Origin of the sequence: Billgrantia gudaonensis (assembly GCF_900100195.1) — a bacterium.
GTDB classification, from domain to species: domain Bacteria; phylum Pseudomonadota; class Gammaproteobacteria; order Pseudomonadales; family Halomonadaceae; genus Halomonas; species Halomonas gudaonensis.
Genome location: NZ_FNES01000006.1, coordinates 114230 through 168731, shown reverse-complemented (window position 1 = coordinate 168731; position 54502 = coordinate 114230). Strand labels below are relative to the sequence as shown.

General features: G+C 64.6%; 58 protein-coding genes and 2 tRNA genes (1 of these 60 only partly in view). 15 read left to right on the top strand and 45 right to left on the bottom strand.

Translation table 11 applies throughout. From position 1 onward, the window contains the following. The first annotated feature begins 102 nt into the window (after nt 1-102). Entirely contained in the window at nt 103-747 is a 645-nt protein-coding gene (gene lexA / locus BLP96_RS09405) for a transcriptional repressor LexA (protein WP_089685452.1), read from the top strand. A 60-nt stretch (nt 748-807) separates the two neighbouring features. Further along, on the top strand, nt 808-1854 hold the full coding sequence (dinB, locus tag BLP96_RS09400) for a DNA polymerase IV (protein ID WP_089685450.1): 1047 nt from the start codon (nt 808-810) through the stop codon (nt 1852-1854). A gap of 3 nt (nt 1855-1857) precedes the next feature. Here dinB and BLP96_RS09395 read toward each other — a convergent pair whose 3' ends face one another. Both BLP96_RS09395 and purU read right to left on the bottom strand, forming a co-directional pair. Next, the gene (locus BLP96_RS09395; protein ID WP_089685448.1) at nt 1858-2529 is read right to left on the bottom strand and encodes an energy-coupling factor ABC transporter permease; all 672 of its coding nucleotides are present in this window, start codon (nt 2527-2529) and stop codon (nt 1858-1860) included. 21 nt (nt 2530-2550) lie between these two features. Beyond that, nucleotides 2551-3405, bottom strand: a complete 855-nt coding sequence (gene purU, locus BLP96_RS09390) for a formyltetrahydrofolate deformylase (RefSeq protein ID WP_089685446.1) — start codon at nt 3403-3405, stop codon at nt 2551-2553. Between the two features lie 266 nt (nt 3406-3671). Here purU and BLP96_RS09385 point away from each other — a divergent pair, with 266 nt between their 5' ends. Then, entirely contained in the window at nt 3672-5264 is a 1593-nt protein-coding gene (locus BLP96_RS09385; RefSeq protein ID WP_089685444.1) for a ribonuclease J, read from the top strand. 70 nt (nt 5265-5334) lie between these two features. On the opposite strand, the gene BLP96_RS09380 is transcribed toward BLP96_RS09385, so the two are convergent. The 7 genes from BLP96_RS09380 to mobA form a co-directional block, all read right to left on the bottom strand. Next, nucleotides 5335-5625 (bottom strand): H-NS family histone-like protein, encoded by a 291-nt coding sequence (locus BLP96_RS09380; protein WP_089685442.1) that lies wholly within the window; start codon nt 5623-5625, stop codon nt 5335-5337. Nucleotides 5626-5775: 150 nt separating this feature from the next. Beyond that, nucleotides 5776-6768, bottom strand: a complete 993-nt coding sequence (gene moaA / locus BLP96_RS09375) for a GTP 3',8-cyclase MoaA (protein ID WP_089685440.1) — start codon at nt 6766-6768, stop codon at nt 5776-5778. A gap of 2 nt (nt 6769-6770) precedes the next feature. Beyond that, nucleotides 6771-7220: a molybdopterin synthase catalytic subunit MoaE gene (gene moaE, locus BLP96_RS09370; protein ID WP_089685438.1), complete on the bottom strand. Its 450-nt coding sequence runs from the start codon at nt 7218-7220 to the stop codon at nt 6771-6773. Between the two features lie 2 nt (nt 7221-7222). Continuing rightward, nucleotides 7223-8044 carry a cyclic pyranopterin monophosphate synthase MoaC gene (gene moaC, locus BLP96_RS09365; RefSeq protein WP_089685435.1) on the bottom strand — a complete coding sequence of 274 codons (822 nt, stop codon included), beginning with the start codon at nt 8042-8044 and terminating at the stop codon, nt 7223-7225. Between the two features lie 12 nt (nt 8045-8056). Then, nucleotides 8057-9313, bottom strand: a complete 1257-nt coding sequence (gene moeA, locus BLP96_RS09360; RefSeq protein WP_089685433.1) for a molybdopterin molybdotransferase MoeA — start codon at nt 9311-9313, stop codon at nt 8057-8059. After that, complete coding sequence (gene mobB / locus BLP96_RS09355) at nt 9310-9900, bottom strand: molybdopterin-guanine dinucleotide biosynthesis protein B (RefSeq protein ID WP_089685431.1); 591 nt, start codon at nt 9898-9900, stop codon at nt 9310-9312. Before mobB ends, moeA begins: the two co-directional genes overlap by 4 nt. 8 nt (nt 9901-9908) lie before the next feature. Further along, entirely contained in the window at nt 9909-10502 is a 594-nt protein-coding gene (mobA, locus tag BLP96_RS09350) for a molybdenum cofactor guanylyltransferase MobA (RefSeq protein ID WP_089685429.1), read from the bottom strand. A gap of 169 nt (nt 10503-10671) precedes the next feature. Here mobA and BLP96_RS09345 point away from each other — a divergent pair, with 169 nt between their 5' ends. After that, nucleotides 10672-11253, top strand: a complete 582-nt coding sequence (locus tag BLP96_RS09345; RefSeq protein ID WP_089685427.1) for a cupin domain-containing protein — start codon at nt 10672-10674, stop codon at nt 11251-11253. On the opposite strand, the gene BLP96_RS09340 is transcribed toward BLP96_RS09345, so the two are convergent. The 14 genes from BLP96_RS09340 to BLP96_RS09275 form a co-directional block, all read right to left on the bottom strand. Then, entirely contained in the window at nt 11250-12494 is a 1245-nt protein-coding gene (locus tag BLP96_RS09340) for a uracil-xanthine permease family protein (protein WP_089685425.1), read from the bottom strand. The two genes, BLP96_RS09345 and BLP96_RS09340, sit on opposite strands and share 4 nt — an antisense overlap. Nucleotides 12495-12535: 41 nt before the next feature. Then, a complete protein-coding gene (locus tag BLP96_RS09335; RefSeq protein ID WP_089685423.1) occupies nt 12536-14212 on the bottom strand; it encodes a glycerol-3-phosphate dehydrogenase/oxidase in 1677 nt (558 codons plus the stop codon). A 139-nt stretch (nt 14213-14351) separates the two neighbouring features. Then, nucleotides 14352-16091, bottom strand: coding sequence for an ABC transporter substrate-binding protein (locus BLP96_RS09330; protein WP_089685421.1), 1740 nt, complete (start codon nt 16089-16091; stop codon nt 14352-14354). 58 nt (nt 16092-16149) lie between these two features. Continuing rightward, on the bottom strand, nt 16150-16422 hold the full coding sequence (locus tag BLP96_RS09325) for a DUF2160 domain-containing protein (RefSeq protein WP_089685419.1): 273 nt from the start codon (nt 16420-16422) through the stop codon (nt 16150-16152). Between the two features lie 13 nt (nt 16423-16435). After that, complete coding sequence (locus BLP96_RS09320; RefSeq protein WP_089685417.1) at nt 16436-17329, bottom strand: carbohydrate ABC transporter permease; 894 nt, start codon at nt 17327-17329, stop codon at nt 16436-16438. Nucleotide 17330: 1 nt separating this feature from the next. Then, nucleotides 17331-18212 (bottom strand): carbohydrate ABC transporter permease, encoded by an 882-nt coding sequence (locus BLP96_RS09315; RefSeq protein ID WP_089685415.1) that lies wholly within the window; start codon nt 18210-18212, stop codon nt 17331-17333. Beyond that, the gene (locus BLP96_RS09310; RefSeq protein ID WP_089685413.1) at nt 18205-19305 is read right to left on the bottom strand and encodes an ABC transporter ATP-binding protein; all 1101 of its coding nucleotides are present in this window, start codon (nt 19303-19305) and stop codon (nt 18205-18207) included. Before BLP96_RS09310 ends, BLP96_RS09315 begins: the two co-directional genes overlap by 8 nt. Before the next feature lies 1 nt (nt 19306). After that, nucleotides 19307-20395, bottom strand: a complete 1089-nt coding sequence (locus BLP96_RS09305; RefSeq protein WP_089685411.1) for an ABC transporter ATP-binding protein — start codon at nt 20393-20395, stop codon at nt 19307-19309. A gap of 291 nt (nt 20396-20686) precedes the next feature. Then, nucleotides 20687-21316 carry a uracil phosphoribosyltransferase gene (gene upp / locus BLP96_RS09300; RefSeq protein ID WP_089685409.1) on the bottom strand — a complete coding sequence of 210 codons (630 nt, stop codon included), beginning with the start codon at nt 21314-21316 and terminating at the stop codon, nt 20687-20689. Nucleotides 21317-21644: 328 nt separating this feature from the next. After that, nucleotides 21645-22334: a uracil-DNA glycosylase gene (gene ung, locus BLP96_RS09295; RefSeq protein WP_089685407.1), complete on the bottom strand. Its 690-nt coding sequence runs from the start codon at nt 22332-22334 to the stop codon at nt 21645-21647. Nucleotides 22335-22337: 3 nt separating this feature from the next. Beyond that, nucleotides 22338-22817, bottom strand: coding sequence for a xanthine phosphoribosyltransferase (gene gpt / locus BLP96_RS09290; RefSeq protein ID WP_089685405.1), 480 nt, complete (start codon nt 22815-22817; stop codon nt 22338-22340). Nucleotides 22818-22824: 7 nt separating this feature from the next. Continuing rightward, nucleotides 22825-23370, bottom strand: a complete 546-nt coding sequence (locus BLP96_RS09285) for an adenine phosphoribosyltransferase (protein ID WP_089685403.1) — start codon at nt 23368-23370, stop codon at nt 22825-22827. A 22-nt stretch (nt 23371-23392) separates the two neighbouring features. Next, entirely contained in the window at nt 23393-24697 is a 1305-nt protein-coding gene (locus BLP96_RS09280) for an NCS2 family permease (RefSeq protein ID WP_089685401.1), read from the bottom strand. A gap of 188 nt (nt 24698-24885) precedes the next feature. Continuing rightward, nucleotides 24886-25518, bottom strand: coding sequence for a riboflavin synthase subunit alpha (locus BLP96_RS09275; RefSeq protein WP_089685398.1), 633 nt, complete (start codon nt 25516-25518; stop codon nt 24886-24888). Nucleotides 25519-25910: 392 nt separating this feature from the next. On the opposite strand from BLP96_RS09275, the gene BLP96_RS09270 reads away from it, so the two are divergent. The 4 genes from BLP96_RS09270 (at nt 25911) to BLP96_RS09255 (ending at nt 29163) form a co-directional block, all read left to right on the top strand. Then, a complete protein-coding gene (locus BLP96_RS09270; RefSeq protein ID WP_089685551.1) occupies nt 25911-26978 on the top strand; it encodes a methionine ABC transporter ATP-binding protein in 1068 nt (355 codons plus the stop codon). Beyond that, nucleotides 26959-27612, top strand: a complete 654-nt coding sequence (locus tag BLP96_RS09265) for a methionine ABC transporter permease (protein ID WP_089685396.1) — start codon at nt 26959-26961, stop codon at nt 27610-27612. Before BLP96_RS09270 ends, BLP96_RS09265 begins: the two co-directional genes overlap by 20 nt. 92 nt (nt 27613-27704) lie before the next feature. Next, complete coding sequence (locus tag BLP96_RS09260; RefSeq protein ID WP_089685394.1) at nt 27705-28499, top strand: MetQ/NlpA family ABC transporter substrate-binding protein; 795 nt, start codon at nt 27705-27707, stop codon at nt 28497-28499. 205 nt (nt 28500-28704) lie between these two features. Continuing rightward, a complete protein-coding gene (locus BLP96_RS09255) occupies nt 28705-29163 on the top strand; it encodes a GAF domain-containing protein (protein ID WP_089685392.1) in 459 nt (152 codons plus the stop codon). A 40-nt stretch (nt 29164-29203) separates the two neighbouring features. On the opposite strand, the gene BLP96_RS09250 is transcribed toward BLP96_RS09255, so the two are convergent. The 3 genes from BLP96_RS09250 to glpK form a co-directional block, all read right to left on the bottom strand. Beyond that, nucleotides 29204-29280, bottom strand: a tRNA-Val gene (locus BLP96_RS09250). 29 nt (nt 29281-29309) lie between these two features. Further along, nucleotides 29310-29386: transfer RNA gene (locus tag BLP96_RS09245), tRNA-Val, on the bottom strand. 115 nt (nt 29387-29501) lie between these two features. Continuing rightward, nucleotides 29502-30989 (bottom strand): glycerol kinase GlpK, encoded by a 1488-nt coding sequence (glpK, locus tag BLP96_RS09240; RefSeq protein WP_089685390.1) that lies wholly within the window; start codon nt 30987-30989, stop codon nt 29502-29504. A 147-nt stretch (nt 30990-31136) separates the two neighbouring features. Between glpK and BLP96_RS09235 the strand changes: the two genes are divergently transcribed. Then, the gene (locus BLP96_RS09235) at nt 31137-31895 is read left to right on the top strand and encodes a DeoR/GlpR family transcriptional regulator (protein WP_089685388.1); all 759 of its coding nucleotides are present in this window, start codon (nt 31137-31139) and stop codon (nt 31893-31895) included. Between the two features lie 154 nt (nt 31896-32049). After that, nucleotides 32050-33552 carry a glycerol-3-phosphate dehydrogenase gene (glpD, locus tag BLP96_RS09230; protein WP_245682212.1) on the top strand — a complete coding sequence of 501 codons (1503 nt, stop codon included), beginning with the start codon at nt 32050-32052 and terminating at the stop codon, nt 33550-33552. Between the two features lie 24 nt (nt 33553-33576). On the opposite strand, the gene BLP96_RS09225 is transcribed toward glpD, so the two are convergent. Further along, nucleotides 33577-34956 carry a class II fumarate hydratase gene (locus BLP96_RS09225; protein ID WP_089685384.1) on the bottom strand — a complete coding sequence of 460 codons (1380 nt, stop codon included), beginning with the start codon at nt 34954-34956 and terminating at the stop codon, nt 33577-33579. 242 nt (nt 34957-35198) lie between these two features. Here BLP96_RS09225 and BLP96_RS09220 point away from each other — a divergent pair, with 242 nt between their 5' ends. Both BLP96_RS09220 and BLP96_RS09215 read left to right on the top strand, forming a co-directional pair. Then, on the top strand, nt 35199-35567 hold the full coding sequence (locus tag BLP96_RS09220) for a phasin family protein (protein WP_089685382.1): 369 nt from the start codon (nt 35199-35201) through the stop codon (nt 35565-35567). Between the two features lie 157 nt (nt 35568-35724). Further along, nucleotides 35725-36276, top strand: coding sequence for a carboxypeptidase-like regulatory domain-containing protein (locus BLP96_RS09215; RefSeq protein ID WP_089685381.1), 552 nt, complete (start codon nt 35725-35727; stop codon nt 36274-36276). A gap of 1 nt (nt 36277) precedes the next feature. Here the strand turns inward: BLP96_RS09215 and hda are convergent, their stop codons facing one another. Together hda and BLP96_RS09205 are read right to left on the bottom strand one after the other, a co-directional pair. Further along, the gene (gene hda / locus BLP96_RS09210; RefSeq protein ID WP_089685379.1) at nt 36278-36979 is read right to left on the bottom strand and encodes a DnaA regulatory inactivator Hda; all 702 of its coding nucleotides are present in this window, start codon (nt 36977-36979) and stop codon (nt 36278-36280) included. Continuing rightward, entirely contained in the window at nt 36976-38058 is a 1083-nt protein-coding gene (locus tag BLP96_RS09205) for an AI-2E family transporter (protein WP_089685377.1), read from the bottom strand. Before BLP96_RS09205 ends, hda begins: the two co-directional genes overlap by 4 nt. 141 nt (nt 38059-38199) lie before the next feature. Here BLP96_RS09205 and purM point away from each other — a divergent pair, with 141 nt between their 5' ends. Beyond that, nucleotides 38200-39261, top strand: a complete 1062-nt coding sequence (gene purM, locus BLP96_RS09200; RefSeq protein ID WP_089685375.1) for a phosphoribosylformylglycinamidine cyclo-ligase — start codon at nt 38200-38202, stop codon at nt 39259-39261. Beyond that, nucleotides 39258-39998, top strand: a complete 741-nt coding sequence (gene purN / locus BLP96_RS09195; RefSeq protein WP_089685373.1) for a phosphoribosylglycinamide formyltransferase — start codon at nt 39258-39260, stop codon at nt 39996-39998. Before purM ends, purN begins: the two co-directional genes overlap by 4 nt. A 121-nt stretch (nt 39999-40119) precedes the next feature. Here the strand turns inward: purN and dcd are convergent, their stop codons facing one another. The 5 genes from dcd to BLP96_RS09170 all read right to left on the bottom strand — a co-directional run bounded on the left by dcd (nt 40120) and on the right by BLP96_RS09170 (nt 44238). Then, on the bottom strand, nt 40120-40686 hold the full coding sequence (dcd, locus tag BLP96_RS09190) for a dCTP deaminase (RefSeq protein ID WP_089685370.1): 567 nt from the start codon (nt 40684-40686) through the stop codon (nt 40120-40122). 81 nt (nt 40687-40767) lie between these two features. Next, nucleotides 40768-41571, bottom strand: coding sequence for an iron-sulfur cluster carrier protein ApbC (gene apbC / locus BLP96_RS09185; RefSeq protein ID WP_089685368.1), 804 nt, complete (start codon nt 41569-41571; stop codon nt 40768-40770). Between the two features lie 167 nt (nt 41572-41738). Continuing rightward, the gene (locus BLP96_RS09180) at nt 41739-42875 is read right to left on the bottom strand and encodes a coiled-coil domain-containing protein (RefSeq protein WP_089685366.1); all 1137 of its coding nucleotides are present in this window, start codon (nt 42873-42875) and stop codon (nt 41739-41741) included. A gap of 142 nt (nt 42876-43017) precedes the next feature. Beyond that, nucleotides 43018-43575 (bottom strand): hypothetical protein, encoded by a 558-nt coding sequence (locus BLP96_RS09175; RefSeq protein WP_143005092.1) that lies wholly within the window; start codon nt 43573-43575, stop codon nt 43018-43020. Between the two features lie 105 nt (nt 43576-43680). Next, nucleotides 43681-44238, bottom strand: coding sequence for a YqhA family protein (locus BLP96_RS09170; protein WP_089685362.1), 558 nt, complete (start codon nt 44236-44238; stop codon nt 43681-43683). Between the two features lie 115 nt (nt 44239-44353). Between BLP96_RS09170 and BLP96_RS09165 the strand changes: the two genes are divergently transcribed. Next, nucleotides 44354-45283, top strand: coding sequence for a YihY/virulence factor BrkB family protein (locus BLP96_RS09165; protein ID WP_089685360.1), 930 nt, complete (start codon nt 44354-44356; stop codon nt 45281-45283). A 5-nt stretch (nt 45284-45288) separates the two neighbouring features. Here the strand turns inward: BLP96_RS09165 and BLP96_RS09160 are convergent, their stop codons facing one another. The 11 genes from BLP96_RS09160 to urtD all read right to left on the bottom strand — a co-directional run. After that, nucleotides 45289-46719, bottom strand: coding sequence for a phospholipase D-like domain-containing protein (locus BLP96_RS09160; protein ID WP_089685358.1), 1431 nt, complete (start codon nt 46717-46719; stop codon nt 45289-45291). A 144-nt stretch (nt 46720-46863) separates the two neighbouring features. Beyond that, entirely contained in the window at nt 46864-47466 is a 603-nt protein-coding gene (locus BLP96_RS09155) for a HupE/UreJ family protein (protein ID WP_089685549.1), read from the bottom strand. A 32-nt stretch (nt 47467-47498) separates the two neighbouring features. Then, complete coding sequence (gene ureG, locus BLP96_RS09150; RefSeq protein WP_089685356.1) at nt 47499-48146, bottom strand: urease accessory protein UreG; 648 nt, start codon at nt 48144-48146, stop codon at nt 47499-47501. A gap of 9 nt (nt 48147-48155) precedes the next feature. Further along, nucleotides 48156-48875 carry an urease accessory protein UreF gene (locus tag BLP96_RS09145; RefSeq protein ID WP_089685547.1) on the bottom strand — a complete coding sequence of 240 codons (720 nt, stop codon included), beginning with the start codon at nt 48873-48875 and terminating at the stop codon, nt 48156-48158. After that, entirely contained in the window at nt 48865-49380 is a 516-nt protein-coding gene (gene ureE, locus BLP96_RS09140) for an urease accessory protein UreE (protein ID WP_089685354.1), read from the bottom strand. Before ureE ends, BLP96_RS09145 begins: the two co-directional genes overlap by 11 nt. A gap of 63 nt (nt 49381-49443) precedes the next feature. Beyond that, entirely contained in the window at nt 49444-51147 is a 1704-nt protein-coding gene (gene ureC / locus BLP96_RS09135; protein ID WP_089685352.1) for an urease subunit alpha, read from the bottom strand. Next, the gene (locus tag BLP96_RS09130) at nt 51144-51470 is read right to left on the bottom strand and encodes an urease subunit beta (protein ID WP_089685350.1); all 327 of its coding nucleotides are present in this window, start codon (nt 51468-51470) and stop codon (nt 51144-51146) included. The genes ureC and BLP96_RS09130 overlap by 4 nt, the downstream gene beginning before the upstream one ends. A gap of 160 nt (nt 51471-51630) precedes the next feature. Next, nucleotides 51631-51933 (bottom strand): urease subunit gamma, encoded by a 303-nt coding sequence (locus BLP96_RS09125; protein ID WP_089685348.1) that lies wholly within the window; start codon nt 51931-51933, stop codon nt 51631-51633. 99 nt (nt 51934-52032) lie between these two features. Beyond that, a complete protein-coding gene (locus tag BLP96_RS09120; RefSeq protein WP_089685346.1) occupies nt 52033-52920 on the bottom strand; it encodes an urease accessory protein UreD in 888 nt (295 codons plus the stop codon). A 340-nt stretch (nt 52921-53260) separates the two neighbouring features. Beyond that, nucleotides 53261-53959 (bottom strand): urea ABC transporter ATP-binding subunit UrtE, encoded by a 699-nt coding sequence (gene urtE / locus BLP96_RS09115; RefSeq protein ID WP_089685344.1) that lies wholly within the window; start codon nt 53957-53959, stop codon nt 53261-53263. Continuing rightward, nucleotides 53959-54502, bottom strand: partial view of an urea ABC transporter ATP-binding protein UrtD gene (gene urtD, locus BLP96_RS09110; protein ID WP_089685341.1) — the 3' portion only. Its footprint extends 293 nt past the window's final position; only the last 544 of its 837 coding nucleotides appear in the window; its start codon lies beyond the right edge, outside the window; the stop codon is at nt 53959-53961. The genes urtE and urtD overlap by 1 nt, the downstream gene beginning before the upstream one ends.

The following is a 54502-nucleotide window of genomic DNA, read 5'->3' as shown; positions in this document are numbered from 1 at the left end:
GGCGTTTGAAACGCCATTATTTCCAGCGAGCGTTTGCAGACTTACTGGATGAACTTCCATGCTGTATACTTGACCAATGAAACCGCGTTTGCCGGAGGTCGTATGACTCGCTCCCTCACTCCACGCCAGCAGCACGTCTTCGACTTCATCGTCAAGACGATGAACGAGCTGGGCTACCCTCCCACCCGGGCCGAGATCGCCCGCGCGCTGGGATTTCGCTCACCCAATGCGGCGGAAGAACACCTGCGCGCCCTGGAGCGCAAGGGAGTCATTCGTGTGATGCGCGGCACCTCCAGAGGCATCCGCCTGCCGCTCGCCGACCCCGAGCCGACTCAGGAAGCGCCCAGCGAAGGGCTGCCGATCATCGGCGAGGTCGCCGCCGGAAGCCCGGTGCTCGCCGCCGAACACATCGACCGCTATTGCCCGCTTCCCCCCGACTTCTTCACCCCGAGAGCCGACTATCTGCTCAAGGTGCGCGGTCTTTCCATGAAAGAGGCCGGCATCCTGGAGGGCGACCTGCTGGCCGTACACCGTACCGATCAGGTGCGCGACGGACAGATCGTGGTCGCTCGCCTCGAAGACGAAGTGACCGTCAAGCGCTTCCACCGCCACGGCCACCGAGTGACGCTGGCTGCCGAGAACGCAGAGTTTTCGCCCATCGAGGTGGATCTGCGCCACCAGGCGCTGGAGATCGAAGGCATCGGTGTCGGGGTGATCCGTGGTGGCAATGGTACCGCCCTGGGGTAGGCACTTGCCCGGCACGCCCGAATCGTGCTCGGTACGCGTTCTGGTTTAGAGGCGAGCGCCTTGAGGAAGATCCTTCACGCCGACTGCGACTGCTTCTACGCCGCGGTGGAGATGCGTGACGACCCGCGGCTGCGCGAGGTACCGCTGGCGATCGGCGGTCGTGCCGAGCAGCGTGGGGTGATCGCCACCTGCAACTACCCGGCCCGTGAGTACGGCATCCACTCTGCCATGCCCACGGCTCGGGCGCTGCGCCTCTGCCCCCATCTGACGCTGCTGCCCGGCAACTTCGACAAGTACCGCCGAGTCTCGCTGCAGATTCAAGCGGTCTTCCACGAACTCACGCCGCTGGTAGAGCCGCTCTCGCTGGATGAAGCCTTCCTGGATGTCAGCGACGTCACGCGTTTTGCCGGTAGCGCCACCTGGATGGCCCAGTGGCTCAAGCAGGAGTGCCTGTCACGTACCGGGATCACCGTCTCGGTGGGCGTGGCCCCGAGCAAGTTCCTGGCCAAGATCGCCAGCGACTGGGAGAAACCCGACGGCCTGACGGTGATCCCGCCCGAGCGGGTGAGTGCCTTCGTACGCCAGCTGCCGGTGACCAAGCTGCATGGCGTGGGACCCGCCACCGCGGCGCGACTCGAGGCGCTGGCCATCGAGACCTGCGCCGACCTCGAGCGCCAGCCGCTCGAACGCCTGATCAAGGAGTTCGGCAAGTTCGGCCGCCGGCTCCATGAACTCGCCCGCGGCATCGACGACCGCCCGGTTCGAGTCGAACGCGAGCGCAAGTCGGTGAGCGTCGAGACCACCTTCGCTCGCGACCTGCCCGACCTGCACCACTGCCGTGAGGCGTTGGCGCCGCTATGCGAACGTCTCGAGGCGCGCCTGGCCCGTCACGGGCATCCGCCGGTGGCCGGCCGTTTCGTCAAGCTGCGCTGCGACGACTTTCGCCTCACCACTCTGGAGGAACGCAGCGGCGAACCCGCCCTGTCCGGCTTCCTCGACCTGCTCGACCAGGCCTGGGTGCGACGCCAGCGCCCCGTGCGCCTGCTCGGCGTCGGCGTGAGGCTCGTTTCCGAAGATGCCAGGCGCCAGTTGACACTGCCGCTGTAGACGTCACTTCGTATCGATGTAGCGATGATCGTTGAACGTCGCCACCCAGCTCGGGTGGTAGACCATCAGAATGCTCATCAGCATGCCGGTGATGAATGCCTCGGAGGGCATCAGCAATGGCAGGAAGAGCGCGTATTCCCGCGCCAGATGGATCGCCTCGGGATCCGTGGCACCGAGCATCACCAGCCCCAGCCCGGCAAGCCCGGTGCCCAGGGTTGCCAGAGCGGCCCCGAAGAAACCGCACACGAACAGGAAGACCATCAGGTTATCCGGCAGGAAACGGTCGACTACGCGCCATATCAGTATCGTGACCACGGCCGGTACGATGCCGGTGATCAGCACGTTGACGCCCAGTAGCGGCCAAGCCGCGCTACCGAGCGCCACCAGGCAGAGATTGACGATGAGATTGGTCGCCAGCGCCAGCGGCGCCTTGAAGACCAGGGTCAACAGCGCCGTGAACATCAGGTGCAGGCTCAGCCAGTCCACCGCCTGGGCACGCAGCTGCCATAGCAGCAGAACGGCCACCGTCGCGGCGAGCCACCGGTGCTGCAGGCCGGTGTCGGCCAGCAACGCCCGCCACGGACGCTGGGCCATGGCCAGGCCCAGCATGCCGGCCGACGCCAGGCCGGCCAGGATGAGCAGCCAGGGCTCGAGCAGGTTCTCGGCGAACGTCACTCCCCTCCTCCAGCGGCGGTATCAGGCAAACACCACCGTCTTGTTGCCGTGAATCAGCACGCGATCTTCCAGGTGCCAGCGCAGTCCGCGCGCGAGCACGGCGCGTTCCACGTCGCGCCCGAAGCGCACCAGGTCGTCGGCCGTATGGCAATGACTGACGCGATGGATGTCCTGCTCGATGATGGGGCCGGCATCCAGCTCTTCGGTGACGTAGTGGCAGGTCGCACCAATCAGCTTGACGCCGCGGGCATGCGCCTGATGATAGGGTCGTGCCCCGGCGAACGAAGGCAGAAAACTGTGGTGAATGTTGATCACCCGGCCCGCATAGCGTTGGCACACCGCCGGCGGCAGAATCTGCATGTAGCGAGCGAGCACGACGGTGTCCGCCCCGAGTGCCTCGATGCGACGCTCGACCTCGGCAAAGGCGGATGCCCTGTCGTCGCTGGGCACGGGAACGTGATGATAGGGCAAGCCATGCCACTCCACGAGACTGCGCATGTCGTCGTGATTGGAGATCACCCCGACGATGTCGCCTTCGAGCTCCCCGGCCGTCCAGCGATACAGCAGGTCCACGAGACAGTGGCGTTCACGCGACGCCATCACCACCACACGTGGAGGATGTCGGGTATCGCGCAGCGCCCACTGCATGTCGAATTCTCGTGCCACCGGCTCGAAGGCATCACGCAACTCTTGGCCAGTCATGCCGATGGAATCGGCAAGGATCTCGTAACGCATGAAGAAGCGCCCGGTCTCCAGGTCCGAGTGCTGGCTCGCCTCGGTGATGGAGCCGCCGTGACCGGCGATGAAGCCGGAAACGCGCGCCACGATGCCGCGACGATCGGGACAGGAAACGACCAGGCGATAGTAATGGGACATGACGGCCTACGCTGCGCAGTTCGGGAAATCGGTCAGGCATTGTAGCGAAGTTGCCAGTGTCATGGCAGCGGCCGGCCCGAGGGAATCTCCGCCGAATGCGGCCTGGGAGAGCCGGCCGGATTGTGGAGGCTCCGGGCCATCCCGTATAGTGAAAGTCCCACGATTAGACCACTGACATGCCGATGCGACCACCCCGCGTGACGATCCGCCCCCGCCGCCGCCCACCGCTTCATTACCTGCCCCTGGGCGGCTGCGGAGAGATCGGCATGAACCTTGGGCTCTATGGCTTCGATGACACCTGGGTGGCCGTCGACTGCGGCATGATGCTGCGCCAGGATCTACCCGATACGCCACTGCAGGTGCCCAGCGTCGAGACGCTGGAGACGCTCGAAATCATCCCCGATGCCTTGCTCATCACCCACGGCCATGAGGACCACATCGGCGCGACCGCCTGGCTGTGGCCGCAATGGGGCTGCCCCATTCATGCCACGCCGCTGGCCGCCGGCCTGTTGCGCGCCAAGTTCATGGAACGCGGGCTGTCCACCGATGCCATCCAGGTGATCGACCCCGACGAGGCTCTGACGTGCGGGGCCTTCACGGTCCGATTCGTGCCGCTCACCCACTCCATCCCCGAGAGCTGTGCGTTGCTGATCGCCGCTGGAAATTACCGCGTACTGCATACCGGGGATTGGAAACTCGACCCCGAGCCGCTCATCGGCGCCCCGGTGAACGGGAGCCGACTAAGCGCCTTGGCACCCATCGATCTGGTGGTAGGCGACTCCACCAATGCTCCCATTCCTGGCCATTCGCGCAGCGAAGGCGACGTTGCCCGCGCCCTGGAGCGAACCCTCGCCGACTGCACCGGACGCGTCGTGGTGAGCTGCTTTGCCAGCAACCTGGCACGCTTGCTTGCCGTGGCCCGGGCAGCCGAGCACAGCGGCCGCCGAATCAGCCTGATGGGGCGAGCCATGGAACGCATGGTGAGCGTGGCACGGGGCCTCGGCTATCTCGACGACATGCCGCCGCTGGTGCCGGTTCGGGATCTCGGCTACCTCCCACCGCACGAGGTACTGGTGATCGCCACCGGCAGCCAGGGCGAGCCGCGCGCGGCCCTGAACCGGCTGGCCAGCGGCCGCCACGCCAGCTTGGAACTGCTGCCCAGCGATACCGTGATCTTTTCGGCCAAGGCGATCCCCGGCAACGAGCCGCTCATCGAGCGTCTCAAGCACCGTTTGCGCCAGCTCGGGGTGACCATCTGGGACGAATTCAATCACCCCGAGCTACATGCCTCAGGCCATCCCGCTCAAGATGAACTGCGCACGCTGTATGACTGGGTCAAACCGCGTTACCTGCTCCCGGTCCACGGCGAAGCTCGTCATCAACGGGCGCATTGCCGTCTCGCCGAAGAGCTGGGCATCCGCGCACCGCTCAGTCCGGTGAATGGCGACCTGATCCGCCTCGATGGCGATGGCTTGAGTCGGGTCTCACGCCACCCCCAACGCCCCTGCATCGTCAGCCAGGACAGCGTCGCTCTCCTCCCCGGGTTGGCCGCCGATCGCGGCTCTTCGCGCCACGGAACCCTCTATCTGGCGATCCCGGTCGCTGCCACCGGCACGGGCTGGACCCGCCTGGGCCGCCTGATGTTCGATGCCCACCACATGCGGCCTCTGGACGAAGACGACTTCAGCGACTGGCTGGACGAACGGCTCGAGGCACTGCCAGCCGAAACCCTCGCCGAATTGCGCCAGCAGCTACAGCCCCTCATCACCGCCTGGCTGAGCGAGCGTCTGCGTCAGCTTCCCGACGTTCACCTGCAACTGATGGCGATGGAATCCCCGGTTTTCGGCACGTCGTCCTGACCCTACGCAACGGGGGCCAATCTCCAGGATTGACCCCCGTTCATACTCGACCCACGCCGACAGTCTGGTATCAGCTGCCGTTGGCATTCTTGGGTGGCCGGCCACGGCGGCGGCGCGGCGGCTCTCCCACCAGATCCTCCACGGAGAGACCGGCATCCTGCATGGCCTCGCGAATCTCGGCCAGCTTCCTTTCCTTGTCCGCCTCTTCCTGCTCACGGCGTTTCTCTTCTTCCTTCTTCAGCTCGATGACCTCGCCAATCACGTCGGAGAGTTTGTGCAACTGCTCCATGCTCAATTGGCGAGCTGCCGCTCGGGCCACGTTCTTGTTGCGGGCGATACGCTCCAGAGTTTCGCTGGACATTGGTCTCCTCCATGCAGGAAACGACGAGAGAATCTGACGACTTTCTCACCAAAAGTATATGCGTTGGAACCACCTTGGCAAGAAAAAGCCAGCAAAAAAATACTGCACGTTTCTACTCTGTCAGCCAAAGGTGGGAAAAAACCTGAGAGTTCAACCTCCGGTCATGTTCATGAAGCGCACGACCTGAACGTCGCCGTCAGTGGTGAAATGGTGCCGCTCCGGCTTGAGCGGCATGGCTCTGACGATGGCTTCCTTGAGCGCATCCATATCTCCCGGATAGCGACGCAACACCGCCCGAAGGTCCACGGAGTGTTCATTGCCCAGGCACAGCAACAGCCGCCCTTCCACGGTAACGCGAACGCGGTTGCAGCTGGCACAGAAATTGTGGCTATGCGGGGAGATGAAACCGATCCGTGATGCACTGTCGGGCATGCGGAAATAGCGCGAAGGTCCCAGCGAACTTTCCGTCGTGGGCAGCAACGAATAGCGCCGTTCGATCATCGCCTGTACGTCATCGCTGGAGCAGAAGGTTTCGGCTCGGGAATGATCGGAGACGTCCCCCAGTGGCATCTCCTCGATGAAACTGATGTCCAGATCCTCGTCGCGTGCGAAATCGACCAGATCCAGCACCTCGTCATCATTGCGCCCCCTGAGGATGACGGCGTTGAGCTTTATTCGCTCGAAACCCGCATCGCGAGCCGCACGGATGCCCGCCAGTACGCGGCTGAGATCACCAGTGCGGGTCAGCCGACGAAAACGTTCCGGGTCGAGGGAGTCGAGGCTGATGTTGAGCCGTTGCAACCCTCCCTCTCGCAGGCTCACGGCCTGCTTTGCGAGCCCGGCGCCATTGGTGGTCATGGCAAAGTCCTTGAGCCCGGGAAGGGCGCCGATCTCCGTGACGAGCTTGCCGATGTTGCGTCGGACCAACGGCTCCCCGCCCGTGAGGCGAACCTTTTCCACCCCCAGCTCGACGAACGCACGCGCCACGGTGGCCAGTTCCTCGAGCGTGAGCACCTGGGCTCGCGGCAGGAAGGTCATCTCCTCGCTCATGCAGTAGACACAGCGAAAATCGCAGCGGTCCGTGACGGACAGTCGCACGTAACGGACGCGTCGTCCGAAGTCATCGATCAGCTCTGACTCCATGCTCACCTCTCCCAGCGACTGGCATCCCGTTGATCGGACTCGCGCTCGGCGACCCAATAATCGCCACTGGCGCTGTGCTCCTTTTTCCAGAATGGCGCGCGAGTCTTGAGATAGTCCATGATGAAATCGCAGGCCTCGAAGGCCTGGCGTCGGTGCTCACTGGCCACGACTACCAATACGATAGGATCACCGGGGGCCAGCCGTCCAACCCGATGGATCACGCTGACGCCTTGCAACGACCAACGCCGCTCGGCTTCGCTCACGATTTCGCCGAGAGCGGCTTCGGTCATTCCCGGATAGTGCTCAAGGGTGAGAGCGATCACCTCCGGTCGCTCGTTGAAGTCGCGGACCAATCCGGTGAAGCTCACCACGGCCCCGATGTCCGTTCGTCCCGCGAGCAATGCCCGCTGTTCCTCGCCGGCATCGAAGGACGCCTGCTGTACCCGGATCATGCTCAGCCTCCCGTGACCGGCGGGAAGAAGGCCACTTCATCGTCGTCGGTGATCGGCGTGGCGTCCACCGCCATGACTTGATTGACGGCGCACAGAACGCGACCTTCCGAAAGCCGAGAGAATCTCGGGTCGCGCTCGATCAGCGCGGCCTTGAGGCCGCCGACGTCAGCCGTGGGCAGATCGTCGAGGGCCACGCTGAGCTCGCTGACGCCAAGACTCTCGCGCAGTTCGGCCAGGCACTTGACGCGCACGCAGGGCGATTCCAGATCGCAGCGCAGGCCCACGGACACTTCGCCGGCCGCCCCCTCTCCGGTAACGATCGGCGCTTCGGGCGGCGCCACGGCTCCCCCCGCATCGCGGCGGTAGTCGCCGGAGCGGCCACCGCTCTTGGCCTCCAAGCGAATGGCACCGATCTCCATGTCCTTGTCCACCGCCTTGCACATGTCGTAGAGCGTCAGGCATGCCACGGAGACAGCGGTCAAGGCCTCCATCTCCACGCCGGTGCGTCCGTTGAGACGGCAAGTGGCGCTCACCTCGACCCGCGAATTCGCCTCGTCGAGGCGGAAATCGACGCTCACCTTGGAAAGCGGCAGCGCATGGCACAACGGAATCAGTTCGTGGGTGCGCTTGGCGGCCTGGATGCCGGCAATGCGAGCGGTGGCGAGCACGTCACCCTTGGGCAGACTCCCCTCGGCGAGCAGAGCCAGGGTCGCCGGCTGCATGGTGATCTGCCCCGAAGCGGTCGCTTCACGGCGACTCTCGGGCTTGTCGGCGACGTCCACCATATGGGCTTCGCCGCGTTGATTGAGATGGGTCAGGGTCATGTCGGCAACGCCTCAACAAAGGTCATCGGATAACGGTTGCACGGTGACGGGATCGCCGGCGGCGACCCCGGCTCGCTCGGGGTCGATCTCGATCAGGCAGTCCGCGGCCACCATGGAAGACAGAATGCCGGAGCCTTGCCGGCCGGTACTGCACACCCACAGCCGCCCTTCGGTATCGCTACGCAAGCGACCGCGCAGGAAATCCACGCGTCCTGCGCGGCTGGCCAGCGACTCTTCGGCCAGAGCCGTGAGGCGCCGCGGCTGCGGTTCGGTACTCCCCTGCAAACGCCACAGCAGCGGTGCCACGAACTGCAGGAAGGTGACCATGGCGGCGACCGGATTGCCCGGCAATCCGAAGAAAGGAGTGGCCAAGCTTCCCAGCCGTCCGCACGCCAGCGGCCGGCCGGGACGCATGGCGATCTTCCAGAAACCCAGCTCGCCGACTTCCTGCAGCGCTCCCCGCACCCGGTCCGCCTCGCCGACCGATACGCCACCGCTGGTGATCACCAGATCGGCCTGGTGGGCCGCCTCGGCCAAGGCCGCGACGATGCGCTGCCGATCGTCGGGGAGGATGCCCAGATCGAGAACCTCCGCACCCTGCTCGGTGACCAGGCCACGCAGCGAGAAGCGGTTGGCATCGAAGATGCCGGCCGGGGGTAGCTCTTCGCCGGGCGCCGTCACTTCGTCGCCGGTGGAGAAGATCGCTACGCGGGCACGCCGATGCACGCTGGCCCCGGCCACGCCCAACGAGGCCAGCAAGCCGAGCTCGGCGGCCCCGAGACGCGTTCCGGCAGTCAATGCCGTGGCGCCGCGGGCGATGTCTTCGCCGGCCATGCGAACGTTCTGGCCACGCCGCACGCACTCCGCGCGATGAATCCGAACGCCGCCGTCCCGCTCGTCGAGCTGTTCGCGCATGACAACGGTGTCTGCCCCGGCAGGCAGCGGCGCACCGGTAGTGATGCGCACGCACTCGCCAGCGGCCAGCGCCGCCTCGTGGCGGTGGCCAGCCAGTACTTCGCCGACCAGCGACCAACTGGCCGGTAGCGTCCCTCGCTCCGGCCAGGACAGGGCGATGCCGTCCATGGCCGCATTGGTATTCTGCGGCACGTCGATGGGCGATACCTGCGACTCAGCGAGCACGCGGCCATGGAGGGCCGCCAACGGCACCCACTCGGACGGCAGAGGTGCTGCGACCAAGCTTGCCGTCGCCGCTCGCGCCTCCGCAACGCTCAGCATGCGCTCGCCAAGGTCGAAACAGGACAGGCTCATGCCCCTGCCTCCACGACCCCGCGAGGGACCTGCTCGCTGGGCCAGCGGGTCGGCCAGGCAGCCACCCAGTCGGCGATCGCTTCGAGGTCGTCGAGATCCAGCGCCTCGACGCCCGCCGGCAACGACAGCGGCTCGGCGCTGGCCACGGCCCTGATCCAAGGGTCATCGTCCACGCGCAGCGGCTTGCCCAGCGCCTCGCGGTGCAGCGCCAGCTTGGGCAGCGGCCACGCCTTGAATCCCTCGACCAGCACCAGGTCCGGGTGCTGGGGGCGGATCATCTCGATCAATTGCGCCAGGTCGGCCTCGGTCTGGTCCGGCGTTTCCATCATCAGTGCCAGGCGCGCCCGCGAGGCGATCAGCATCGGCGAAGCACCGGCGCAGCGCAGGCGATGGCTATCCTTGCCCGGCTGATCGATGTCGAAAGCGTGATGGGCATGCTTGATCACCGCCGCCCGCAGGCCACGTTCGGTCAGCCGTGGCAACAGCTGCTCGAGCAGGGTCGTCTTGCCGGTGCCGCTCCAGGCAGCGATGCCGAGCAGCGGCAGGGCATCATCGAACGGTAGGGAAGCGTCGATCACGGCACTCATGGCAGTCGTCACTCCTCGCTCAGGCGCGCCTCGAGGCGCTGTTTCTCATCCCGGGTATTGAGATTGGCAAAGGTTTCCGGACAGTCGCTGAAATCCACCGAGCGCCAGGCATGGCGGGCATACCAGCGGTCGATCTTGCGCTCGCCATCGCTCAGGGCGGCGGCGAGGTCCTCGGCAAGCGACGTGCGTATCAATGCAACCACGGGATGCAGCCGCTCGCCGTCATGGGCCACGGCGATGTCGCCCCCGCCGACACCCGCCACCAGGCGTGGTACCAGATCGACCGGCAAGGCCGGGCTATCGCAGGGAACCACCAGCACCCAGGGAGTTCCAGCCACGCACAGGCCACTGTGAATGCCCATGAGGGGACCCTGGAAGTCGGGCTCGCGGTCGCTCACCACGCGTTCGGCCCATGCTGCGTACTCGGCAAGATGACGATTGGCGTTGATCCAAACCGCCGCCACTTCCCCCACCAAGCGTTCGCGAACATGGGCTACCAGCGGCCGTCCGGCAAAGGGCTCCAGCCCCTTGTCGCACCCGCCCATGCGGCGCCCCCGTCCTCCGGCGAGTATCAGGCCGGTCACCTCTTGTCGCGGATCCATCAATGCCCTCGCTCGCCCCTATGGCGTTGCAATCATGATGCCTGACGCAGCTTCGCCGTGCCATGCCTGCCACGACGCGCCATGACGACGATCATCGAACATGGAGACGAAGCACCGCTAAAGGGTATCATCCGTCAACCCAATCGAACGTTTGACGGCAGACCAAGCAATGGAAGGATTCAACGTGGGCAGCCGCCTGCGCGAACTGCGCCAGGCGCGCCGACTCTCACAGCGCGAGCTGGCCAAGCGCGCCGGCGTCACCAACAGCACCATATCGTTGATCGAGCAGAACAGCGTTAGCCCGTCGGTGAGCTCGCTCAAGAAGATCCTCGATGCCCTGCCGGTGTCGATCAGCACCTTCTTCGCCGGCGACGAACCCGCACCGCCGCACCACTTCTACAAGGCCAGCGAGTTGACCGAGATCGGTGACGGCCACCTTTCGTGGCGGCTCGTGGCGGCACGCCGCGCGGAACGCCGCATGTCGATCATCCACGAGCGCTATCCGCCGGGAGCCGACAGTGGCGAGGAGATGCTCGAACACGACGGCGAGGAAGGCGGGGTGGTGATCGCCGGACGGATCGAGCTCACCGTCGGGGATGAAGTCGAGGAACTCGGTCCCGGCGATGCCTACTACTTCGATTCACGGCTGCCCCACCGCTTCCGCAACCGGGGCAGCGAAGAGTGCGTGATCGTCAGTGCCAACTCACCGCCCTCATTCGCCGAGGGCGGTCACGAGCAGCACCACGTCTAGGCAGTCTCTTCCTCGGCTCCGGGCAGGGCCCAGTTGAGCACGATGCCGACTACGGCAGCGAGACTCACCCCCTGCAGGGTGAACTGGCCGCCACCGAACTGCATGCCGCCGATGCCGAACACCAGGATGAGCGACACCACCACCAGATTGCGCGGCGCAGTGAGCGATTGACCGGCTCGCACCAGGGTGTTCATGCCCACTACGGCAATCGACCCGAACAGCAGCGTCATGATGCCTCCCATGACCGGCCCGGGGATGGTCTGCAGCAGCGCGCCGAGCTTGGCAATGAAAGCCAGCGACACGGCCAGGCAGGCGGCCACGATCATGAAATGGGGGTTGAAGGCGCGGGTGAGGGTCACCGCTCCGGTGACTTCGGAGTAGGTGGTATTGGGGGGACCACCGAACAGCGCCGCCGCGGAAGTGGCCAGGCCGTCGCCGAGCAGGGTGCGATGCAGGCCGGGCTCACTCAGATAGTTCTTGCGGGTCACCGAGCCGATGGCAATCATGTCGCCGATGTGCTCCACGGCCGGCGCAATGGCGACCGGAATCATGAACAGGATCGCCGCCCAGTGAAAGCTCGGAGCGGTGAAGCTCGGCAGCGACACCCATGCCGAGTCGTGAACCGGGGTGAAATCGACCACGCCCATTAGCAGGGCCAGCACATAACCGGTGACGATCCCCCCCATGATGGGCACCAGGCGCAGCAGGCCGCGACCGAATACCGCGAGCAGCAGCGTCACCAGCAGGCTGGCCATTGAGAGCACGACCGCCCGCCCGTAACCGATGTGCTCGCTGGTCTCTCCGGTGGCCATGTCCACCGCCACAGGGGCGAGCGCCAAGCCGATCACCATGATCACCGGCCCCACTACCACCGGCGGCAGGAGCCGGTGAAGCCAGGCGGTCCCCTTCAGGCGCACGAACTGGGCAATCACCACGTAGACCAGCCCCGCGACCAGCAATCCGCCCAGGGTGGCGGAAACGCCGAAACTCGCCACCGACCCCTGAATGGGGGCGATGAACGCAAAGGAAGAGGCGAGAAAGACCGGCACGCTGGCGCGGGTCACGCCGTGAAAGATCAGGGTACCGATGCCGGCGGTGAACAGAGCCACGTTGGGATCCAGGCCGGTCAGCAGGGGCACCAGAACCAGGGCCCCGAAGGCCACGAACAGCATCTGGGCACCGGTCAGCAGCGTGCGTGGCAGGGAGTCGGCGGGTCGCTGAACGGCCGCGGAATCGGTCATGGCAGGGCTCCTGGATGTTTGGGCGGAAATCGCGCGGCATTCTAGCAGCCTCGCGCTCCCGGCACGACGCCGCCCCCATCGCCCTGCTCCACTCTTCGCTCACGCTGGTCCATCGACAGCGCTTCCAGGTACTCGGCAAGACGTTGCTCCGCCGTGTCCCCGAAAAGCACCTCGCAGGCCTCCCTCACGCCCGCGGATCGGCCGATCGACGTCTCGGGCACCACCAGCGAGATCTTCGAACGGCGCCGCAACAGATCCTCGAGACGCGTGACCATCTCGCGATCCCGAGCCTGCGTGAGTTCCACCCTCAGGTACTCGGTACCCTCGATCAGCACCTCGGCCTGGCGCTGGTCGCGGCGCACCGCCTCCAGCATATCGAAGGCCTGGTCGGCATAGCGACGCCACAGGCGTTGACTGATCGGTTCGGAGGCATGTGCCGCGGTCAGGTCGTCGAGTTGCATCCGCCGAGCCTCCTCCAGGAAGGCATCGCGTACCGAGCCATCCGGCTCTCCATACCAGCGCCGGTTCTCATCCGGCACGGCAATGCCGAGGCCCTTCACCGCCTCGACGATTTCCGCTCCAACGTTGAGACAGTCGGTGAGCTTGCCGCCGAAGATGCTGAGGTGTGCCCGCTCGGTGTCGAGGTCGATGACGTGCTTGCGTGACAGGTTGAGAAAATCTCGCTCCCCTCCGCCGGAGGGCTTGATTGCCAGCGGCCGCACTCCACAGCGGGTGGCGATGATGTCCGTCTCGTCGAGGGGCCGCTTCAGCGACAAGCGCTTGTTGATGTTGTCGAGCACGAAGGCCACATCCTCCGGGGTGACCGTCACCACCGGACTCTCGACCCGGGTATCGGTGGTGCCGATGCAGGTGCGCGGCCCCATGGGGATGACGAAGAACAGGCGGCCGTCATCGGCGAAGAAGGCCAGCACCCGACGCCCCTCGGTGAGCCGCGGCACGATCAGGTGGATTCCCTTGGAAAAGACATGATGGTGCTCGGTGCGCTGCCCGTCGCGGCGGTTGAGGTCGTCGACCCAGGGGCCCGCGGCGTTGATCATCGCCCGCGAGCGGATCTCGAAGGTGTCGCCGCCCAGCACATCGCGGACTCGAGCGATCCAGCCCCCCTCTTCACGACGTGAGGAAAGATACTCCACGTAGTTGGCGGCCACGCCACCGAAGTCCAGCGCTCGGCGGACGAAATTGAAAACGAAGCGGGCATCGTTGTCATGCAGGTAGGCGTCGGAGTATTCGAAGCCGCCAACCGCACACGAGGTGTCGATGATCGGTTCTCGCGCCTTGAGAGCTGGCGGCCGCATGTAGTGAGGGCGCTGCGTGAAGGCGTTGCCCATCAGCCAGTACAGCCAGGTGCCAGCCCAGGGCACTAGCGGATGGTGGCGAAACCCGCGGTGTATGGTGGTGAGAAAGCGGATCTCCTTCACCGAAGAGGGATAGCTCCTGATCAAGTGATTCCGGCTTCGGCAGAGCTTGCGCACCAAGGAGAACTCGCCGCTCTCCATGTACTTGATCCCGCCCCACACCAGGTTGGAGGAATGCATGCTGGTACTGCTGGCAAAGTCCCCCTTGTCGATCAGGGCGACGCTGACGCCCTTGCCGCTCAAGGCAGCGGCCGCCGCAGCCCCGTTGATGCCGCCACCGACAATCATCACGTCGAAGGTGCGCTCGCGCAGCTTGCGGAAATTGTTCTGGCGAAGTTGCATGTGTAGCCCTTCTCAGCAGCGAAAGGCCCCGCTCGGCGCTAGCCGAGCGGGGCCTGGGTCCCGTTCGGGCAACCGGTCGCACTGGTATCGATTTCCCGGCCGGGCCGAGTGATGGCGGGCAGCCGCCCGCCACCGGGTGTCAGCGCGTACCGGCCGCCATCCACGCCTCCATCATCTCGTCATAGGGAACGGTGGTGCCCTGCGGCATTTCATCATCCAGCTTGGCCTTCGGAGCCCCAGGCTGAGAGAGCCACACTTCCGGGTCCTGCTCGTCATTGAGCTGCGGCGCATAGACCTGGAATACGCCGGCCCGGGCCAGGCGCGCCATCACGCTGTCGATGTCGCCGGCCAGGTTGTCGAGCGCCTCCTGGGGTTCGATTTCACCGCTGACCGCCGGGGCCAGGTTCTGCCACCACAGCGGTGCCATGCGCGGATAGTCGGGCACGTTGGTGCTCGAAGGCGTCCAGTTGGACTCGTTGGGACTGCGATAGAACTCCACCAGCCCCCCCAGCTTGGGTGCCATCTCACTCATCTGATCGGAGAAGATGTCCGATTCGCGAATCGGCGTCAGGCCGGCCATCAATTTTTCCAACGACACCGTCTTGGAAGTGGTGAACTGCCCGAACAGCCAGGCTGCCGTGCGTCGATCCTCCGGGGTGGAGTCGAAGAAGGTCCAGGAGCCCACGTCCTGATAGCCCACCTTCATGCCCTCCTCCCAGTAAGGGCCGGTCGGAGACGGCGCCATGCGCCACTTGGGCGTACCGTCCTCTTCGGTAACCGGCAGCCCAGGGTCGGTCATGTCGGCGGTGAACGCGGTGTACCAGAATATCTGCTGGGCCACGTTGCCCTGGGCCGGCACCGGTCCGGCCTCGCCGAAGGTCATGCCCTGGGCCTCGGGCGGAGCATACTTGTCGAGCCATTCGACCATCTTCGTCACCGCGAACACCGAAGCGGGCGAGTTGGTCGCCCCGCCGCGGCTGACGCTGGCCCCCACGGGACGACTCTCTTCATCGACCCGGATGCCCCAGTCGTCGACCGGATTCCCGAAGGGCACCCCGGGACTGCCCATGCCGGCCATGGAAAGCCAGGAGTCGTGGAAGCGCCAGCCCAGAGAGGGATCACGGCGGCCATAGTCCATGTGACCGTAGACGGTCTCGCCGTCGATTTCGCCGACGTGCTCGGTGAAGAACTCGGCGATGTCCTCGTAGGCGGTCCAGTTGGTCGGCACCCCCAGGTCGTAACCATAGATCTCGCGGAACTGATCCTGGAAATCCTCGCGCTGGAACCAGTCGTAACGGAACCAGTAGAGGTTGGCGAACTGCTGGGTCGGCAGCTGATAGATACTGCCGTCGGGGCCGGTCGTGTACTGAATGCCGATGAAATCATCCAGATCCAGCGTGGGCAGCGTGTAATCGGCCCACTCGTTGTCCATCGCCTCGGAGAGATTGATGGTGGTGCCGTAACGAATATGGGTACCGATGGCATCGGAGTCGTTGACGTAACCGTCGTAGATGTTGCGCCCCGACTGCATCTGGGTCTGCATGTTGTTGACGACGTCCCCCTCACCGATGATGTTGTGAGTCACCTCGATGCCGGTCAGCTCGGTGAAGGCCTCGGCCAGCACGTCGCGCTCGTAGATGTGGGTCGTCAGCCCTTCCGCGACGGTGTTGATCTCCATTCCGCGGAAGGGCTCGGCCGCCTCGGCGAACCACATCAGTTCCTCGATCTGTTGCTCGCGGCTGAGGGTCGAGTTCTGGAAGTGTTCGTCCACCAGGCGCTCGGCAATGGCACGGGCATCATGGTCGTCGGCGTGCAGCGGCGCACTTGCCAGCATGATACCGCTGGCCAGTAGCGACAGTCGTATTGTTGTCGATTTCATGTTGACCTCTTTGGTTGTTGTGGTTCTTTCCATGAACGATTGGCTCCTTGCTTCCCGGTCAGCCCCAGCGCAGCAGTACGAGCAACCAAACGACCGATGCACCGAGAGCCAGCCAGATGCTCAGCGGGGTGAAGCCCACCACCAGTAGATGGAGGTAGGCGGAGGAAAGCAGCCCGATGAAGAGGCGGTCGCCGCGGGTGGTGGCAATTGGTAGAAAGCCCTTGCGCTCCACCGTCGGCGAGACGATCTCCCAGGCGGTCATGCCCATCAGGATGGCGGCTATGGCCGCGAAGAAGAGCGCCGTGGGCGTGGTCCATACCATCCATTCCATGACATCGGCCTCCTCAGGTACGACCCAGGGCAAAGCCCTTGGCAATGTGATTGCGCACGAAGTAGACCACCACGATTCCCGGCAGGATGGTGAGCACCCCGGCCGCCGACAGCGCGCCCCAGTCGATGCCCGAGGCCCCCTTGGTCTGGGTCATCACCGAGCCGATCGGCTGAGCCCCCGTAGAAGTCAGGGTGCTGGCCAGCAGCAGCTCGACCCACGAGAACATGAACAGGAAGAACAGGGTCACGCCGATGCCCGAGCGGATCATGGGGATGAATATCTTCACGAAGAAGCGCGGGAAACTGTAGCCGTCGATGAAGGCGGTCTCGTCGATCTCCTTGGGCACGCTGCTCATGAAACCCTCGAGGATCCACACCGCCAGCGGAATGTTGAACAAGCAATGAGCCAGCGCCACGGCCACGTGGGTATCGAACAGGCCCACGGTGTAGTAGAGCTGAAAATAGGGCAGCAGAAAGACCGCCGGCGGAGCCATCAGGTTGGTCAGCAGCCAGAAGAACAGGTGCTTGTCGCCGATGAACCTGAAGCGACTGAAGGCGTAGGCAGCCGGCAGCGCCACCAGAATGCTGATCAGCATGTTCATCAGTACATAGGCGATGGAGTTGACGTAGCCCATGTACCAGTTGGCATCGGTGAATATCTTCGCATAGTGCTCCAGGGTGAAGTCGCTCGGCCACAGCGTCAGAGCACCGAGAATCTCGCTGTTGGACTGGAACGACATGTTCAAAAGCCAGTAGATCGGCAACAGCACGAAGAGGATGTAGGTCGTCAACAAACCGGTTCGACGCCACTGGCGGACGACCGGTCGTGCCTGACGGCGGCGCTTGGCAGCCACCGCCTCCGCGCGACGGCGCACGGCTTCCGGCGTGGTGGGCAGCGAATCGGACATGTCAGGCCCCCTTCTCTTGCTTGTCTTTCTGCAGGTTCATGATGGCGGTGTAGAATACCCAGCAGACCAGCAGGATGATCAGGAAGTAGATGAGCGAGAAGGCCGCCGAAGGGCCGAGGTCTTGCTGACCAATGGCCATGGTGGTCAGCGACTGACTGAGGAAAGTGGTGGAACTTCCTGGGCCTCCGCCGGTGAGCACGAAAGGCTCGGCGTAGATCATGAAGGAGTGCATGAAGCGCAGCAGTACGCCGATGACCAGTACGTTGGTGAGCTTGGGAAGCTGAATGTAGCGGAACACCGCCCAGCGCGACGCGCGGTCGATGCGCGCCGCCTGGTAGTAGGCATCGGGAATGGAACGCAGCCCGCTGTAACAGAGCAAGGCAATCAGCGGGGTCCAGTGCCATACATCCATCAACACGATGGTGGCCCAGGCATCCACGGCGCTTCTGGTGATGTTGTAGCCGTAACCCAGCTCGCGAAGACTCCACCCCATGAGGCCGATATCGCCTCGGGTGAATATCTGCCAGATGCTGCCCACCACGTTCCAGGGAATGAGCAAAGGCAGGGTGACCAGGATCATCACCACCGAAGCACGCCAGCCCCGTTTGGGCATCAGCAGAGCAATGCCGATTCCCAACGGCACCTCGATGGCCAGAATGGTGAACGAGAAGGCGAACTGGCGCAGCAAGGCGGCCTGCAACGCCGGGTCGTTGAGGGTGGCCTCGAACCACTCGGTACCGGTGAAGAAGCGCGTATGGGCGTCGAAGACATCCTGCACCGAATAGTTGACCACCGTCATCAGCGGTATGACCGCCGAGAATGCCACCAGCAACAGCATGGGCAGGATGAGCAGCCATGCCCGATTGTTGTAGACCTTATTCATGACCGATCTCCACGCGGAAGTCATCGACGTACAGGCCGAGCCGGTTGTCGGGAAACCGCAGATGGGCAGTGCGACGCGGCACCACTCGACCCTCTTCGACGCGAGCCTTCAAGACATGCTCACCCAGACGCAGGGAGAGAATCCGGTAGGTACCGAGATCCTGCGCGTCTTCCACATCGGCCATGACGCTGCCGGCCACCGGATCGGCATGCACCTCGATGAACTCGGGGCGAATGCCCAGCTTGACGTTGGAGGATCTCGCTCCGGCAATGGCATCGCGCAATGCGCCGCTCACGGGAAGGGAAACATCACCGGCCAACACCGCCTCACCTCGCAACGCCACGTCGAGGAAATTCATCCCGGGGCTGCCGATGAAGTAGCCGACGAAGGTGTGCGAAGGCCGCTCGAAGAGTTCGCGCGGCGTACCGAACTGGACCACCTGCCCCTGGTACATCACCGCTATCTTGTCGGCAAATGTCGACGCCTCTAGCTGATCGTGGGTGACATAGACCATCGTGATGTTGAAACGGCGATGAATCTCCTTGAGTTTGCGACGCAGCTTCCACTTCAACTGTGGGTCGATCACCGTCAAGGGCTCGTCGAAGAGGATCGCGGTCACGTCTTCGCGCACCAGGCCGCGCCCCATGGACACCTTTTGCTTCTCGTCGGCAGTGAGGTTGCGAGCCTTGCGCTTGAGCTGGGCGGTCAGCTCGAGCACATCGGCCACCTCCATCACGCGTTCGTGCACGCGCGACTCGGGGGTCTTAACGTTGCGCAGCGGGAAGGCGAGATTGTCGTAGACCGACATGGTGTCGTAGACCACGGGAAACTGGAAAACCTGGGCAATGTTGCGCTCTTCCGGTGGTAGCGCATTGACGTTGCAGCCATCGAACTGGACCTCGCCACTGGACGGCTGCAGCAGCCCCGAAATGATGTTGAGCAACGTCGACTTCCCGCAGCCGGAAGGGCCCAGCAATGCATAGGCCCCGCCCTGCTGCCAGACATGATCCATCTCGCGGATGGCATAGTCCTCGGGCCCCATGGGTTCTGCCAAGTAGGTATGGGCCAAGGACTTGAGAGTGATTTCCGCCATGTCACAGGCCTCCCAGGTGAGAAGGGACATGCACCACGTCACCATGGCGATCGAAGGCATATACCTTATGGATCGGGAAGTGGATGGTGATGCGCTGATCGACATCGAACTCGTGCACACCGCTCAAGTGCACCACCATGGCGAAGAGGTCGTTGGCCACGTGAAGAAAGGTTTCCGAGCCGCTGATCTCGGCCAGCTCGACGCTCACTTCGACCGCCAGATCGTCATCGGCTCGGGGTTGCAGGGAGATGTGCGAGGGGCGCACGCCGAAGTGGTACTCCCCGGGAGGCAGCGAGCGCAGGTCATCGCTGAGGGGAAAGGCAGCCCGTCGGTCGAAAGAGATTTCGTCGCCTGAAATCAGACCACGAATCATGTTGATCGGCGGCTCCGAGAACATCTCGGCACTCGAACGGCTGACCGGTCGATGATAGACGTCTTCCGTACGCCCGTACTGGAGCAGGCGCCCTTCATGCAGCACCGCCGTATTCCCTCCCAGAGCCAACGCCTCCGCCGGCTCGGTAGTGGCATACACGGCAATGCAGCGGCGTTCGTCGAAGAGCGTGCGAAGCTCCTCGCGCAGCTCTTCGCGCAGCTTGTAGTCGAGATTGACCAGCGGTTCGTCGAAGAGAATGACATCGGCATCCTTGACCAATGCCCGCCCCATGGCGGTGCGCTGTTGCTGGCCGCCGGAAAGCTCCAGTGGGGAACGCTCTAGCAGATGCTCGATGTGAAGGAGCTCGGCCGTCTCGCGAACGCGACGGTCGATTTCGGCCCGCTCCACCTTGGCCAGGCGCAGCGGCGAGGCGATGTTGTCGTAGACGCTGAGACCGGGGTAGTTGATGAACTGCTGATAGACCATCGACACGTTGCGGTGCCTTACCGACACCCCGGTGACGTCCCGTCCCTCCATCAGCACGCGTCCGCGGGTTGGGGTGTCGAGCCCGGCCATGAGGCGCATGAGCGTGGTCTTGCCCGCGAGGGTGCGTCCCAGCAGCACGTTGAAGGAGCCAGGCTTGAGCTCCAGATTCACTCCCTCGATGTGAGTGGCGCCACCGACCACCAGGTCGATGTTGTCGAGGATCAATGACATTGCGGATCTCGGCTGTTCTTCGTTGTGTGAATACGCGCAAGGTCGGCGTGGATTCACGATAGTCGAGATTCGCTTTCTTACTCAAATGTATATTACCGAAAAAGCCCTAGCCACCTCGTGCCCTTCCTGCCTTTTTCAACTCAGGCCATTGATTTTCTGAACTTAAAACCAAAAATTGAACTTTCGGCTAAGAGCGGCACGAAACTGGCTGCCTAGGAATCCCGCCAAAAGAAACGGGCACGATGTTCGTATGCGAACATCGTGCCCGAGCAGTGAAAGAAGCGTGCCGGCTCAGCGCGTCCCGAAGATCTTGTCCCCCGCATCGCCGAGACCGGGCACGATGTAGCCGTTCTCATCGAGATGGTCGTCCACTCCGGCAGTATAGATCTCGATGTCGGGATAGGCATCCTGAACGCGCTTGATGCCTTCGGGTGCCGCCACGAGCACGATCACCTTCATGTGCTTGCAGCCACGCTCACGCAGCATGTCGAGGGTCGCCACCATGGTGCCGCCGGTGGCCAGCATGGGATCGATGACGATGGCCAGGCGCTCGTCGAGATCGTTCGCGAACTTGGCGAAATAGGGCACCGGCTCCAGCGTCTCCTCGTCGCGGTAGAGTCCCACCACGCTGATGCGCGCACTGGGAATCAGGTCGGTGACGCCGTCGAGCATGCCGAGACCGGCACGCAGGATCGGCACGATGGTGACCTTCTTGCCCTTGAGCAGCTGCACCGGGATCTTGTTGCCACTCCAGCCGTCGATATCCTGGGTCTGGAGTTCCAGGTCCTGGGTCGCCTCGTAGGTCAGTAGCTTGGCCACCTCGCCGGCCAGCTCGCGAAAGCTCTTGGTACTGATGCCGGCCTCGCGCATCAGTCCCAACTTGTGCTGGACCAACGGGTGCTGGATGGCGTGTACGCTCATGGGTGACCTCATTACGACGGAGTGGGCGGGAACGACCTTCGCCGGATGGACGGCACCGACAAATTGCGCGCCATTTTACCCGTATCACGTCGCGAGGTTAAGCCGAACTGCCCAGGTAGTAAGCCTATCGAGGGGCGTCGGGGCAGGCCAAAGGGGAGATCTTTCGCCAGGGGTGAGGAGCCCTGCTCCGAACGGGCTGGCCATGGATGGCCAGCACCGGTCCTGCAAGCGGAGCAGGATGCGAGAGCGAAGCAGGGCAAAAGTAGCGCCCAGGGAAGGGGTCACAGCGCCTCCCCGCAGGCCTGTCGCCGGATCAGCCCCGAGATGCCTAGGATTCTGGCGTCTCAGGCAGTTGCCAGTCGATGGGCTCGCGGCCGTGCTGCTCGAGAAACGCATTGGCTCGCGAAAAGTGATGGTTGCCGAAGAAACCACGATGGGCGGACAGCGGCGAAGGATGCGGCGACTCCAGCACCAAGTGCCGCGACGCATCCACCAGCGCCTTCTTCTGGCGGGCATGGCTGCCCCACAACAGGAACACCGAAGGCTCGGCGTGGGCGTTGACCGTCTCGATGGCCCGGTCGGTGAAGGTCTCCCACCCCTTGCCGCGATGCGAGCCGGCATTGCCCTGCTGCACCGTCAGCGAGGTGTTGAGCAGCAGCACGCCCTGCCGCGCCCAATGCTCCAGGCAGCCGTGGTTCACTGGCTGAAAGCCGACGTCGGCGGCAAGCTCCTTGTAGATGTTGACCAGCGACGGCGGAATTGCCACGCCCGGCCGCACCGAGAAGCACAGGCCGTGAGCCTGACCGGGGCCGTGATAGGGATCCTGGCCCAGGATCACCACCTTGACCCGGTCCAGCGGGGTCAACTCGAAGGCGCGAAACCAGTTGGAGGAGTGAGGATAGATCACCTTCCTGGCCGCTTTCTCGGCGGCCAGGAAATCGCGCAGCGACTGCATGTAGGGAGCCTGGAACTCGGCCCCCAGCCACTGCTGCCAGCTGTCGGGAAGCGGTGTACTCATCGTTCAGCGCTTGACTTGGTCGGCCAGGGGCTCCACGTAGGCCACCCCCATGTCCCAGGGAAACTGGATCCAGCAGTCCTGAGCCACTTCGGTGAGGTACTGGTCCACCAGAGGCTTGCCTTCGGGCTTGGCATAAACGGTGACGAAATGCGCCTTGGGCAGCATCTCGCGCACCTTGCGCGCCGTCTTGCCGGTGTCCACCAGATCGTCGACCAGTAGCCAGCCCTCGCCATCGTGGTCGATGCCCTTGAGCACCTGCAGGCCGCCCTGATCCATGTGATCGTAGCTCTTGATGCACACGGTATCGATCAGGCGCACATTGAGCTCGCGGGCGATGAGAGCCGCCGGAATCAGGCCACCGCGGGTGATGGCCACGATGCCATCGAAGTCGCGCTCGATCAGCCGATGGCACAACTCGCGCACGTCGCGGTGAAGCTGATCCCAGGAGACGGTGAAGTGCTGGTGATAGCGATGGGTACTCATGGCAGCGTCACTCGTCCTCGGTGAAGGAACACACCGCGAAGACACTGAAACCGGCCTCGCGAATCTTCTCCGACCCACCGATATCGGGCAGATCGATGATGGTGGCGGTCTCCACGACATGTCCGCCACTGCGGCTGATCAGCTTGGCCGCGGCCAACATGGTTCCACCGGTGGCGATGAGGTCATCCACGATCAGGATTCGGTCACCCTCGCGAAAGGCGTCCGAATGCAGCTCCACCTCGGCCTCGCCGTACTCCAGGGTATAGGTCTCGCTGATGGTACGGAACGGTAGCTTGCCCTTCTTGCGCACCGGCACGAAGCTGCAGCCCAATTCATAGGCCAGCGGTGCCCCGATGATGAAACCGCGGGCGTCGATGGCAGCGACCGCATCGATCTCCATTTCCTGGTAGCGGTGCACGAAGCTGTCGATCAGCTTGCGAAACGCCGCACTGTTCTGCAGCAGCGGCGTGATGTCGCGAAAATTGACCCCCGGCTGCGGCCAGTCGGGGACGGTTCGAATCACGGACTTGATGTAGTCGCCGTAGATGCTCATCGCAGATCTCGGTGATGGGTGATCAATCAAGGAACAGGAATTTCAGCACGAACAGCACCGCCAGCACGATAACGGCGGGGTTCAGGTCGCGAAAGCGCCCGGAGAGCGTCTTGATCGCTGCATAGCTGATGAAACCCAGGGCAATGCCTTCGGCAATGGAAAAGGTCAGCGGCATGGCGAGCGCCGCGATCAACACCGGCGCCGCGTCGGTGGGGTCCTCCCAGTTGGCGTGGGCCAGGCTGCCGGCCATCAGCACCGCTACGTAGAGCAGGGCGCCGGCCGTCGCGTAGGCGGGAATGGAGCCGGCCAGCGGCGCGAAGAACAGGCTCACCAGGAAGAGGATCGCCACCACCACGGCAGTCAGGCCGGTACGCCCGCCCGAGGCGATGCCCGCCGCCGACTCGATGTAGCTGGTGGTGGTCGAGGTGCCCAGCAATGCGCCGGCCATGGAGGCACTGCTATCGGACATCATGGCGCGGTTGAGACGCGGCAGTTTACCATCCTTGTCGAGCAACCCGCCGCGCTGGGCCACGCCCACCAACGTGCCGGACGTGTCGAACAGGTCGACGAACAGGAAAGCGAAGATGACGCTGAGCATGGCAACGTCCAGCGCCCCGGCCAAATCCAACGCCAGGAAGGTGGGAGCGATGGAAGGCGGCATGGACATCAGGCCGCCGTATTCGTTGTGTCCCAGCAGCATCCCCAGCACGCTGATCGCCAGGATGCCGATCATCACCGCCCCGGTGACCTTGAGATAGGCCATGGCCGTGATGGCGAAGAACCCCAGCAGCGCATAGATGGCAGCCGGCTCCGAGAGATCGCCCAGCGCCACGAAAGTGGCATCGTTGGCCACCACGATTCCGGCGTTCTGCAGCGCGATCATCGCCAGGAAAAGGCCGATGCCGGCGGCGATGCCCAGGCGCAGCGAGAGCGGAATGGAGTGAATGATCCACTCGCGCACCTTGAACACGCTGAGCAGAAAGAAGATGAAGCCGGAGAAGAACACGGCCCCCAGAGCCGCCTCCCAGCTGTAGCCCATCCCCATCACCACACCGTAGGTGAAGAAGGCATTGAGCCCCATTCCCGGCGCCTGGGCGATCGGGTAGTTGGCCCACAGCCCCATGATCAGACAACCGAATGCCGCCGCCAGGCAGGTGGCGACGAAGACGGCCCCAGAATCCATGCCGGTCTGCGACAGAATGCTGGGATTCACGAAAATGATGTAGGCCATGGTCAGGAAGGTGGTGATCCCGGCAATGACCTCGGTCTTCACGCTGGTATTGTGCTCGGTGAGCTTGAAATGATTGTCGATCAGGCGATTCAGCATGGTGGCATTCCTGCGCGCTAGAGCTGGTCATCGACCAGGGTGCGAGAAAAGCCGCTCATGGTAACCAAAGGGGCCCCGCGATGCGAGGCGGCTGGATCGAGGTCACCCGTGGCGGCACGGTTCGCTCTGTATAAGCAAAGTGCGGGCCATGCGCCAGTTCGGCGACCAACGCAGGCCCGACGAATGTTTCAGCCGGCGGATCTCGAAGCCAGAACGCGCTCCACGGTTTCGACGATGGCCTGAGTCTGCGGGTCGATCTCGATGTTGACGCGATCACCGGGCGCGAGCAATCCCAGCGTCGTGCGCGTCAGCGTCTCGGGAATCAGATCGACGGCGAAGCGAGGCCCGCGCTCACCTACGCCCGGACGCACCTCCCCAATGGTCAGACTCGCCCCGTCCACACCGATGTAGCCCTTGACGAACAGAAAACGCTCCAGCGCGTCGGGCAGCGCGAACCACATCCGGCGATTGTTGGGCGCCTCATCGATTTCCACCAGCTCGGCCATCGCCATGACATGGCCCGACATCGCATGGCCGCCGATCTCGTCGCCGAACCTCGCCGCACGCTCGACGTTGACGCGATGCCCCACCTGCAACGCACCAAGATTGGTCACCGCCAGAGTCTCGCGCATCAGATCGAAGCTGATCCGCTCGCCCTCGATGGCAGCCACCGTCAGACAAACACCATTGTGAGCCACCGATGCACCGCTCTCGAGCCCCTCGCGCAGGGCTTCCGGCAACACCACCACATGCGTGCGGAACGCCTCTGCCTCATGGACGGCGACCACTTCCGCCATTCCCTGAACGATGCCTGTGAACATGGGAAATCCTCACGCTGCTCCCGCGCACGGGAAGATGAACGAGGGCGCAGTGTAGAAAGTCGCGGCCCCAACGTCCATCCAGCAAGACGCCTGATTCACGCGCATTCGAAGCATTACATCGCCCATGAGCCGCTCCATGGTGTTTTTTTCTATCAGTCGTGGTACCACTACCAATCTCATCCGGTTATCGTTGACACTTCGAGCCTTTTGCCTTATTATATCGCGCTACATTTTGGCGCCGATTTGTACCCGGATTGCGGGCGCCTGCGACGAGGTTCTCCTCGGCGTGAAGTGCAGCTAAAAGGGTGTGTCCAGCGTTGATGGCCACCCGGCAGGGTGGCCTTTTTTCACCCGCCGCACTCGCCCGCCCGGCGCCCACCTGGGTGGCATCCATGATTCGACTCCACAACGTTTCCAAGACCTACACGCTCAAGGGGCGTCGCGACGACGGCGGATCTCCGCGAACGGTCCAGGCCCTCAAGCACATCGACTTTCATGTTCCAGCAGGACGGATCCATGGCGTCATCGGCCTCTCCGGGGCCGGCAAGTCGACCCTGATCCGCTGCGTCAACCTGCTAGAACGCCCCACCACCGGTATCGTGACCGTCAACGGCCAGGAGCTGACCGCCCTTTCCGGCCCGGCGCTCAACGCCGCGCGCCACGGCATCGGCATGATCTTTCAGCACTTCAACCTGCTGACCAGCCGTACCGTCTTCGCCAACGTGGCGCTGCCGCTGGAACTGATGGGCATGCGGCGCGGCGAGATCCGCGAGCGCGTCACGCCCCTGCTGGAGCTGGTGGGCCTCGACGACAAGGCCAGCCAATATCCGGCCCAGCTCTCGGGCGGTCAGAAGCAGCGAGTGGCGATCGCCCGGGCACTGGCCAGCCGCCCCAAGGTGCTGCTGTGCGACGAAGCGACCTCGGCCCTGGACCCCCAGACCACCGCTTCGATACTGGCACTGCTGCGCGACATCAACCGCAAGCTAGGGCTGACCATCCTGCTGATCACCCACGAAATGGAAGTGGTCAAGTCGATCTGCCACCGAGTGAGCCTGATCTCCGATGGCGAGCTGGTGGAGGAAGCCGAGGTGGGAGATTTCTTCACGGCACCGCAAACCCGACTGGGCCGCGACTTCCTCAATGACTTTCTCAAGCTCGAGCCACCGCGCGCGCTGATCGACCGCCTCGAAGAGAACCCCAGCCGCCACAGCCATCCGGTGGTTCGCCTGGCCTTCTCGGGCGATGCCGTCTCCACGCCGCTGATCTCGCGCCTCGCACGGGAATGCGGCGTGGACGTGAGCATCCTCCAGGCCAAGGTGGAGTCCATACAGGAACGCACCCTGGGACTGATGATCGCCGAACTGATGGGCTCTTCGGACAAGACCCGCGAGGCCCTCGACTACCTCGAATCCCATGATCTGCACGTGGAGGTGCTCGGCCATGTCCAGCGCAATGATTGACCTGATCCTCGAGGCCACCCTCGACACCCTGTACATGGTGGCCGTTTCCGGCACGATTTCGGCACTGGTGGGCATCCCGCTGGGCGTGCTGCTCTACGTCACCCGCCCCGGCCAGGTACTGGCCCAGCCGGTGACCAGTGCCGTGCTCGGCGTCGTCACCAACATCGGTCGCTCCATTCCCTTCATCATCCTGATGGTCGCCATCATTCCCTTCACGCGGATGCTGGTCGGCACTTCCATCGGCACCAATGCTGCAGCCGTACCGCTGACCATCGCCGCCATCCCCTTCATCGCCCGCCTGGTGGAAGGCGCGCTGAACGAGATAAACCCTGGCCTGGTGGAGGCGGCCCAGTCCATGGGCGCCACGCCCTGGCAGATCATCCTCAAGGTTCTGCTACCCGAAGCGCGCGGCGGCATCTTCACGGCATTGACCGTGACCGTGGTGACGCTGGTGAGCTACTCGGCCATGGCCGGAGCCGTGGGTGGCGGCGGTCTGGGCGATCTGGGCATCCGCTACGGCTACAATCGCTTCAACCCCACCATCATGCTCATCACCGTAGCGATCCTGGTGGTGATGGTGCAGGGCTTCCAGAGTCTGGGTGACTATCTGGTCCGCAAGAGCGACCACAAGTGAGGGCGAAAATTCTCGATTAATAGCTTTTAGCTATTTAATTTGTGTTTTTTATTCCGTTAATATCGAGGCATCACTACAGGAGGTTACGACACATGCGCAAGACACTGCTGAATTCCCTGCTGGCTTCCAGCCTGGCCCTGGGCGCCGGCGGCGCCCTCGCCGACGAGCACGCTATCAAGGTCGGAACCGTGGCCGGCCCCGAGACCGAGGTGATGGAGGTCGCTGCCGAGGTCGCCGAGCGCGAATACGGCCTGACGGTGGAGATCATCGAGTTCACCGACTACGTGACCCCCAACGCGGCCCTTGCCGACGGCAGCCTCGACGCCAACGCCTACCAGCACGAGCCCTACATGCGCTCGATGGTGGAGGATCGCGGCTACGATTTCGCCGTGGCCGGCTACACCTTCGTCTATCCGATCGGCGCCTACTCCGAGAAACACGACAGCATCGACGCACTGCCGAATGGTGCCACCATCGCCCTGCCCAACGATCCTTCCAACGAGGGCCGTGCACTGATCCTGATGCACAATGAAGGGCTCATCGAGCTGGACGATCCGGAGAACCTGGAAGCCACCCCGCTGGACATCGTGGCCAACCCCAACGACTACGAATTCCGCGAGATCGAGGCCGCGCAGCTGCCGCGCGTGCTGCCCGACGTGGACATGGCTTTCATCAACAACACCTTCGCCCAGCCCGCCGGTCTGAGCCTGGACGACGCCCTGATCAAGGAGGGCCCCGAATCGCCCTACGTCAACCTGATCGCGGTGCGTGGCGGCGACGAGGATCGCGAAGCCATCCAGCAGCTGGTCGACGCATACCAGACCGACGAGGTCGAGGCCAAGGCCGAGGAGCTGTTCGGGGCGCAGGCAGTACCCGGCTGGAAGTAACCGCCGCCAATGGCTCGCCACGGGGAGCGCCGGAGGCAAGCCGAAGAGGAGCTCCGATTCCAGGGAAGGAATCGGTAAGCGTACAGGGAAGAATGTACAGCGCCTCCTCGCAGGCTTGCCAACGGATCAACCCCCGAGCGACATCACGATGCGTGTAATCTTTGGGCCGGCCACAGTGCCGGCCCTGCGCGTTCGAGGAGCCGAGATGACACCCGACTATGCCCTGCTCGCCCGCCAGCTCGAAGCGTTGCTCGACACCCGCGACTGGCTCACCAACAGCGCCCAGACCTGCGCCTTTCTCATGCAGGAAGTGCCCGGCCTCAACTGGGTCGGTTTCTACCTTCAGCGCCAGCCCGAGCTGCTTTCGCTGGGTCCCTTCCAGGGCAAGCCCGCCTGCCACCCCATCCCCTTCGACAAGGGGGTCTGCGGTGCCGCCGCGCGCACCCGGCAGACGCAACGCATCGACGACGTCCACGCCGTGGCCGACCATATCGCCTGCGACGCCGCTTCCAACGCCGAGCTGGTGGTACCGATCGTGATCGAAGATCGCCTGTGGGGTGTGCTGGACCTGGACAGCCCTGCCAAGCATCGGTTCAGCGAGGAGGACCAAGCCGGCATCGAGCGGCTGGCCGCCGTGTTCGCCGAGCGTAGCGATCTCGCATAGCGAAACGCCCCGCAGCAGGACTGCGGGGCGTTTGGAAATCTGGTAGGACCAGGCGGATTCGAACCGCCGACCTCCACGATGTCAACGTGGCGCTCTAACCAACTGAGCTATGGTCCTGAATGTGGTTGGCGAATCGAAACTAACGCTGGTAGGACCAGGCGGATTCGAACCGCCGACCTCCACGATGTCAACGTGGCGCTCTAACCAACTGAGCTATGGTCCTATCAAGTGCCATCTCGGCTCGCACGCGGCTGACACGGCGCGTTCTCCGCCGCGGCAACGGCTGCATATATTACCGATTCGGCGGCACTTTGCAAGCGATAACGGCCTCGGAACCTTCACCGCGAACTCTTGACTCGCTCGACCGCCTCCTGCCAGCCGACGTATAGCCGCTCCCGTTCGGCCTCCTCCATCTGCGGTACGAAGCGCCTCTCGCACTGCCACAGTGCCGCGATCTCATCGAGGTCGCGGTACCAGCCCAGGCGTAGACCGGCCAGGTAGGCCGCCCCCAGAGCCGTGGTTTCCAGCACCGTGGGACGGTCCACGCTCACCCCGAGCATGTCGGCCAGGAACTGCATCACCCAGTTGTTGGCCACCATGCCGCCATCCACGCGCAGGGTGTCGGGCGTGACGTCCATGTCGTCGCTCATGCACGCCTGCAGGTCGCGGGTCTGATAGCAGACGGCCTGCAGACCGGCAGCGACGATCTCGGCAATGCCGGTATCTCGCGTCAGGCCGAAAATGGCGCCGCGCGCCTGCGGATCCCAGTGCGGCGCCCCGAGGCCGGTGAAAGCCGGTACCAGGTAGACGCTGTGACCGCTGCGCGTCTGCCGCGCCAGGGCCTCCGTCTCGGCGGCATCGCGAAACAGCTGCAAACCGTCGCGTAGCCACTGTACCGTGGCGCCGGCAACGAAGATGCTGCCTTCGATGGCGAAAGTGGGCTCGCCGTTCAGGCGGTAGCCGACGGTCGTCAGCAACCGGTTGCGCGAGCGTTCGGCCATGTCGCCCGTATTGACGATCATGAAACAACCGGTGCCATAGGTGCTCTTGCCCATGCCGGGAGTGAAGCACGCCTGGCCGAACAGAGCCGCCTGCTGGTCTCCGGCCACGCCGGCAATGGGCAGCTCACCGCCCAGCCAGTGCGGCTCGACGGTGCCGAAGTCGTCGCTGGAATCCTTGACGTCGGGCAGCAGCGACGCAGGAATGTCGAACAATGTCAGCAGCTCCGGGTCCCAGCATTGCTCGTGGATGTTGAACAAGGCGGTGCGCGAGGCGTTGGTCGCATCCGTGGCATGCACGCGCCCACCGGTCAGCCGCCAGATGAGAAAGGTATCGACCGTGCCGAAGGCGAGTTCGCCACGCTCGGCGCGCTCGCGAGCCCCGGGCACATTGTCCAGCAGCCAGGCCAGCTTGGTGGCCGAGAAATACGGGTCGATCAGCAGCCCCGTACGCGACTGGACCGCATCGAGATGGCCGCCGTCGCGCAAAGCCTGACAGGCACCGGCGGTACGCCGGTCTTGCCACACGATGGCATTGTGGAGAGGCTCGCCAGTGGCGCGATCCCAAAGCAACGTGGTCTCGCGCTGATTGGTGATACCGATGCCAGCCACCGCTGCCGCATCGACGCCGGCATGCTCCAGCACCTCGCGGCAAGTCGCCACCACGCTATCCCAGATCGCCTCGGGATCGTGCTCCACCCAGCCGTCACGCGGAAAGTGCTGGCTGAACTCGCGCTGTGCGGTAGCCACACTGCACCCGCGCCTGTCGAACAGAATGGCGCGAGAGCTGGTGGTGCCCTGATCGATGGCTAGCAGATAGTCGGCCATGCGGGCTCCTGTTGAAATGTTCGTTTATAATCATTCAGGGTACGGCAAAATGTTCGGAAATCTCTACGACGATGGTCGCAACGACGGCCCGGAAGCTGCTTGCCCCACGCCAATCGCCTACACTGGCGCCAGCCACAGGGAGACGCCATGAATCAGCAACAACGCCAGGACGCCATCGTCGAGCTGGTGCGCCGTCAAGGCTATGCCAGCATCGAACAGCTCACGGAACATTTCACGGTAACGCCGCAGACCATTCGACGCGATCTCAATGCGCTGTCCACCGAAGGATTGATTCGTCGCGTCCACGGCGGCGCCGGCCTGGAATCGAGCACCGTCAACACCGCCTACTCCACGCGCAAGACGCTCAACCTGGATGCCAAGCAGCGCATTGCCGCCCTGGTGGCCCGGCACATTCCCGACCAGGCTTCTCTGTTCATCAACATCGGCACCAGCAACGAGGTGATTGCCGAGGCGCTGCTCGATCACCATGGGCTGGAGATCATCACCAACAACCTGAACGTCGCGGCGATTCTCCAGCACAAGGAAGATTTCAACGTCATCGTCGCCGGCGGTCAGGTGCGCACTCGCGACGGCGGCATCATCGGTGAAGCCACCATCGATTTCATCAACCAATTCAAGGTGGATTTCGGCATCATCGGTATCAGCGGCATCGACGAGGATGGCTCGCTGCTCGAATTCGACTACCAAGAAGTGCGTGTCGCCCAGGCCATCATCCGGAACTCCCGACAAGTCTTCCTGGCCACCGACCATTCCAAGTTCCAGCGCAACCCGGTGGTCAGGCAAGGCAATCTCGCCCAGTTGGATGCGCTGTTCACCGACCGCGAGCCGCCCGAAGCCATCCTCAGCCTGCTCCAGCAGCACGACGTCACCCTGCACGTCGCCTGAATTCGGCAGCCCCCTTCCCCCGCGCCAAAACGGCTCGCGCCCCAGGCCGCGAGTCATGGCAGTGTGCCATCGCTTGATGTTCGATTTTTTATCGTCTATTTTCGCTTTCAAACATATCGATCCCGACCCACCGCTTGCCCTTTCGGGAGCGTACATGAACGACACCCCCAGCAACCCGCTCGACATCTTCGTGATCGGCGGCGGCATCAACGGCACCGGCATCGCCAACGATGCGGCCGGGCGCGGCCTGGCCGTGGCACTTTGCGAGCAAGGCGATCTGGCCGGCGCGACCTCATCTGCCAGCAGCAAGCTGATCCATGGCGGGTTGCGCTACCTGGAGCATCGGGAATTTCGCCTGGTGCGCGAGGCGCTGCATGAACGCGAAGTCCTGTTGGCCAAGGCACCCCACATCATCTGGCCACTACGCTTCATACTGCCTCATCGTGGCCACCTGCGACCGGCATGGATGCTGCGCGCCGGCCTCTTCCTGTACGACCACCTGGGCAAGCGGCAGCGCCTGCCGAGTTCCCGCGGAATTCGCCTGGGTACCGAGCACGGTTTCGCCGGCGACATCACCCGTGGCTTCGAATATTCGGACTGCTGGGTGGATGACGCTCGCCTGGTGGTTCTCAATGCCATGCAGGCTCGCCAGCACGGTGCCGACATACGAGTGCGCACCCGTTGCGTAGACGCCCGCGAGGTCGAGGGGATTTGGGAGATCACCCTGGAGGACGTCATCAGCGGCCGGATCACCCGACGGTACGCCCGCGTACTGGTCAATGCGACCGGACCCTGGGTCGACCGAATCGTACGCGAGCGAACCCACCGCCGTTCGCGCCACAGCGTACGCATGATCCGTGGCAGCCATATCATCGTGCCGCGCCGCAACCCCGATGCGCGCGCCTACATCCTGCAGCACACCGACAAGCGAATCGTGTTCGTGCTGCCCTACGAAGACGATTTCAGCCTCATCGGCACGACCGACTGCCGCCATGACGACGACCCAGCCAGCGCAGCCGCCAGCGATGCGGAGATCGACTACCTGCTGTCGGTGGTCAACGAGCACTTCCGTACACCGCTCACCCGCGGCGACGTGCTGCGTACCTTCTCGGGAGTCCGCCCGCTGTGCGACGACGAATCGGCCGAGCCCACCGCCATGACACGCGACTATACCCTGGATCTCGACGACGCTGGGGCCCCGCTACTCTCGGTGTTCGGCGGCAAGATCACGACGTACCGCAAGCTCGCCGAGGCGGCCCTTCATAGCCTTGCGCCCCACTTGCCGACCATGGGCGCGCCCTGGACGAGCGCTTACCCCCTGCCGGGAGGCGACATCGACAGCCAAGTCGCTTTCCAGCAAGAGCTACGTCGCGACTTCCCCTTCCTGAGCGAAGATCAGGTGCAGCGCTTTTCGCGCACCTACGGCTCACTGTGTCGGCGTTTCCTCGCCGATGCCGATCGTCAGGACGATCTGGGCGAGGCTCTGGGCGCGGGTCTGACGGAGGCCGAAGTCGACTACCTCATCGATCAGGAGTGGGCACGGGATGTCAGCGACATCCTGTGGCGCCGCAGCAAGCTCGGCCTGCGCCTGAGTCCGGCCCAGCGCAACCGTCTCGAAGACTATCTGGCCCAGCGGCGCCACGAACCCGCCGCCTGAGCGCCCTGGCCTGGCAGCCGATGGCTACTCCGGGATGCCGCCCCGCGTCAGCGCCACCGGGTCGAGCAGCCGTTCGAGCTCCTCCCGCGACAGATCCGTCTGCTCCTCGGCGACGTCGATGATCGGCCGACCTGCCTGGTAGGCCGACTTGGCGATGGCGGCGGCCGCATCGTAGCCGATCACCGAGTTGAGCGCCGTCACCAGGATGGGGTTGCGCGACAGAGGCTCCGCCAGATTCGCCTCGCGCACCTTGAAGGTGGCAATGGCCCGCTCGGCCAGCAGCCGCGATACATTCGTCATCAGGGTGACCTGGGTCAGCAGGTTGCTGGCGACCAGTGGCAACATGACGTTGAGCTGAAAGTTGCCGCTCTGGCCGGCCACGGTAATGGCGGTATCCAGACCGATCACCTGCGCCGCCGCCTGAGCCGCAGACTCGGGAATCACCGGGTTGACCTTGCCGGGCATGATCGAGCTGCCGGGCTGTAGCGCTTCGAGCTCGATCTCGCCGAGCCCCGCCAGCGGACCGGAGTTCATCCAGCGCAGGTCGTTGGCGATCTTCATGATCACGCAGGCCAGGCCTCGCAACTGACCGGAGAGCTCCACGGCGGCGTCTTGGCTACCCAGGCTGGCGAAGAAGCTGTCGTTGGGGGACAACGACAGGCCGGTCTGCTCGCTCAATGCCCGCGCCATGCGCTCGGCAAATTCAGGATGCGCATTGATGCCGGTACCCACGGCCGTGCCGCCCTGAGCCAAGCGCGTCAGACGCAGCATCGCACCGTCGAAGCGCTCGATCGCCTGACCCACCTGGCTCGACCAGCCACCCAGCTCCTGACTCATGCGCAGTGGCATGGCGTCCATCAGGTGGGTGCGTCCCGTCTTCACCACCCCGTCGAGCTCGACGGCACGGGCATCGATGGTCTGGCGCAGCTGCACCAGCGCCGGTCGCAGCGACACGGTGACCGCCAACGCTGCAGACAGGTGTAGTGCCGTGGGGATGACATCGTTGCTCGACTGCCCCATGTTGACATGGTCATTGGCCCCGACAGAAAGGCCGTCGCGACTGGCCAGGGTGGCGATCACCTCGTTGACGTTCATGTTGCTCGAGGTGCCCGAGCCGGTCTGAAACACGTCGACCGGAAACTGGTCATCGTGTTGTCCGTCGACGATGGCCTGTGCCGCCTCGATGATGGCCTCGGCTCGCTCGGCATCCAGGAGCCCCAGCTCGGCATTGACCTGTGCCGCAGCGAGCTTGATGCGGGCAATGGCGTGGATGAACGACGCTGGCAGCGGCTGGCCAGAAACAGGGAAATTGTTGATGGCACGCTGCGTCTGGGCACCATAGAGCGCGTCGCGCGGGACCGCCAGTTCGCCCATGCTGTCGCGCTCGATTCGTTGCTCGCTCATGATCGTCTCCTTGCAGGGGATCGAAAGACCTCATAGCAGCATCGTGCTCCCACCCGTGGCTTTCAAGGTCACCCGCTCGCAGACGACGGCCTTGCCTTCTCTCCGCGAGGCGAAGACGAGGGCTCGCAAGACATGTTGCAATGCACAAAACGAACTGCTATGTTGCACTGCAACAGACGCACCGCATGGCCATCCAGCCATGCCAACGCCACATTGCCTTGCCATTCGAACGGAGGTCGTCCATGACCCACTTCAATACTCAACAGTTCACCCAACAGTTCGAAACTCTTTTCTTCGGCCCGGCTCGCGCCTATGCCGCACTGGGTATCGACTACACCGAGAAGTTGACCAACGCCCAGTTCGAGGCCGGCAAGAGCTATGCCGACACTTGCCTCGCTCAGGTGCGCGACTTCCTCGACGTCAAGGACGCCGAAGGCCTGCGCAGCTACCTGGAAGGCCAGCAGAAAGTCGCCAAGGAACTGACCGAACGCCTGAAGGGGGATGCCGAGAAAGTCGTCGCCCTGCAGCAAGACTTCGTGCAGCAGAGCCAGAAGCTGACCGAGACCAGCGTCAAGCAAGCCCAGGAAACGGCCACCAAGGCCGCCAAGTAACGTCCGACGGCGCGACGTTGTCGATCGCAGGGCCCGCCAATCGGCGGGCCCTGCGCGTTGTGCGGCACCACTCGAGACTGTCCCGGCCTGTCAGCGACGGCGGTGCATCGGCTATCCTCGAGATGCACGGGGCCAACGATCACGAGGACCGCACACCATGAAAGCCTGGATCATCGCCATGCTGCTGGGCCTGACGCTGGCCGGCTGCCAGATGATGGAGCCACGCTCCACCACCTCGCCCGAGCGTATCGAGGTCATCGACCGCAGCGAGCCGACCCCTAGCGAGCCCGAGCCAGAAAAGCGGCCCTCTTCCTCGGATCGAGTGGCCCGCAAGGTGGCTTTTCCCGAGTCCGAATACGCCCGTCTGGAAAAGTGCGGAACGGCAGCGATCAGCGGTCGTCTGACCGTTGGTGGCAGGGCTGCTGCCCAGGCCGCCATTGCCGTCGCCCCCGTCACCACCTACTCAGCCGAAGCGGCCGAAAAGGCTCTCGCCGGCGTCGCCGTGGAGCCGGCCGACCCACGCGCCCGCGAATACACCCATACCACGCGTACCGACGGCAGCGGACGCTTCAAGCTCTCCGGCCTGCCGTCCGGCGAGTTCTACGTTTCGGGCAGCGTCGAGAATCCGCGCAGCGGGAATCCCGGCATCGTGATTCGCCAGGTCTCGCTCGGTCCGGGCCAGCATCTCCAGCTCGAACTGAGTCGCTGACTCACCAGCCCAGCGCCTGTTTGACGAAAGGAATCGTCAACTTGCGCTGAGCGGAGAGCGAGGCGCGGTCGAGAATCGCCAGCGATTCGCAAAGCTCGCCCAGCTCGCGCGGACCGCGATGCAACATATAGCGCGCCACCTCACCGGAGAGCTGCATGCCGCGCACCCGCGCACGCAGCTGCAAGGCGGCCAAGCGCTCCTCGTCGTCGAGCGCCTTGACGTGGTAGGTCATGCCCCAGGAAAGCCGCGAGGCGAGATCCGCCAGCTCGACCGGCAACTGCCGCGGCGGGGCAGCCGCCGCTATCACCAGGCGTCGCCCCGCATCGCGTAGCCGGTTGAAGGCGTGAAAGAGCCCCTCCTCCCAACGTCGGCGACCCACTACGGTTTCCAGATCGTCGATGGCCACCAGATCCAGTCTCTCGACTTCCTCCAGCATGAGCGGCGGGAAATGGCCCAGCTCGCGCAGCGGCAGGTAGAGGGCACGGCGGTCCCGGTCCGAGGCCGCATGGCAGGCCGCCTGCAGCAGATGGCTACGCCCCGTCCCTGCCGCCCCCCACAGGTAGAGAAACGGCTCTCCCTCGCCATCGAGCTGACGCACGAGCCGATCGACCAGGCTGGCATTGGGCCCGGCGTGGAAGTTGGCGAAGGTGGCATCATCGCGCAGCCCCACGCCCAGCGGCAGCTGCGCGGGTGCTCGACTCATGGCGACTCCTCGTCGTGGGGGCGCTCCGGCCGACTGACATCGTACAAGCGGCTGCGCTTGTAGCGATCGTTGAGTTCCCGCAAGAGTACCATGATCACCGCTGCCGCCGGCAGCGCCAGCAATACGCCAGTGAAGCCGAAGAGGTTGCCCCCAGCCAGTACGGCAAAGATCACCGCCACCGGGTGCAGGCCGATCTTGTCGCCGAGCAGCTTGGGTTGCAGTACCACGCTCTCGACAACCTGACCGGAGGCGAATACCGCCGCCACGCCCAGCAGCATCAGCCAGTCACCGAACTGGAAGAAAGCCACCAGCCCGGCAACGCTGATCCCCACGATCACGCCCAGGTAGGGAACGATGCTCGCCAGGCCCGACAGCAGGCCGATCAACAGCCCGAAGCGCACGCCAAGCAGAGTCAGGCCGATGGCGTAGATCACGCCCAGGCACAGCATCACGACCAGTTGCCCGCGCAGGAAGGCGGAAAGCACCTCGTCGCACTGTCCGGCCAGACGCACCGCATCGGGCTCCCAGCGCCGCGGCAACGCCGCACGCACCTTGGCGACGATGACGTCCCAATCGAGCAGCAGGTAGAAGGTGACCACCGGAATCAGCGCCAGATTGCCGATCCACCCCACCAGAGCGAGCCCCGAACGCGACACCTGGGCGAGCAGCGTCGCCGCCGCAGTGCCGGTCTCCCGCCAGTTGTCGACCACTGCCTGGCGCAGCTGACCGATGTCGGTGGAGAGATCCAGGCCCGTCAGCGCCTGAATTCGCGGCACCACGCTCTGCTCGACCCAGTTGAGCACCGCCGGCAACGAATCGATCAGTTGGCCGAGCTGGCGACCGAGTATGGGCAGCACGAGAAGCAGGGTGATCACCACGACGAGCGTCAACAGCAGGAATACCAGGGCCACGGCCAGGCGGCGCGACAGGCCGCGACTCTCCAGCCAATCGGCCAGGGGATCGCCCAGGTAGGCGAGGATCATGCTGACGAAGAAAGGCATCAGCACCGGTTCGATGCTGACGAAAAACCACAGCACCAGCGCTGTCAGGCCGATGGCCACCCACCACTCTCTGCGCATCCCGCTCTCCCTGTGTCGCGGCGCCCCTGGCGGCTGCCAGTCGCTTGCCATGATGCTACAATTTCGACCCCGATCTTGCCCACTGCATCGGCTCGCCCAGCGAACGGCGCAGCATGCCGACGACCCACGACAGGACCCGAGATGACCGATTCCCCTTCCCGCCCCTCGCTCAGCTACAAGGATGCCGGTGTCGATATCGACGCCGGCAATGCCCTGGTCGACCGCATCAAGGGCGTGGCCAAGCGCACCACCCGCCCCGAGGTGATGGGCGGCCTGGGTGGCTTCGGCGCGCTGTGCCAACTGCCCTCCGGCTATCGCGAACCGGTGCTGGTCTCCGGTACCGACGGCGTGGGCACCAAACTGCGCCTGGCGATGGACCTTGGCCGCCACGACACCATCGGCATCGACCTGGTCGCCATGTGCGTCAACGACCTGGTGGTGGCCGGCGCCGAGCCGCTGTTCTTCCTCGACTACTATGCCACGGGCAAGCTCGATGTGGACATCGCCGCCGACGTGGTCACCGGCATCGGCGAGGGCTGCGCGCAGGCCGGCTGCGCTCTGGTGGGCGGCGAAACCGCCGAGATGCCCGGCATGTACCAGGGCAGCGACTACGACCTGGCCGGCTTCTGCGTCGGCGTGGTCGAGAAGTCCGAAATCCTTGACGGCAGTCGGGTAGCCGAGGGCGACGTGCTGCTGGGCATCGCCTCTTCCGGACCGCACTCCAACGGCTACTCGCTGATTCGCAAGATCCTCGAAGTGAGCGGCGCCAACCTCGACACCGCCATCGACGGCCGGCCACTGGCCGACGCCCTGCTGGCCCCTACCCGAGTCTACGTCAAGCCGCTGCTGTCGCTGATCCGTGAAAGCGGCGTGACCGTCAACGCACTCTCCCACATCACCGGCGGCGGGCTCGTCGAGAACCTGCCGCGGGTGCTGCCGGAAGGCCTTGCCGCGCGCATCGACGCCGCAAGCTGGGAACGCCCCGCCGTCTTCGACTGGCTCAAGCGTGAAGGCAACGTCGACGAGCACGAACTTCACCGCGTGCTCAACTGCGGCATCGGCATGGTCGTGGTGGTACCGGCCGACCAGGCCGATCAAGCCCGTGCTCACCTGCAGGCGCAGGGAGAGACAGTCCAGCGCATCGGTGAGATCGTCACTCGCGGCGACGGGGAAGCAGTCCGGCTGGAGAACCTCACGGCATGAGCGACACCGACTACGCCAGCGACACCCTCAACGATATGGCACCCCAGCCCGCCGAAACGCGCCGGGTCGTGGTGCTGATCTCCGGCAACGGCAGCAACCTGCAGGCGCTGATCGACGAACAGGCCCACGACCGCCTGGGCGGTGACATCGTCGCCGTGATTTCCAACGAGCCAGACGCCTACGGCCTGCACCGCGCCCACGAAGCCGGCATCGAAGCAGTGGTGCTTCCGCACCGTGAGTACGACAGCCGCGATGCCTACGATGGCGCTCTGATCAAGGTGATCGAACGTCACGAGCCCGACCTGATCGTGCTGGCCGGCTTCATGCGCATCCTCACGCCACGCTTCGTGCAGCGCTTTCTGGGGCGCATGCTCAACGTCCACCCGTCGCTGCTGCCCGCCTACCAGGGGCTGAACACCCATGCCCGGGCACTGGCCGACGGCGTTGCCGAGCACGGCTGCAGCGTGCACTTCGTCACCGAAGAGCTGGATGGCGGCCCCGTGGTGCTCCAGGCCGTGGTCGAGGTGAGCGAAGACGAAACCGAGGAGAGTCTCAAGGCCAAGGTGCATGCCCGCGAGCACCTGATCTACCCCATCGCCGTGAAGTGGTGCCTGGAAGGTCGACTGAAGTTCGCCAACGGTGGCGCCACCTTCGATGGCGTCGCACTGCCGCCTCACGGGCTGCGCATGTCCCACGCCGATGCGGCGGAGGAGCTGGACGAGGATCCAGAGAGGTAAGCTGGAAGGCAGTCTAAAGCAACCCGCCCCATGGCAAGCGCCAGGGGCGGTTTTCCTTCCAGCTTCAGGCTTACGTCCGCGAAGCAGACTATCTTCCCGCTTCTGAGCCGGCTTCGCCGGGTCAGGTCCTCGGGAGGGTCACGCCTCTCTGCCCCATGTACTTGCCGCCGCGATCCTTGTAGGAGGTCTCGCAAACCTCGTCGGATTCCAGGAACAGCATCTGCGCCACCCCCTCGTTGGCGTAGATCTTGGCCGGCAGATTGGTGGTGTTGGAGAACTCCAGAGTCACGTGCCCTTCCCACTCCGGCTCCAGCGGGGTGACGTTGACGATGATGCCGCAGCGTGCGTAGGTCGACTTGCCCAGACAGATGGTCAGCACGCTGCGCGGGATGCGGAAGTATTCCACGGTGCGTGCCAGGGCGAAGGAGTTGGGTGGAATGACGCAGACGTCGCCCTTGATGTCGACGAAGCTCTTCTCGTCGAAACCCTTGGGGTCGACCACCGCCGAGTGGATGTTGGTGAACACTTTGAACTCGTCGGCACAGCGCACATCGTAGCCGTAGCTGGACGTCCCGTAGGAGATCACCCGCTGATCGTTCACATAGCGAACCTGATCGGCTTCGAAGGGCTCGATCATGCCTTCCCGCTCGGCCATGCGGCGGATCCAACGGTCGGATTTGATACTCATGGGTCGTCCTGCTCGTGGAAAGAAGTCGGGGCCGCCATGATAGCGGCCCCACTGGCGAGCGTCACGGGGTGACGCCACGCTTCACTCGCTGAACGAGATGGACGGCCCCTCGGGCGACTGATCCGCCAGCTGTTCGGCTACCTGTCGGGCCATGTCGCGGAAGGTGGCGGTGACCTCGCTTTCGGGTTCGGCCACCACGGTGGGCCGGCCGCCATCGGCCTGCTCGCGGATGCCCAGTGCCAGCGGCAGCCGTCCCAGTACCCGCGTGTCGTATTCGCCGGCGATGCGCTCGCCGCCACCCTCGCCGAAGATCGGCTCGCTGTGGCCGCATTTCGAGCAGACGTGCAGGCTCATGTTCTCCACCACGCCGAGCACCGGCACGTTGACCTTGCGAAACATCTCGATGCCCTTGCGGGCATCCAGCAGGGCGATGTCCTGGGGCGTGGTCACGATGACCGCCCCGTCCACCGGCACCTTCTGTGCCAGGGTGAGCTGGATGTCGCCGGTTCCCGGCGGCATGTCGATGAACAGCACGTCCAGGTCGTCCCAGACGGTCTGGGTGAGCAGTTGCTGGAAGGCACCGGCTACCATGGGGCCGCGCCACACCATGGGTTCGCGTATGTCGACCATGAAGGCCATGGACATGGCCTGAATCCCGTGAGCTTCGAGCGGGCGCATGCGGTTCTCGCCAGCGGCCTGGGGACGCACGCCTTCGCCGACGCCCAGCATCTGCGCCTGGCTGGGGCCGTGAATGTCGGCATCCAGAATGCCCACCCGGTAGCCCTCGGCAGCCGCGGCCAGCGCCAGGTTGACGGTGACGGTCGACTTGCCGACACCGCCCTTCCCGGATGCCACGGCGACGATATGCTTGACCCCTTCGATCACGATTGACTCCTCGTGCTGATGGCGAAGCGGCGACCGCCGCAACGGTGAGTTCCGTTAGCAGTATAACGTGCAGTGGCCCGAAACGACGAACGGCGAGCCAGGCTCGCCGTTCGTTACTTCCCAGTGGCCTATTTGGTTTGCTAAGCCAGCTGCTGTTGCTCGGCCGCTTACTCCTGGAGTGCTTGGGACTGGGCATCCATGGCGGAGGCACCCTCGTCTGACTCTTCATCATCAGCGCTGTCGTCAGATTCCGCCATCGCTTCAGATTCAGAGGCTGGCGCCTCATTAGAAGCCGTCCGCTGCTGGAGCTGTTCCAGTTCGTCACGCCAGTTGGCCAGCTGCGACTCCAGGCGCTCGAGCTGCGCCTCCCGCTGCGCCGTCTGCTCATCGAGATCGGCCAGTTCCTCGCGACCGATCTCCATGGCAGCCAGGGTATCGTCGAGATCGATGCGCGCCTGCTCCACCTCGGCCTGGAGGGCGTCGCGATCCTCGCGAATGGTGCCCACCTCTTCGGCCACTTCGTCACGCCAGGTCTCCAGCGCAGCGATGTCGTCGTCGAGCGCCTCGCGCATGCTTTCGCGCTCGGCAATCTCGGCATCCAGGCTTTCCAGCCGCTCCAGGGCGGCGGTGATCTCGTCCTCGATGGCAGCCAGCTCATTGTCCGCCAGATCCCGCGCGACCTCCGCTTCCTGGCGGGCCGTCACGACGCTCTCTCGCTCTTCGATGGCATCATCGCGAGCCGCCTCGGCCTCTTCGCGTTCTGTCACGGCGGCTTCTCGCTCGGAGACGGCCTCGTCGAGAGCCTCCTCGGCCGACTGCTGCTCGTCGCGCAGAGCCGCCAGACGCTCTTCCACCTCGGCGAGCTCGTCCTGGCGAGCCTCGATATCGGACTGTAGCGACTCCTGCTGCTCGCGTAGATCGGCCAGCTCCGCCTCGGCATCCTCGATCTCGGCCTCGAGCGCCTCGAGCTGGTCCTCGGCGGCTGCCTGCTGCTCGGCCATTTCCGACTGCATGGCCTCGCGCTCTTCCTCGAGTTCGGCGATCTCAGACTTCAGAGCGGCCAACTCCTCACCCGCTTCTTCCTGGTCGGCAAGCTGCGACTCGCGGCTCTCGAGTTGGCTGCTGAGTTCCTGGTTCTCGGCTTCCATGCTCGAGAGCTGTGATTCGAGTGCCTCGCTGTGCTCGCGATAGGAACTACCGCTGGTGTGGGCAAAGATGGCCCAGACGATGGCAATCACTGCCACGGCAGCCAGGGCCTTGACGCGATTGTCCTTGAACAAGGCGCTGTTGGGGTTATCCGACATGGGCTGCACCCTCCAGTTGATCGATGACGCTTACCGCCATACGGGCGGCAAACACGTGCCGTCGATATTTCAGCATACACACACTGATACGTTTCCACAGTCTTGCACGACCGGGAGATGACTCGCATCAGGGTTTCAACGCTCAATGAGTCATGCGCCAACGGGACAGCCAGGGAAGCCCTCTCACCTCCACGCCCAGCTCTTCCAGCCAGCCGGACACGACCAGGTTGGACTGATGCACCAGCCAGTAGTCACGCGGATCGCGGACGAAGACGAGGTTGAACTCGGGGCTCTCGACGCCAGGTCCCGCAGCGGCAAAGCGCGCATCCAGCCGTCGGCTCAATGCCCTGGCGCGCGAGCGTTCGACCACCAGCGGATGGCTCGCCGCCACCCCTTCGGGGGACAGGCGCGAGAGCTGGGCGGGAAGCTCCAGTCCCTCGTCGATACGCCGCCCCAATGCCCCGGCGGTCGGCCACAGCATCGCCGCCGCCCCTGACAGCAGGTGCCGCCGCCCTTCCACGTACCATTGCCAATCGCCGTAGCTGTAGCGCACCACGCCCCCCTCGTGATGAGGCATCACCAGGCTGGCATGACGGCCATGGTCGAGCAGGTAGACGTCCACCGGATCGGCCACCTCGGCGGGCGGCACCAGCCGACCGGTGCAACCAGCCAGCAGCGCCAGCAACGCCGTCCAGATCACGCAACGGCAATGGACTCTCCACCTTGATCGGAACGGCAACATGCGCGGCCCTGTCATCGTCGATGCGAAGCAGTATGGTCGATGAGCGGCCCCTGCCGGCTCGGCTCACTCCGCCTTGTGCGCCAGCGCCATGAGATACAGCGCTAGCGCGAGGGCGAGTACCGAGAGCGCCAGGTAGATCGCATCCAGTGGCGTAGCGAACTGGATGCCCACCACCGCACGGAAGAACTCGATGATCACCGCCAGGATCACCACCCGGGCGATCTTGTCCTTGAGTTGGTCCAACGACTGGACATTGAAGGGGTGCGAGGGGTCGCGTCCCTCGGCAGGCTCGATCCGCGACACGAAGAGCTTGTAGACCCCGAGCCCGAAAATCATCAATACCAGTGCGATGAGGTAGATGTCGACGGCGACGATGATATCGGTGACCACGCTCTTGTGAATGTCCGAACCGCCCGTTACGTAGTGACGCCAAGTGTCCATCACCACCGAGAAGATATCCAGACTGGCGATCACGAAGAGCGTCAAGGCACCCAGCAGTGCGGGAATCACCGCCAGCAACACCAGCAAGCGCGACTGCCAGAGAAACTGCTCGAAACGCCGCTCGAGAGGGCTTTGCGGAGTGTCGGGACGGGGATTTTCAGGGGGCAGTGCCTCGCTCATGCCAGGCTCCTCGTGGCGAATGGATGGCAACGATCGACGGCAAGGCCGGATTCGTTTGACCGTCGATGTCTAACTGCACGTATCATGCCGGAAAGAGCCCCGACAGGGATAGCGCATGGCCTCTCCTCCATCGACCCGTTCCCGCCACCTGGCCTTCGTCCTGCTGCCGAGGGTAGCCAGCTTCCTGTGGCGCGTGCTGGCGGCGTTCCTGCGCAACCGCGGCATCCTGCTGGCCGGCGGGGTCGGCTACAACATACTGCTTTCCATCGTGCCGCTATTCGCCCTGCTGGCAGTACTGCTCACGCAGGTCGTCGACGAGCGGGCTCTGTTCGACGTGCTCTCCGTACAGGCACGCCACCTGGCACCGGCGCACGCCGAGGTTCTGCTGGATGCCGTACGCACACTGCTGGATTCACCGGAGGTCATCGGACTGTTCGGCACCCTGGTACTGCTGATTTTCAGTTCCTTCGCCTTTCGCATGCTGGAGGACGCCCTGGCGCTCATCTTCCATGCAACCGACGTCCACAGCGGGCGTAGCGTCTGGGTCTCGGTATTGCTGCCTTATCTGTTCATGCTGCTGCTCGGTGCCGGCCTGCTGGCCCTGACGCTACTGGTCACCCTGGCGGGCGCCGTGAACAGTCTGTGGCTCGCCCTGTTCGACCGCGAACTCCCCCTGGCCGGGCTCTCGGAGACAGCGCTCAACCTGTTCAGCTTCGGCGGGGTGTTCGCGCTGTTCAGCGCCATCTACAAGGTGTTGCCCGTGGTGCGCATCGCCCTTCGCCGAGCCATCGTGGGAGGATTCGTGGCAGCGCTGCTATGGGAAGGCGTGCGACTGCTGCTGGTCTACTATTTCGCCAACCTCTCCTTCGTCAACGCCGTCTACGGCTCGCTGGCCACCCTGATCGTGGTGCTGCTGAGTCTGGAGGTCGGCGCCATCATCCTGTTGCTCGGCGCCCAGGTGATCGCCGAACTGGAGCGTAACGCCCGACTCGGCCTGCCCTGGTACGTCGACCCTCGGCACCAGGCCGTGACCCGCGTCGACTGAGCGCATCAGAAGGTCGACAATCCGCTCGACTCCATGATCCGGTAGCGTAGGTGCTGCCAGCGGCTGACGTCGTCATGCGCAGCGATGGGCTCGCTGGTCGTATGCTCCGGCGTGCTGGCCCAGCGCGACTCGAAGAAGGCCGCCGCCTCGGCCAGCGCCGGCGTATCCACCGCACCCACCAGGCGCACGCTGGTCTCCAGGTTCAGGTCGTCCAGATTGCGCCGGGTGAAGTTCGCCGAGCCCAGGATCATCTCCGCCTCGGCATCGTCATCGGCGGGCCAGCGCAGCAGCAGCTTGGAGTGGCACTGTTCGCCGCGACTGACGCACCAGCGTACGGGAATGCCGGCCTCGTGAAGCTCATGGGCCACCGGACGATTGGGAATGCCGCCCTTCACCAGCCCGAAGGCATCCTGGTTGGGGTCGAGCAGCACGCGCACCGCCACGCCCCTGCCCTGCGCTCGCTCGAGTGCCCGGATCACCCCGCGATGGGCCAGATAGAACACCGCCACGTCGAGCCGGTCGCCTGTATCGGCGGCCTGGATGGCCGCGATCGTGGCGTCGCGGATTGCCCCCTCGGTGAGCAGTTGAATACGCGCTTCGGCCGCTTCGCCGCCTTCGGCCACGGGGGGCGAAAACTCGGACAGATCAACTCCCGACCAGGCCGCCACCGCCCGCTCGGAAGCCAGCAAGTCGTGGGCCGCTGGCCCCGAAAACCTCAGCCCCACGTTACCGTGCAAGCTGCTGGCATCGTGCGGATTGGCTGAAGTGACCAGCCCGACCCAGTCATCGCCCCGATCCACCACCAGCGTCTTGCGATGATTGGCGTTGAAATTGAGCATGGCGAGATAGCTCCGCAGCGTCACCCGGCCGGGCCCCAGGAGGTTGGGCAGCCAGCCCGCATCGGCGCGATTGCCCAGCCAGCGCGGCCCCAGATGCCACAGCCCCGACCACAGCGGGTTGGAGGCCCGAAGCCGGTTCAGGTCCGTTTCCACCACCCGCACGCCAGCCTCGCGCAGCCGCTCGAAATGGGGTAGCTCGAGCCCCCCGTAGAGGGTGTTCAGCGGGTCGCTGATCACCACGACCTCAAGGTCGGGATGGCGCCGCCGCGCCGCTACCAAGGCCCCGGTCAGTTCCCGGGAGAGCGGACGGAACTCGGCGCCGTCGGCGCTGCCGGCAAAGTCGTTGAACAGGAACATGTCGACCAGCACCAGGCGCCGGGCCTGACCGATCAGCGCGAGGATCTCGTCGAAGATGGTCTGATCGATGTGGCGCTCGCCCTCGGCGTCGTACCAGGTCACGTCGGCCAGGAAACGCACCCGCTCGGCGGCACGCTCCGGCCAGGCACGGCCAACGCTTTCCGGCAGCGGCTTGAAACGCTGCCAGACCCCCATGGCAAACCAGGCCGCCAGTACCGCCGCCACGATCCATAGCCACATTCCTTGCCTCCTCGCCTTGGCCAACCGCCCTACTCCCTGCGCGCGCATCCTACCTCCCATCGCCAGCATACTCCGAAGGCAGGCTCGAACGCAGTGCGCCCGGTCGGAGCCGGGCGCACTGCTTCGGAACTGACCGTCCTGCATTCAGCCAAAGGCGAATAACGCCCCCATGGCGGCGATCGCAGCACCCAGGCCGCGCAACACGCGATGCTCGCGGGCCATCAGCCAGTCGCCGGCGAGACGGCCGGTCAGGGTAATGGCCAGGGTCGCCAAGCTGAACCCCACCAAATAGGCCAACGCACTGACGCCATGCGGCATTTCACCGCCATGGGCATGGCCATGGAAGATCATGAACAGCATCACGGCGGCACCCCCCAGCACCGCCGGCACCCGCGCCAAGGCAGCGACCAGCACGCCGGCCAGCAGCACGCTCATGGCGATGCCGAACTCCACGCCGGGCAGCTGCAGGCCTGCCCAGGAGAAGGTGGCTCCCAGCAGCATGCCACCGATGGCGAGTACGGGTGCCATCAGCCTCAGAGACCTTGCCTGGCGCAGGCTCCAAAGTCCCACGGCGAACATGGCCAGTAGGTGATCGAGTCCCAGCAACGGATGGGTCAGCCCCGCGGCGAAACCGCCGCCGTGGGCGGCATCGTGACCGGGATGGGCAACGCTCAGGCCGGCGACCAGCAGCAGGGCTGGAGCCGCCGCAAGGGCAGCACGAGTCGTGGCGGAATAACGCAGTCTCATGGTGGTGAACTCCTTGTCGAATGCCAAAAGGGTCAGACTCCGGCACCGGCCGTGCCGGTACTCTGAGGCCGGCGCTCCGGCAGCATGCCGCGGTCGAGGATGAACTGGATGACGGTCTCCAGCCCGACGCCGTCATAGAGGTTGGTGAAGACGAAAGGGCGTTCGCCGCGCATCGTCTTCGCGTCGCGTTCCATCACCTCGAGCGAGGCGTGCACCTGCTCGGCGATGTCGATCTTGTTGATGAGCAAGAGATCGGACTTGGTGATGCCCGGCCCACCCTTGCGCGGAATCTTGTCGCCGGCGGAAACGTCGATCACGTACAGGGTGAGATCGGAGAGTTCGGGACTGAAGGTGGCCGAGAGGTTGTCGCCGCCGGACTCGACGAGTACCAGTTCGAGGCCCGGGTGACGCTCCTGGAGCTCGTCGATGGCTGCCAGGTTCATGGAGGCGTCCTCGCGGATCGCCGTGTGCGGGCAGCCACCGGTCTCCACACCGAGGATGCGATCCGCAGGCAACGCCTCGTGGCGCAGCAGGAAATCGGCGTCCTCGCGGGTATAGATATCGTTGGTGACCACGGCAATGTCGTAGTGGTCGCGCAGGGCCAGGCAGAGTTGCTTGAGCAGCGCCGTCTTGCCGGAGCCCACTGGGCCACCGACGCCGACGCGTAGGCAATGTGTCATGTCGATCTCCTAACTTCTGAATAGCCGCGAATACTGGGTCTCGTGCAAGGCGCTGGCCAGGGCCAGGCCGGGCAGCGCCGGTCCGAGCTCGTGATCGCCCAGGGCCAGGGCCTCGTCCACCGCAACCACCACAGTCGGCCGTAGCCGTTCGACGAGCCGCTGGGCGGCGGTATGGCCCAATGGCAGCGCCTTGCAGGCCACCGCCAACTGGTTCTCCAGCCAGGTCCAGGCAAAGCCGAGCAGCGCCTGGCGAACCGGAATGCCGCGGCGATGAGCGGCCCAGGCGAAAGCCGTCACGTAACCGGCCCTGTCGGGCATCGCCGGCACCCCCTCCGCAAGGTCCTCGGGCAACAGCGCCAGACTGCCCAGCAAACGCACGAGCGATGCGCCGAGCCGGGCATCCTCGGCGGCGAGTTCGGCGGTCTCGCGGTTGGCGGCAAGCCAGGCGTCCCACTCGGCCACGGCCAGACCGTCGCCGCTCGCCCAGGCCGCCTGCAGCCGCGCCAGCGCCGGCAGCTCGCAGCGGGTCAAGCCGTCGTCCAGCACACCCTCGAGCCACTCGCCGAGGCTGGCTTCGTCTCTGACCCAACCCAGCTCGAAGGCACTCTCCAGACCCTGGGAGAAGGCGAAAGCGCCGATGGGCAACGCCGGGCTGACCAGTTGCAGCAGCCCCAGCAGTGCCAGGTCGTTGCCTTGCGCCATCCCCGATGGGAATCCCTCAGTGGGCATGGTGATGGCCGTGGTGGTGGTCATGATCGTGCTCGTGGCCATGGGCGTGTGAATGCGAATGGCCGAGCTGGTTATAAGCGCCCGGCTCGGGATCGAAGGGAGCCTCGTGTCGTTCCAGGCTCGCTCCTAGCAACTCGGCCAGCGCTTCCAGCACGTGGTCCGGTGGAAAGCGCACGTAGCCACCCCGCTCGTCCTCGCCCAACGCCAGTTGCACGTGGCGATTGCCCAGGTGGTAAGCGAGCCGCGCCAGCGGCAGGCCGGCTGAGATCCGGGCGGTCACTACCGGCTCGATGGCGGCCCGGATCCGCACGATCTCGCCACTCACGGCGCGCAAGCCCTCGCCGTCGCGCAGCACCGGTCCGCGGTCGAGGAACAGGCCCAGCTCGCGACCGGTATCGCTCAGCGCCTTGAGTCGGCCGCGAATGCGCAGTTCATAGGGCAGCGTCAGGGTATCGGCCTCCTGGCTCGCTTCGATGGGCCCCAGACGTTCGATCAGTTTCAGCATGGTTCAACCTCAGTCGCGGGCTGCGAGCCGCGAGCTTCGGGCTCGTAGCCCGTAGCCCGTAGCTCAGAACAAGTGGTAGCGCTGCGCCAATGGCAGCTCAGTGGCCGGCTCACAGGTCAGCAGCTCACCGTCGCAGCGCACTTCGTAGGTTTGTGGATCGACGCTGAGATCGGGGCAGGCATCGTTGAGCTTCATGTCGCTCTTGCGCACGCCGCGCACGTTCTTGCACGCCGAAAGCTCGCTGGCGAGCCCCAGCTTTTCCTTGACTCCGCCATCCAGCGCCGCCTGGCTGACGAAGGTCAGCCGCGTCCGGCTCGCCGCACGCCCGAAGGCGCCGAACATGGGTCGGTAGTGCACCGGCTGGGGCGTGGGAATCGAGGCGTTGGGGTCGCCCATGGGCGCGGCAGCGATCATGCCTCCCTTGATGATCATGGCCGGCTTGGTACCGAAGAAGGCAGGCTTCCATAGCACCAGGTCAGCGAGCTTGCCTACCTCCACCGAGCCCACCTCATGGGCGATGCCATGCGTGATGGCCTGATTGATGGTGTACTTGGCGATGTAGCGCCTGGCGCGGAAATTGTCGGCGCCCAGGGCCTCGTCCTCGGGCAGCAGGCCGCGTTGCACCTTCATCTTGTGGGCGGTCTGCCAGGTCCGGCACACCACCTCCCCCACGCGGCCCATGGCCTGGGAGTCGGAGGCGATCATCGAGATCACGCCCAGGTCGTGGAGAATGTCCTCGGCAGCGATGGTCTCGCGGCGGATGCGCGAGTCGGCGAAGGCCACGTCCTCGGGAATCTTGGGATCCAGGTGGTGGCACACCATCAGCATGTCGAGATGCTCATCGATGGTGTTGACCGTATAGGGCCGCGTCGGGTTGGTGGACGACGGCAGCACGTACGGCTTGGCACAGGCGGTGATGATGTCCGGCGCATGGCCGCCTCCGGCGCCCTCGGTATGGTAAGTGTGAATGCAGCGCTCCTTGAAAGCGGCGAGCGTATCCTCCACGAAGCCCGACTCGTTCAGCGTATCGGTATGAATGGCAATCTGGACATCGTATCGCTCGGCCACGGCGAGGCAGTTATCGATGGCCGCCGGTGTCGTGCCCCAGTCCTCGTGCAACTTGAGCCCCATGGCCCCGGCCTCGAGCTGCGCTTCCAGAGGTTCGGGCAGGCTCGCGTTGCCCTTGCCGAGAAAGCCGATGTTCATCGGCAGGTCATCGACGGCCTGCAGCATCTTGCCAATGTGCCACTCGCCGGGCGTGCAGGTCGTGGCATTGGTGCCGGTGGCCGGCCCGGTGCCACCACCCAGCATGGTGGTGATCCCGCTCATCAGTGCCTCTTCCACCAGCTGCGGGCAGACGAAGTGGATGTGCGCGTCCAGGCCCCCGGCGGTGAGGATCTTGCCTTCCCCGGCGATCACCTCGGTGCCGGGGCCGATGACGATCTCCACGCCCGGCTGGGTATCCGGGTTGCCGGCTTTGCCGATGGCTTCGATCCGCCCGCCACGGATGCCCACGTCGGCCTTGACGACGCCCCACCAGTCGAGGATCAGCGCGTTGGTGATCACGGTATCCATCACGCTGTCGTCATGGCGCTGGCTCTGTCCCATCCCGTCGCGAATCACCTTGCCGCCGCCGAACTTCACCTCGTCGCCGTAGTGAGTGGCATCGCGTTCGACCTCGATCCACAACTCGGTGTCGCCAAGGCGCACCCGGTCGCCCACGGTAGGACCGTACATGTCGGCATAGGCCTGACAAGAGATCTTCATGACAGACCTCCCTGGGCGTCGAGCGCCCCCATCACCTCGCCGCGAAAGCCGTAGACGTGGCGTCGCCCGACGTAGGGAATCAGCGTCACCTGACGAGTCTGGCCGGGCTCGAAGCGAATCGCCGTACCGGCAGCCACGTCGAGGCGGTAACCGCGCGCCGCGTCGCGGTCGAATCGCAGCGCCGGATTGGTCTCGGCAAAGTGGTAGTGGGAGCCCACCTGGATGGGTCGGTCGCCGGTGTTGGCGACCTCGACGGCGATCCGCTCGCGCCCTTCGCAGAGTTCGATCTCGCCATCCTTCAATTGATATTCACCGGGAATCATCGAGCGCTTCCCCCTTCGCTTGTGGCTGCTTGAGAACGGCTAAAACTGAGCGAACGCAGGCCACAGGTAAGGTGGCGAGCGGCAAAAAAGCGGCGTTTACTTTCGTCAATGAGCATTTTTTGTCGCGATGCCAACACCACATGGCCGAGTGCTGCCAGTTTTAGACGATCGGTTCGTGGACGGTGACCAGCTTCGTGCCGTCCGGAAACGTGGCCTCGATCTGAACTTCATCGACCATCTCGGCCACTCCCTCCATGACGTCATCGCGGGTCAGGATCTCGCGCCCGTGGCTCATCAGCTCGGCCACGCTCTGGCCGTCGCGGGCGCCTTCCAGAATCTCGAAGCTGATCAGTGCCACCGCCTCCGGATAGTTGAGCTTGAGGCCACGCGCCAAGCGACGCTCGGCCAGCTGGGCCGCCGAAAACAGCAGCAGCTTGTCCTTGTCTCTAGGGGTCAGTTCCACAGCGGTCTCCTCAAGATGTAAGAACGGCACTTCGGGCTTCCGGCTTCGGCATGATGCTCGAAGCCCGCGGCTCGTCGCCCGTAGCCGGCACGAGTGCCGTCATGTCCTCCAGATCCGTGGCACACAGGCCTCGCGACCGATCAGCCGCGGTCGCAGCACCTGCCAAGCGCGCTCGCAGAGGTCCCAAGCCTCGTTACGCTCCAGACCCAGATAGCGCAACAGCATCACGCCGTGGCGTATCGTGACCGCCCAGCACGGGCTGGCGGGCAGTGCTTCGCGCAGGGCCTCGATGGCTTCGGTCTCATCGATGAGTCCCACCGCCCAGAGGGTGGCCTGGACGCTGGCCCCACCCTGGCCCCAGCGCCCGAGGAAACGCGGGTGGGTCGGGTCCAGGGGCTGACGCTCCAGCCACAGCGGCGCCCCGTCGCGCATCAAGCGAAAGCGCTGCTCGATGCGCCCGGACGCGTAAGGCAACTGGCTGGCCGGCCGCCCCAGCGCCATCATCTCCCAGCCCAGACAACGGGCGTCACCTTCGAGAGCGATGGTGGTGACCTGCTCGCCGCGGGAGCCGTCGAAGGCGATCGTCTCCTGCGGCAGCCACTCCAGCTGCCCCCCATCGGCGACGCTGAGTCGCGTGTGCTGTGACCAGGCCACGCCATGGCTGTCGGCCCGATAGAGCTTGCTGGCGGCCGGCGTGGTCAACAACGCCTGCGCCCCCGCCTCGACTCGCGCCGAGATGGCCAGGGCATCGCCGCTGACCAGTCCACCGGGCGGATGCAGCAGGTAGACATGACAAGTGCCCACGCGGCCCTCGGGATGAAAGGGGCGCTGTACCCGCAGCGGGCCTCGGTGACGAGTGGCGACCATCCGCGTGACGCCCTGGCGGGCGGCAAAACCGAGTTCGAGGGAGGCCGCCCAGCGTCGACCGACATCGAAGCGGTGACCCGAATCGAAACCGGAGGGGATGGCGCGCGGAATGGCCGTCATTGACAAGCAACCTGTGCGTTCGAGGGTGTTACCCTCCCTCAGCAAGCCGTGTACCAATCTGGTGAAAATGCGACAAACAGTCGATTTATCAGCGACATACTTTGTACACAAAGTGCTGTGCGACATCCCGCTTGCACCATCGGCGCCGCTTAAGGGCAGGCATCGGCACCATTGGGGTGCGCTACAGCAGCGTGCGCACCGCCATGGAACGAGGCAGACACCGTCACCGAGACGTGTGCTCCTGACCCACGGCTCATATCTCGAAGCCCTTGGCCCCCGCAGCCCGCAGCCCGCAGCCCGCAGCCCGCAGCCCGCAGCCCGCAGCCCGCAGCCCCAGAGCCTAGACCGTCAGATGCTCCTTGATCAGCACGTCGGAAAGCTCGCCGATGGTTCCCCTGGCCACCGGGCGGCCACGATCCATGATCACGAAGCCATCGGCGAACCGACGGGCGAAGGGCAGTTTCTGCTCCACCAGCAGCACGGTCAGGCCATCCTCGGCAATCAGTTGGCGAATCACCTGACCGATCTGGGTGACGATATTGGGTTGAATGCCCTCTCCCGGTTCGTCGAGGATCAGCAGGCGCGGTTCTAGCACCAGAGCCCGACCGATGGCCAGTTGCTGCTGCTGCCCGCCGGAGAGATCGCCGCCACGGCGGTGCTTCATCTCCGCGAGCACCGGAAACAGCTCGAAGACGCGTTCGGGAATGCGGCGGCGGCCATCGCCGCGGGCGGCAAGACCGGTGCGCAGGTTCTCCTCCACGGTGAGCAGCGGGAAGATCTGCCGCCCCTGAGGCACGTAGCCGATCCCCAACCGCGAGCGATCCTCCACCCGGCGTCGGGTCAATTCGACGTCATCGGCATAGCGAATGCTGCCGGAAGCCACCGCCACCTCGCCCATGATCGCCTTCATCAGGGTGGTCTTTCCGACCCCGTTGCGGCCCATCACGCAAGTGCATTGCCCCGCCGGGACCTCGAGATCGAGATCCCACAGGGTGTGACTCTCGCCGTAGTACTGGTTGAGTTCGTCGACGGTCAGCATCAGGCGGCCTCCTCCGCGCCCAGGTAGACCTCGATGACTTTGGGGTCGTGCGAGATCCGGTCCATGCTCCCCTCGGCCAGCACGCTGCCTTGGTGCAGCACCGTTACCTGGCGGGCAATGGAGCGCACGAACCCCATGTCGTGCTCCACCACCACCACCGACTGCTTGCCCGCACCGGCCAGACCGGTGAGCAGTTCGGCGGTACGCTCCATCTCCTGCTCGGTCATGCCGGCCACCGGCTCATCGACCAGCAACAACCGCGGCCGCTGCATCAGCAGCATGCCGATCTCCAGCCACTGTTTCTGCCCGTGGGAGAGAATCCCCGCCGGACGGTGGCGCAAGCCGGCCAGTCCGATGGTGGCGAGCACCTCATCGATGCGATCGCGAACCTCGCCGGTCAGGCACGCCATCAGCGTCGGTAGAATCCGCTTGTCGGCGGCCATGGCCAGCTCGAGGTTCTCGAACACGCTGAGCGCCTCGAAAACCGTGGGCTTCTGAAACTTGCGACCGATCCCCAAGCTGGCGATTTCCGGCTCGTTCATG

Excerpts from the sequence above, each read along its gene's own strand:
- lexA (WP_089685452.1), top strand. The coding sequence starts at position 103 with ATGACTCGCTCCCTCACTCCACGCCAGCAGCACGTCTTCGACTTCATC.
- purU (WP_089685446.1), bottom strand. The coding sequence starts at position 3,405 with ATGTCCCATTACTATCGCCTGGTCGTTTCCTGTCCCGATCGTCGCGGC.
- BLP96_RS09385 (WP_089685444.1), top strand. The coding sequence starts at position 3,672 with ATGAACCTTGGGCTCTATGGCTTCGATGACACCTGGGTGGCCGTCGAC.
- BLP96_RS09380 (WP_089685442.1), bottom strand. The coding sequence starts at position 5,625 with ATGTCCAGCGAAACTCTGGAGCGTATCGCCCGCAACAAGAACGTGGCC.
- moaA (WP_089685440.1), bottom strand. The coding sequence starts at position 6,768 with ATGGAGTCAGAGCTGATCGATGACTTCGGACGACGCGTCCGTTACGTG.
- moaE (WP_089685438.1), bottom strand. The coding sequence starts at position 7,220 with ATGATCCGGGTACAGCAGGCGTCCTTCGATGCCGGCGAGGAACAGCGG.
- moaC (WP_089685435.1), bottom strand. The coding sequence starts at position 8,044 with ATGACCCTGACCCATCTCAATCAACGCGGCGAAGCCCATATGGTGGAC.
- moeA (WP_089685433.1), bottom strand. The coding sequence starts at position 9,313 with ATGAGCCTGTCCTGTTTCGACCTTGGCGAGCGCATGCTGAGCGTTGCG.
- mobB (WP_089685431.1), bottom strand. The coding sequence starts at position 9,900 with ATGAGTGCCGTGATCGACGCTTCCCTACCGTTCGATGATGCCCTGCCG.
- mobA (WP_089685429.1), bottom strand. The coding sequence starts at position 10,502 with ATGGATCCGCGACAAGAGGTGACCGGCCTGATACTCGCCGGAGGACGG.
- BLP96_RS09345 (WP_089685427.1), top strand. The coding sequence starts at position 10,672 with ATGGAAGGATTCAACGTGGGCAGCCGCCTGCGCGAACTGCGCCAGGCG.
- BLP96_RS09340 (WP_089685425.1), bottom strand. The coding sequence starts at position 12,494 with ATGACCGATTCCGCGGCCGTTCAGCGACCCGCCGACTCCCTGCCACGC.
- BLP96_RS09335 (WP_089685423.1), bottom strand. The coding sequence starts at position 14,212 with ATGCAACTTCGCCAGAACAATTTCCGCAAGCTGCGCGAGCGCACCTTC.
- BLP96_RS09330 (WP_089685421.1), bottom strand. The coding sequence starts at position 16,091 with ATGAAATCGACAACAATACGACTGTCGCTACTGGCCAGCGGTATCATG.
- BLP96_RS09325 (WP_089685419.1), bottom strand. The coding sequence starts at position 16,422 with ATGGAATGGATGGTATGGACCACGCCCACGGCGCTCTTCTTCGCGGCC.
- BLP96_RS09320 (WP_089685417.1), bottom strand. The coding sequence starts at position 17,329 with ATGTCCGATTCGCTGCCCACCACGCCGGAAGCCGTGCGCCGTCGCGCG.
- BLP96_RS09315 (WP_089685415.1), bottom strand. The coding sequence starts at position 18,212 with ATGAATAAGGTCTACAACAATCGGGCATGGCTGCTCATCCTGCCCATG.
- BLP96_RS09310 (WP_089685413.1), bottom strand. The coding sequence starts at position 19,305 with ATGGCGGAAATCACTCTCAAGTCCTTGGCCCATACCTACTTGGCAGAA.
- BLP96_RS09305 (WP_089685411.1), bottom strand. The coding sequence starts at position 20,395 with ATGTCATTGATCCTCGACAACATCGACCTGGTGGTCGGTGGCGCCACT.
- upp (WP_089685409.1), bottom strand. The coding sequence starts at position 21,316 with ATGAGCGTACACGCCATCCAGCACCCGTTGGTCCAGCACAAGTTGGGA.
- ung (WP_089685407.1), bottom strand. The coding sequence starts at position 22,334 with ATGAGTACACCGCTTCCCGACAGCTGGCAGCAGTGGCTGGGGGCCGAG.
- gpt (WP_089685405.1), bottom strand. The coding sequence starts at position 22,817 with ATGAGTACCCATCGCTATCACCAGCACTTCACCGTCTCCTGGGATCAG.
- BLP96_RS09285 (WP_089685403.1), bottom strand. The coding sequence starts at position 23,370 with ATGAGCATCTACGGCGACTACATCAAGTCCGTGATTCGAACCGTCCCC.
- BLP96_RS09280 (WP_089685401.1), bottom strand. The coding sequence starts at position 24,697 with ATGCTGAATCGCCTGATCGACAATCATTTCAAGCTCACCGAGCACAAT.
- BLP96_RS09275 (WP_089685398.1), bottom strand. The coding sequence starts at position 25,518 with ATGTTCACAGGCATCGTTCAGGGAATGGCGGAAGTGGTCGCCGTCCAT.
- BLP96_RS09270 (WP_089685551.1), top strand. The coding sequence starts at position 25,911 with ATGATTCGACTCCACAACGTTTCCAAGACCTACACGCTCAAGGGGCGT.
- BLP96_RS09265 (WP_089685396.1), top strand. The coding sequence starts at position 26,959 with ATGTCCAGCGCAATGATTGACCTGATCCTCGAGGCCACCCTCGACACC.
- BLP96_RS09260 (WP_089685394.1), top strand. The coding sequence starts at position 27,705 with ATGCGCAAGACACTGCTGAATTCCCTGCTGGCTTCCAGCCTGGCCCTG.
- BLP96_RS09255 (WP_089685392.1), top strand. The coding sequence starts at position 28,705 with ATGACACCCGACTATGCCCTGCTCGCCCGCCAGCTCGAAGCGTTGCTC.
- glpK (WP_089685390.1), bottom strand. The coding sequence starts at position 30,989 with ATGGCCGACTATCTGCTAGCCATCGATCAGGGCACCACCAGCTCTCGC.
- BLP96_RS09235 (WP_089685388.1), top strand. The coding sequence starts at position 31,137 with ATGAATCAGCAACAACGCCAGGACGCCATCGTCGAGCTGGTGCGCCGT.
- glpD (WP_245682212.1), top strand. The coding sequence starts at position 32,050 with ATGAACGACACCCCCAGCAACCCGCTCGACATCTTCGTGATCGGCGGC.
- BLP96_RS09225 (WP_089685384.1), bottom strand. The coding sequence starts at position 34,956 with ATGAGCGAGCAACGAATCGAGCGCGACAGCATGGGCGAACTGGCGGTC.
- BLP96_RS09220 (WP_089685382.1), top strand. The coding sequence starts at position 35,199 with ATGACCCACTTCAATACTCAACAGTTCACCCAACAGTTCGAAACTCTT.
- BLP96_RS09215 (WP_089685381.1), top strand. The coding sequence starts at position 35,725 with ATGAAAGCCTGGATCATCGCCATGCTGCTGGGCCTGACGCTGGCCGGC.
- hda (WP_089685379.1), bottom strand. The coding sequence starts at position 36,979 with ATGAGTCGAGCACCCGCGCAGCTGCCGCTGGGCGTGGGGCTGCGCGAT.
- BLP96_RS09205 (WP_089685377.1), bottom strand. The coding sequence starts at position 38,058 with ATGCGCAGAGAGTGGTGGGTGGCCATCGGCCTGACAGCGCTGGTGCTG.
- purM (WP_089685375.1), top strand. The coding sequence starts at position 38,200 with ATGACCGATTCCCCTTCCCGCCCCTCGCTCAGCTACAAGGATGCCGGT.
- purN (WP_089685373.1), top strand. The coding sequence starts at position 39,258 with ATGAGCGACACCGACTACGCCAGCGACACCCTCAACGATATGGCACCC.
- dcd (WP_089685370.1), bottom strand. The coding sequence starts at position 40,686 with ATGAGTATCAAATCCGACCGTTGGATCCGCCGCATGGCCGAGCGGGAA.
- BLP96_RS09180 (WP_089685366.1), bottom strand. The coding sequence starts at position 42,875 with ATGTCGGATAACCCCAACAGCGCCTTGTTCAAGGACAATCGCGTCAAG.
- BLP96_RS09170 (WP_089685362.1), bottom strand. The coding sequence starts at position 44,238 with ATGAGCGAGGCACTGCCCCCTGAAAATCCCCGTCCCGACACTCCGCAA.
- BLP96_RS09165 (WP_089685360.1), top strand. The coding sequence starts at position 44,354 with ATGGCCTCTCCTCCATCGACCCGTTCCCGCCACCTGGCCTTCGTCCTG.
- BLP96_RS09160 (WP_089685358.1), bottom strand. The coding sequence starts at position 46,719 with ATGTGGCTATGGATCGTGGCGGCGGTACTGGCGGCCTGGTTTGCCATG.
- BLP96_RS09155 (WP_089685549.1), bottom strand. The coding sequence starts at position 47,466 with ATGAGACTGCGTTATTCCGCCACGACTCGTGCTGCCCTTGCGGCGGCT.
- ureG (WP_089685356.1), bottom strand. The coding sequence starts at position 48,146 with ATGACACATTGCCTACGCGTCGGCGTCGGTGGCCCAGTGGGCTCCGGC.
- BLP96_RS09145 (WP_089685547.1), bottom strand. The coding sequence starts at position 48,875 with ATGCCCACTGAGGGATTCCCATCGGGGATGGCGCAAGGCAACGACCTG.
- ureE (WP_089685354.1), bottom strand. The coding sequence starts at position 49,380 with ATGCTGAAACTGATCGAACGTCTGGGGCCCATCGAAGCGAGCCAGGAG.
- ureC (WP_089685352.1), bottom strand. The coding sequence starts at position 51,147 with ATGAAGATCTCTTGTCAGGCCTATGCCGACATGTACGGTCCTACCGTG.
- BLP96_RS09130 (WP_089685350.1), bottom strand. The coding sequence starts at position 51,470 with ATGATTCCCGGTGAATATCAATTGAAGGATGGCGAGATCGAACTCTGC.
- BLP96_RS09120 (WP_089685346.1), bottom strand. The coding sequence starts at position 52,920 with ATGACGGCCATTCCGCGCGCCATCCCCTCCGGTTTCGATTCGGGTCAC.
- urtE (WP_089685344.1), bottom strand. The coding sequence starts at position 53,959 with ATGCTGACCGTCGACGAACTCAACCAGTACTACGGCGAGAGTCACACC.